The following is a 56758-nucleotide window of genomic DNA, read 5'->3' on the forward strand; positions in this document are numbered from 1 at the left end:
GGCGGCGGCACCGGCAACACCCAAGGCGGAACCCAGGGCGGCGGCACCGGCAACACCCAAGGCGGAACCCAGGGCGGCGGCACCGGCAACACCCAAGGCGGAACCCAGGGCGGCGGCACCGGCAACACCCAGGGCGGCACCCAGGGCAGCGGCACCGGCAACACCCAAGGCGGAACCCAGGGCGGCGGCACCGAGACCACCGGCACCACCCCGACCGGAACACCGACCAGCAACGCCACGTCGACAACACCTTGAGGTGCGCGGAGAACAACGAAATCCGCGGCTCATTCGCTGCGTCTCCCCAGGCGCCCGGCGGTCCGCGTCACACAGCACTGAACGCCAAGCAAGCATCGCTATCACGCAATAGGAAAAGGAGCACGTCGTGCGGCTCAGTCGGAAGCAGCAGACAGCCACAGCAATCGTGTCGGTGGTGATCGCGGGAGGACTCGCCACCGTCGGGTCCCCTGCCACAGCGGCGCCTGCGCCGAGCAGCGCTCAGACTCAGGTCGAGAAGACGGTCTGCAAGTGGAATCAGCAGCACACGAAGCGGGTCTGCAGGCTCGTTGTCGGCAACACCCAGGGCGGGACCCAGGGTGGCGGCACTGGCAACACCCAGGGCGGCACGCAAGGTGGCGGCCGGGGCAACACCCAGGGCGGCACCCAGGGTGGCGGCGGCGGCAACACCCAGGGCGGGACCCAGGGTGGCGGCACCGGGAACACCCAGGGCGGCACCCAGGGTGGCGGCACCGGGAACACCCAGGGCGGCACGCAAGGTGGCGGCGGCGGCAACACCCAGGGCGGCACCCAGGGTGGCGGCCGGGGCAACACCCAGGGCGGCACCCAGGGTGGCGGCGGCGGCAACACCCAGGGCGGCACCCAGGGTGGCGGCGGCGGCAACACCCAGGGCGGCACGCAAGGTGGCGGCACCGGCAACACCCAGGGCGGCACCCAGGGCGGCGGCACCGGCAACACCCAGGGCGGCACGCAAGGTGGCGGCACCGGCAACACCCAGGGCGGCACGCAAGGTGGCGGCCGGGGCAACACCCAGGGCGGCACCCAGGGTGGCGGCGGCGGCAACACCCAGGGCGGCACCCAGGGCGGCGGCACCGGCAACACCCAGGGCGGCACCCAGGGCGGCGGCACCGGCAACACCCAGGGCGGCACGCAAGGTGGCGGCGGCGGCAACACCCAGGGCGGCACCCAGGGTGGCGGCGGCGGCAACACCCAGGGCGGCACCCAGGGCGGCGGCACCGGCAACACCCAAGGCGGCACGCAAGGTGGCGGCCGGGGCAACACCCAGGGCGGCACCCAGGGTGGCGGCGGCGGCAACACCCAAGGCGGCACCCAGGGCGGCGGCACCGGCAACACCCAAGGCGGCACCCAGGGTGGCGGCACCGGCAACACCCAAGGCGGCACCCAGGGCGGCGGCACCGGCAACACCCAAGGCGGCACCCAGGGCGGCGGCGGCGGCAACACCCACGGCGGCACCCAGGGTTGACCGTTCAGATCAGTTCAGCGCCTCGCGGGGTTTCGCTCCGCGAGGCGCCTCTGTGCGCTCTCACCTGACGTCGACGAAGTCCCCTGCCGCCGTGGCCGGTCCGGTGGTGGTCGTACCGGCGAAGCGGAAGCGGAAGTAGCCGTCCGCTCCGGCCTTGACGGTGGTCCGCAGCGTCCCGCCGGTGCCGCTGGTGACGGTCTTGAGGGTGGTGTAGGTGGTGCTGCCCTTCTTGCGGAACTGCAACGCGACCGGCCGCCCCGCGTAGCCGGTGTAGGTGCCGCTCTCCCAGTTGGCGCGGGTCAGCCTGCCGATGACCGTGACGGTCCGGCCCTTCTTCACGGGTTCGGGCGAGGCGTTGACCGTCACCTTGGCGTACCGCTTGAGGGACGCCGTGCCGGCGACGTCGACGGCCGTCCAGTCGTCGCTGTTGTCCTGTGCTTCGGCGAGCACCTTCCAGGTGCCGGCGAGGGCGTTGCGGTGGAGGTCCCGGGCGTTCACGGCGAAGCTCACCTTGCAGGTGGAGACGGTGGGGTCGGCGGCCGAGACGGTGCAGGTGCCCGCCGGCGGGTAGAGCGGCAGGCGGCCGTCGGCGTCGTCGGTGTTCGGGCCGTGCCACAGGTACGCCCAGGACGCGGCGACACCGTCCGGGTCCCGCACGGTCCAGGTGAGGGTGACGGTCGTCCGGGTGGTCAGGCCGAGCACGATGTCCTTGCCGCCGTTGACGACGACGTTCGAGAACGTCGTGCCGCCGGACGTGTCCCGGCCCGCCGCCTGGGCGGCCGCCGGGATCACCGATACGCACAGGACGGTCGCCAGGGACGCGACGGTCATGGCCGGGCGGATGCGCATGGAATCCCCCTTCGGGAGCCTCGGCCCCACCGGCCTCTCACGGCGGGGCCTGCTGGAGTGTCACGCTGCCTAGACCCGCGAGGCCCGCCCGTGGTTGCCCGCTCCCGGTCACCGCTCCCCGACGGCCGCCAGGTCCACGTCCTTGGTCTCCCGGTACCGGAGGAACGACACCGTGCTGATCAGGCAGAGCGCCACCACGTACCAGGGGTACCAGCCGGCGTGCCCGTGCGCGGAGAGGTACTCGATCAGGTAGGGCGCCGTGCCGCCGAACACGGCCACCGTCAGCGCGTACGGCAGCCCGATGCCGCTCGACCGCAGCGCCGTCGGGAACATCTCCAGCGTCGCCGACGGCGGCCGTCAGCGCGGCGTTCGCCGGTACGCCGTACCGGAGCTGGGCGTAGAGCGGCAGGTACGAGGCGAAGGTGTAGTAGACGACGGTCGCTCCCAGCGTGAAGCCGACCACGCGGACGGCGGCACGCGGGTGGGTACGCAGCACCTGCCGCACGGGGTTGTCCGGCCGCTCCCGCACCGCCTCGAAGACGGGGGTCTCCCGCATCCGGCCGCGCAGGTACCAGCCGTACAGGGCGAGCAGCGCGCCGAGCGCGAAGGGAACACGCCGGCCTCAGCCTCCCAGTTGAGCCGGGGTGAGCGTGTCGTGCAGCAGCAGCGCGAACAGGGTGGCGGCGAGGGAGCCGAGGGTGGTGCTGATGTGGACGGCGCTGGAGTACAGTCCGCGGCGCCCGGCCGGCGCGATCTCGTTCACGTACGTGCTCATCGCCGCACCCTCACCGCCCGCGGACAGTCCCTGCAGCGCCCTGGCCACCACCAGCAGCGCCGGGGCCGGCGCGCCGGCCGTCCGGTAGGGCGGGGCGAGCGCGATCAGCAGGCTGCCGGCCGCCATCATCAGCAGGGACAGCCGCAGGGCGGTGCTGCGGCCGTGGCGGTCGCAGTACGCGCCGATCAGCAGGCCGCCGAGCGGCCGGAACAGGAAGCCGACGGCGAACACCGACAGGGGTAGAACTGCGGGCCGAGCAGCGCGGCGAACGTCACGAACGTGGCCCAGTCGAACCATTCCATGGCGTTGCCGACGGAGCCGGCCGGCAACGGGCGCAGCCGCTCCCGTCCGACGGAGACATGAGGCACATCGGCGGCGAGGGTGTCGGTGTTCACGAGGTCGCCCTCCCGAGCGGGGGTCGTGCGGCGGATGGGATGCCGAGCCGTGCGCGGACGTCGTCGGCCTCGGCGACGCCGATCTCGGTGAAGGCCTCGAGGGCCTCGGTCCAGTACGCGCGCGCCCGCGGGTGGTCGCCGTCGGCCGCGGCGACGGCACCCAGGACGTGCTTGGCCCTGGCGATGTTCAGGCGCTGCGCGATCGGCCGGGACAGGGCGATCGCTCCTCGCGCGCACTCCTCGGCCTGCCGTGGGTCGCCCAGACTCAGGTGGAGCGGGGCCAGTTCCAGGAGGATCTTGCTGCGGGCGATGTGGTTGGCGCTCCCCTCGGCGAGCAGCCGGGCCTCCTCGGCGTACCGGGCGGCGTTCCGGCCGCCCAGCAGGCCGTCGGTGACGGCCATGCGGGCCAGCGCGTACGCCTCGCCGTCGACGTAGCCGATCTGCCGGGCGCCGTCGAGCGCCGCGGCCGCGTGCCGGGCCGACTCGGCCGGTGAGCCGAGGCCCGCCCCGATGGCCGACAGCAGGCACAGCGTCTCCACCTCGTAGGTGCGGTCGCCGCCCTCCTGGAAGGAACTCAGGGCCCGCTGCGCCGAGTCGAGCGCGCTCTCGTACCGGCCGATGTCCAGGTCGACGAGGGCCAGGCCGTACAGCGAGATGCTTCTGTCGTACGAGGAGTCGATGGACTCGGACACCTTCAGCGCGCGGGTGAAGCAGGACCGTGCCTCGGCCGGTTCCCCGGTGGCCTGGCGCACCAGGCCCAGGTTGCGCAGGCTGTACGAGCTGATGTGGTGCAGGCCGAGGCCGCTCGCGGTGGCCAGTGACGCCGTGAGGCACTCGGTGGCGCGCGCCATGTCGCCGCGCGTCCAGTGGATGAACCCCAGCAGGCCCTGGGTGCTGGCCTCCAGGCGCGGGGACCGCAGGGTGTGCGCGGCGGCGAGGGCCCGCCGCGCCGCCCGGAGCGCCTGCTCGCCCCGGCCGAGGCTGAGGTGGGCGAGGCTCATGTTGTTGAGCGTGGCCGCGACCTCCTCGGCCATGCCGAGCCGGTCGTGCAGCGCGAGACTCTTCTCCTGGTGCGCGATGGCCCGCTCGTAGTCGCCCAGCGTGTTGTGGAGGTTGGCGAGGCTGCGGTGCATGGACGCGATGCCGCGCTCGTCGTGCAGGCTCTCGGCGGCGCTCAGGCCGACGCCGGTCGTCTCCCGCCACTCGGTGCGGTACTTGCCCGTCCAGAAGAAGCCGCGCAGCGCGTCGGCCAGATGCCAGGACAGGTGGTACGGGCCGTGCGTGCCGAAGTGGCGCACACAGGCCATCAGGTTGCGCCGCTCGGCCAGCAGCCAGGCCGTCGCGTGGCTCTCGTCCGGGAACTGCGGCACCTCGAAGGTCGCCTTGGGGCGTTCCGGCTGGGCGAGCCGCACGAACTCCGAGTACAGGACGTCCGCCGCGGCGCAGGCGCCCGCCAGGTACCACTGGCCGAGCCGCTCCAGCGCCTCGGCCCGCTCCCGGGCGCCGTGCTCGGCGAGCGCGCGGTCCTGGGCGTACTCCCGCAGCAGATCGTGGAACTGATAGCGGCCCGGGGCGGGTTGTTGCAGCAGGCTGGCCGTCTCCAGACGGCTCAGGCCGGTGCGCGCCTGCGCCTCGCTGATGTCGGCGAGCACCGAGACGGCGGCCGGTGTGAAGTCGGAGCCGGGGAAGAGCCCGGCCAGCCGGAAGACCGCGCGGTCGTCCGGGGTCAGCGCGTCGTACGACAGGGCGATGGCCGTGGAGACGGCGGACGTCGTGTCGCCGTCGACGGAGAGGGCGGCGAGGCGGTTGCCGCGCCGCAGACTCTCCAGGTAGTCCTCGGTCTGCCCGCCGGGCGCGCCGATGAGGTTGGCGGCGGCGATCCTGAGCGCGAGCGGCAGATACGAGCACAGGGCGGCCACCTCGCGCACGACGTCCGGCTCGATCGCCACCGCGGCCTGCCGCATCATGCCGGTGACCAGGTCGGCGGACTCCTGCTCGCTGAGCGTGCCGACCCGGACCACCTGGGCGCCGTGCGTGACCGCGAGGGAGCGCAACTGCCGCCTGCTGGTGATCAGTACGGAACACCCCGGGTCGCCGGGGATGAGCGGCAGCACCTGTTCGACGCCGGACGCGTTGTCCAGCACCACCAGCACGCTCTTCCCGGTCAGCTTCGACCGGAAGAGGTTGGCCTGTTCGACCGGGTCGACCGGGATCTGCTCCGCGGGCACGCCCAGGCTGCGCAGGAACTGCGAGAGCACCTGGTCCGGCGGGAGCGGGGTGTGTGCCCCGCCCTGTTCGTAGCCGCGCAGGTTCACGTACAGCTGCCCGTCGGGAAAGGCGCCCCGCACCCGGCTGCCGAGCCGCACCGCGAGCGCCGTCTTGCCCACCCCGGGCGGCCCGGACAGGACCACGACGGGGACCCCGGTGCGGTCCGAGACCGGCGGGAGCATCGCCTCGATCCGGCCGACGACATCGTCCCGGCCCACGAATCCCAGGGCCAGGGGCGGGAGTTGGGCGGGCACCGTGACGGCTCCGAGACGCGGTCCGTGCGGCGCCGCGAGGGCGGGGTCCGATTCGAGGATGCCCGCGTGCAGCGTGCGCAGCCCTTCACCGGGCTCGACGCCGAGCTGCTCGACGAGTTCACGGCGGGCCTGCTGGTAGACGTCCAGCGCCTCCGCCTGCCGACCGGAGCGGTACAGGGCCAGCATCAGCAGGCTCCAGAAGTTCTCCCGCAGGGGATTGTCCATCGCGGCGGTACGCAGCTCCTTCACGAGCTGCGCGTGCCGGCCGAGGTGGAGCTCGGTCTCGAAGTACGCCTCCAGGGCACCGAGCCGTTCGTCCTCCAGCGCCGGCGACTCGTCACGGCGTAACGCGTCCGACGGGATGTCCGCGAGCGGCGCGCCCCGCCAGGCGCTCAGCGCCTCGGCCAGCAGCCGTGTCCGTTCCTCCGGCGTCTCCGTCCGCTGCGCCAGCCGGACCAGCCGGCGGAACCGCGTCAGGTCGAGTTCCTCGTCGGCCACGTCGATCCGGTAGCCGCCGGCCGCCGTCCCCACCAGGTCGTCGCCGAGCAGCATCCGCAGCCGTCGTACGTAGGTGTGCAGCGCCCCGCGCGGGTTGGACGGCTTGCGCTCGTCCCACAGCCATTCGGCGAGACGGTCGTTGTCGACCACCGAGCCGGCCCGCAGCAGCAGCGCGGCCAGCAGTACCCGGAGTTTCCCGGAATCGACCACCACTTCTTTGCCCGCGACCCGGACGGCGAGCGTTCCCAGTATTCCGAAGCTGTTCCCGGCACCGGGCGCGCCGGAGCTCGGCAATGGAACGAGTTCTGTTCGCACCATGCGGTTCTTGTCATCCCCCGTAGACGTGTGCACGGCCTCCCGGTGCCGCGCAGCGCGCCATTGCCGGAGCGCGGACAAGGGGACCCTCGGCCATGCGATCGCCACCCTAGGGCCTGTCCGGCGGATCGTGCCGACGCGGGGACCGGCACGCCCGTCCGGGCCGATGAGACACCGCTGGTTTCCTGCGTCGCGATCCGCCTTTCCATCGGGCTCTGTTCTTCCCCTTGTCAGGGTGGCGGCGGACCGCCGATCATCCGTCCTGGGGGACCTGGGGGAACCGAATGACCCGCGCACGCAGGGCACTTGTCCTGATCGATCTGCAACGGTGGATCGTCGACATGCCGTGGCGGCCGATCGGCGGCGAGGCCGTTGCCGAGGCCTGCGCAAGGCTCCGCGAGCGGTTCGCGGACACCGGCTCCTCGACCGTCGTCCTCGTCCGTCACGTGCGGGCCGACGGCGCCGACGGCGGTGTCGGCGCCGCCGCCAACCGGTTGGTCCCCGGTCTCGAACCGCGCGACGGCGAGCAGTTGGTGACCAAGCACGGCCTCGACGCCTTCGAGGGCACCGATCTCCACGACCGCCTGCGCGGTGAGGGCGTCACCGACGTGGTGATCGCCGGACTGTCCACCGCGCACGGCGTCGCGGCCACCGCCGCGACGGCGGTGCGCCTGGGCTACGGGGTCGTCGTCTCCGACGCCACGGCGAGCGTGGACGAGGCGCAGCACCGCAAGGCGCTCGACCGGCTCACCGCGCTCGGCGCGCGCACCGGTCCGGTCTCGGACTTCGTGCCCGCGGGGGCCGACGCCGACTGACCTCGCGGTGCCGCCGGTTCACTGGTGGCTGACCGCCGTGGGCCTGACCACGTACACGATGCGGTGGGCGACGTCCGGCGGCGGGCCGTCCAGCTTCATGCCGTACCGCTGCGCGAGCTGCGCGAAGAACTCACCGGAGGAGTCGTCGTCGATGCGGACCACCTCGCCCCGGATCTCCAGGTAGCGGTACGGCTGGTCCGGGTCGTTGACCGAGACCGCGACATGCGGGTCGGCCGTGATGTTCCTGTACTTGTAGCGGACCGTGGTGTTGGTGAAGCGGACGTACTCGCCGTCCCAGGAGAACCACATCGGGTTCACCTGGGGGCCGTCGCCCGCCGCCCGGATCGTGGCCAGATGGCCGAAGAGCGGCCTCTCCAGCAGATCCCGGTGGCTGTCCGGAATGAGACTCATACCGTGTGTTCCCTCACTGTTCGTCGTTCGCCCCGCGGGGCGGTGAGCAGTCCGCACCGGCCGTCGGGACCCGCCGTCGTGCTCGCCGCCCCGGCCGCCCACGCGCCCGGTGCCGCCGGGTGCGACGCCGGCGGGGCGCGGTTCGTCGCCCATGGGGCTCAGTACCTGCTTCCGACGGCGGTGGGCAGGGCGGCCAGGTCGGCCAGGTCCTCCGCGGCGAGGTGGACCTCCGCCGCGGCCAGGTTCTCCCGCAGGTAGCGCGAGTTCTTGGTGCCGGGGATCGGCACCACCCGCTCGCCCTGCGCCAGCGTCCACGCGATCGCGATCTGGGCGGGCGTGACCGAACGGCGGTCGGCGACCTCCCTGATCCCGTCGACGATGCGCTGGTTCGCCTCCATCGCGGCACGGTGGAAACGCGGGTTGGCGGTGCGGAAGTCGTTGTCCTCGAACCGGCCGGCGTGCAGGGTGCCGGTGAGGAAGCCGCGGCCCAGCGGCGCGAACGGGACGAAGCTCGCCCCCACGCTCTCGCACCAGCCGACGATCCCGCCCGCCTCCCCCTCCAGCGCGTCGCGCGTCCACAGCGACAGTTCGGACTGGACGGCGGTCACCGGGTGGATCCCGTGCGCGACGCGGGCCTGCGCGACGGTGGCCTCGGACAGGCCGAGCCAGCGCACCTTGCCCTCCGCGACCAGTTCGGCCATCACGCCCCAGGTCTCCTCCAGCGGGACGGCGGGGTCGATGCGGTGGACGTAGTAGAGGTCGATGACGTCGACGTCCAGCCGGCGCAGGCTGGCCTCGACGGCCTTGCGTACATAGGCCGGCGAGTTGTCGCGGTGGGCCGTCCGCTGCTCGAGACCGTCCAGGACGATGCCGAACTTCGTCGCGATGACGACCTCGTCGCGGCGGCCCGCGACGGCCCTGCCCAGCAGCGTCTCGTTGTGGCCGGCCCCGTAGAGATCAGCGGTGTCCAGCAGGTTCCCGCCGAGGTCCAGCGCCTCGTTGATGACCCGCACGGAGCGTTCGTCGTCCCGGGCGGACTCCTGGTAGAGCCAGCTCATCCCCATGCACCCGAGACCGACGCTGCCGATCTTGACTCCCGTGTTGCCCAGACTTCTCAGGCGCACTTCCTGCTCTCCTTCCGCCGTCGGGCGGTCGCGAATACGTCGGAATCCCGTGGTCGTGCACCGCGGACCGACGCGGCCGCGGCTGACGGGAACGAAACTAGCCACGCGGTCTTTCGTCCCGCTGTCGGAGCGCGCAAGGGGGACGACAACCCGCCGAAAGAACCGCTGACCTGGGATTCACCGGCAGAGCGACGATGCCTCGCGACGGTGGGCGGAGCCGGAAGCGGGGCACCTCGTGCCGGAAGAGCCGACGGCGTTCCTCGCCGAGAAGCGGGCCGCGAACCCCTGACGGATTACGGACTCCCACCCGTCGCCCCTCCGGGCGTCCGAAGACCACGCGGGCGGGGGTTGTGCGGGCGGGGTTCGGAAAGGCGGGAGGCTCAGGAAGCCCGCCGATGGTGCCCGAGGGACGCGAGGACCCCCTTTTCCCGGCGAGGGCTGCGGACCGTCCTCGGTCACCCGGACCGTGCGGACGTGGTGTGTGGTGGGGCGGGTGGGACTCGAACCCACGGCCGACGCACCGCACCGTCCTACACATCCGACGCGAGCACCCTGCCCTCGGCGACAACACCATGACCTGGCTCGACACCCCGCCGGACATCCTCGCCTTCCACCGCGATCCCGGCCTCGTGTGCGTGCTCAATCTGTAGGACGAGGCGTACAGGCTGCCCGACCGCACCACGGTCCTTCTGGCCAGCGGTCCCGTCGAAGACGGATTGCCAGAACCCGACCACGCGGTCTGGCGCAAGAAATAACGGCCTCCATCTGGAGCATCCCCTCAATCCGCCAGGGCCTTTCCGGTGCCCACTCCCCGCCCATCGGCCAGTCCCTGGCCCACACGAACGGTTACGACCTCGCAGCGGGAATATATAAAAGATCTTGCATCTTGATACACTTCATCTGATGCACTCAGGTAAAGGAGGCCACCATGAGTCGGACGGTCATTGATCTCGACGACGAGGCACTGGAGGCAGCCGCCAGAGAGCTCGGCACCTCTACCAAACGCGACACCATCAACACCGCGCTGCGGGAAGTCACGGCCCGCTACCGGCGCTTGCGAGCACTCGACGAGGCCCGCGAACTGGTGGCCGAGGGCGCTCTGGACATCGACCTACTGCTGGACAAGAGCGCATACCGCCCCACGAGTGGGGGCGCGGTGGACGATGACCGCGGCACCGGAGCGCACGAGTGACAGTCGCCGACTACCTCATCGACACCTCCGCCCTTGCCCGCGTCCTGCTCCGCCAGAACACGGCCGAATGGGACGACAGGATCGCCGCCGGCCTCGTCGCGATCTGCGACCTCACCGAACTGGAAGTCCTCTACTCGGCCCGTTCGGCCACGGACCGCGCCCGCTTGAAGTCGGCACTCGACGCCCACTACGCCTGGTGCCCCATGCCCGACGGTGTCTACCGCCGCTCCCGCGTCATCCAGGAACAGTTGACCTCCAAGGGAGAACACCGCAGCGCGGGCCCCGTGGACCTCCTGGTGGCCGCAGCCGCGGAAGAAGCGGGACTCACTCTGCTCCACTACGACCGCGACTTCGAAACCATCGCCCGCGCGACAGGGCAGCCGGTCCGCACCATCGACCTCAGGCAGTAAAGCTCGCACGGTGCCGACGGGCACCGAGCTTCTGGCCGACCCAGGCGCCTGGCGGTCAGTCCGCTGTGGCCTGGGCCGTCTCCCGACACCCAGGGGTCACCGGACGACACGGCCCCCGACCGCCCCGCGCCGTGTCTCCCGGGTTCCCACCACGGTCTGGCCGACCTGCGCCAGCGCGCCGAACTCCTGGACGGCAGCGTCGCCGCCGGCCCCAAGGCCGACGGCGGCTACGAGCTGCGGCCGGGAACTCCCCGCTCAGGAAAAGAGGGAAGACCGAGGGCCGCAGGGGAGCCGCAGCCCCGGGCTGACCCGTGACCGCGCCGCTCGTCGGCTGCTCCGGTACTCAGCCCGTCCCGCCCGAGCGGCTGATACGGCCAAGGACGCACCATGTGCCCTTGACGCGCTGGTCCCCCTCACGTCCGGACGCTCCGTGGGCGTACTGGCGGGTGGCTCCCCCCGACCGCCGGACGACTTCCGGGAAGGCGTCCCGCACGAGGCCCCGCGTATACCGGCGCCGTGAGCGGCAGTTCCCGCGGCCCGGCCCTGCCGTCAGGAGTTGGGCAGGCGGCGGAAGCGGTCGTCGTCCTGGTAGCCGACCGCCGGGATGCCCAGCAGGTCGTCCACGCCGGGGAAGCCCTCGTCCGCCTGGAACTGCGCCCCGTGCACCGACGCGTTCTGCGGCGGCCCCGCGTAGAAGCCGGTGTGCGAGCTGCCCAGTTCCATGAGGTAGCCGCCCGCCGCCGACGGACGGCGCCGGTCGTCGGCGACGGCCTGGGAAGCGTAGGTGTTCATGGCGGCGACTCGCTCGTAGAGGGCGGTCGCCGACATCGTGGGACGGCGGGCCGGGCGACCGTCCAGGCCCTTGACCCGGATGCCGTGCGTCCGGGCGGCCTCCAGCGCCGCTCCCAGCCCGGTCGCGCCCAGGTTCATGCTGTTGTCGTAGCGGGTGAGGAACGCCCGCAACCTGGGGGCCATGGCTCCGCCGGCGAGGTACGCGTCGACGTGCTGCTGGTAACTGTCGTCCCGGATGCTCTCCAGGTAGAGGGTGCGCACACCGGCGGCCTGGATCTGCTCCATGTGCGTGCACAGGAACTGCCAGATCCGTGCCCCGGAATGGGCGCCGCCGATGGCCACGCCCTCGAACCGCTCCAGCAGCGCCCTCAGGTCGCCCATCGCGTCCTGGGAGTCGGCGTCGGCCAGGGTGTCCTCCACGGCCTGGTGGCGCTGCTGCCGGCCCTCGGAAGTCTCCGTGTACATGTCGCGTGCGTCCCGGGCGTCGTGGCCGAGCTGTGTGTCGCGTGCGTCCTGGCGGTTCCAGTGGCCGAGCGTCCGCGGGTCGGCACGGCCGATGCCCTCCAGCACCTCGTTGCGGCCGGCCGTCGGGGGAACGCCCGGAGCCAGCCTGCGGACGTTGCCCAGACTGTAGTGGAGCAGCGGATCGGTCTCCTGGAGCGTCTGCGGGTCCGTGCCGATGTTCACGCGCTGCTTGTGGCCGGCGTCCCGGGTGGCCGGCGGCAAACTCTGCCATTCGGCCGCTGTCAGCGCGTTCGGTGTGCGGTCGCTCGCGCGGGAGTTGCGGGGACCCCGTACCCGCAGCGCGGGGCCCGGCGGGTGCTGGTGCAGTTCGTCCTGCTCCATGCGCTGGACCACAGGAGCGGCCGTACGCCGGACGGGGTGTGTGTGCCCGCAGTCCGCGGTGTGCGCGTGCCGCCGTTCGTCGATGATGCGGGACACCGCCGCGTTCCCGGCGAGACGCTGGAGTCGCAGCGCCGACTCTGCGCTCGTTCCATCGCCGGACCGGGGCTGTCGCACGGCCTTCGCGGCTCCCGGGCGCCGCGGTCCTTCCCACTGCTCGTCACCGGCCTGCTGCGCCCGCATGCGTGCGTCCCCCCTGAGACACGGACTGGGAACATCCAGCGTCACCGCTCCGCCCTGCTCGGCGGTACGTCCGGGCGGGCAGGTACGGGTGCAGGCACACTGCCCTTTCACCCGGGTCCTGGCGGCCGACCGGCTCCCGATCGTCTTCGTGGACGAGTACCAGGACACCCCCGCCGGTCTCGCGGAGGCCGTGCCGGGTGTTCCGGGCGATGAGGCCACCGCGCGTCGCGGCCAGGTCCAGCGCCACTGGCGCCGCCGAGGCTGGGCCGTTGTCAGACCAGGCCGTTGCACGGCCTCGGCACGCCCGCTTCAGCCGTGATCCCAAGACAGGGGGACAGCACCGAGAACAGGCGAGCGACGGCCCCGCAGCGCCACTCACACCGTAAGTCCGGTTCGCCGGAGATCGGCGTCCCCAACTCTGTCCCCACACCCGCGAGAACGTGATCGATCAGGACGGCCAGGGCCGCTCCGAGGTCCGACCGACCAACGAGGTTGCCGGTCGGAACGCTTCTTCGGCCACATTGCGTGGTGGGGCGGGTGGGACTCGAACCCACGGCCGACGGATTATGAGTCCTTTGAAGATCTTGGCGGCCCTTGTCTTTCTGCGCTCATCCTTGACATTTTCCCAGCTCAAAGCGCGTGCTGCACGCTCATGCTCGGCAGTCTTTGCCCATCCGTTCCCGTCCTTGCGTCCCCAACGCGTCCCCAACGCGTTCTCGTGGGGACGAACTCCAGCATCTGGAGAAGGATCCCGGCAGCTCGGACCCAGCAGAGGAACCTGCCCGAAGCGGATTCTGCTTCCAACGCGGAGAGGCTCCGCCCCTGAACCGGGGCGGAGCCTCTGTGGCCTTTCCGCAGGCCGTGCGTCTACGCAGAGCTTAAAGCGACATACGCCATGGCGGGTGCACTAGGCCGTGTATCGAAAGTGGATCTTGGACTGTGAATGATCACGGTTCATGGGGCGGGGAGATCTCACGGACGAACAGTTGGCGGTGTTGGAACCGTTGTTGCCGAAGGGTGCCAGGGCGGGGCGGCCGCCTGTCTGGTCTCGGCGGCAGTTGATCGACGGCATACGGTTCCGGGTCCGGACCGGTGTCCCGTGGAGAGATGTGCCCGTCGAGTACGGGCCGTGGAGCCGGGTCTACGACCTGTTCCGCCGATGGCAGCGGAACGGCACCTGGCAGCGAATTCTCACTCGGCTCCAGTCCCTGGCCGACGCGAAGGGTGCGATCGTGTGGGACCTGAGCGTCGACTCCACGGTATGCCGTGCCCATCAGCATGCGGCCGGGGCCCGGAAGCGGGGTGACCTGCAGAAGGAGTCACCGGGTGGTGTCTTCACCGAGCCTGGTGATCACGGGCTGGGGCGGTCGCGTGGTGGGTTCACCACCAAGCTGCACCTGGCCGTCGAGCAGGGGCAGAAGCCCATGTCGATCGTGGTGACGGCAGGGCAGCGTGGAGACTCACCGCAGTTCGAACCGGTGCTGGAGAAAGTTCGCGTGCCCCGCATCGGGCGGGGCAGGCCACGTGTTCGTCCCGATCGGGTTCGGGCTGACAGGGCGTACGCCTCTCGCAGAAACCGCGCATATCTGCGCCGACGTGGGATCCGCTGCACCATCCCGGACAAGGCAGACCAGGCCCGCAACCGTCAGAAGCTGGGCTCTCGCGGCGGTCGGCCGCCGCGCTTTGACCCGGTTGACTACCGCGAGCGCCATGCGGTCGAGTGCGGGATCAACCGGCTCAAGAGAAACCGGGCTGTCGCCATGAGATACGAGAAACTCGCGGTCCGCTATGAGGCGACCGTCCTCGTCGCGGCCATCAATGAGTGGCTGTGACCACACATGCATACCGCCTCTTCGTTAATCCGTTGCCCAGGAGCCAATTGGCCAGCTAGGTTCACCCAGCCGCCCGCATCGGTGCAGGCCGGCGCTGTCGACCAGGAGGTGTAGAGCACATGCGCACGAGTGCCCAGGAGTTGAGCTCGCGTACTGACTCTTGCCACCTCCTCACGACGGAGACACCTTGTCCCTTCGCATCACCCCACTGACCGACCCCGCTCACGGGCCGCACGGCCGGCGTCTTGCCTGGCTGGCGTCGGACGCGGACTCCATCCCTGCCGGGACCGCCTTCCTGCGCCTGCTCGACGGCGGACAAGAGCATCTGGCCGAGCTCGACCTCCGCGTTCATCCTGCGGAGCGCCGCAAGGGCATCGGCTCCCGGCTCCTCGACACCGCCGTGGCCACCGCCCGGGACAACGCCCGACGCCGCGTCGTCGCGCAGGCAGAAGCCGGATCGCCCGGCGACCACTTCCTGGCAGCGCGCGGCTTCCGGAAGGTCCTCACCTTCAGGTACACCCGCCTGACAATGGCCGAGGTGGACACCACCGTCCTGGCTGGGATCGTCGAGCGTCCTCATCCCGGCTACCGGCTGACGTCATGGCAGGGAACCGTCCCCGACGGCCTCGCCCAGACATTCGCCGCCTCACGCCGCGCCATGGACGACATGCCCATGGACGACGCCGAGTACGGCACCGTGGCCTGGGACGTGGACCGCGTGCGGGCCGCGGCGAAGGCCGTCGAACAGCGAGGCGACCACCTGCACACCGTTGTCGCCATCGACGCCTCCAACGGCTCGATCGCCGCCTTCACCGAACTCGTCATCCCCGGCAATGGCGCAGGTGACGGCCAGCACTACGGCACGGGCGTGCTGCCCGAGCACCGTGGTCACGGCCTCGGCCGATGGATGAAAGCCGAGTCGATTCGACAAGCCCATAGGGACTATCCGGACCTCGGTGGCCTCCTGACCGACACCGCCGACAGCAACGCGCACATGCGACGGATCAACGACGGTCTCGGCTACACACCCACGCACACGACACATCAGCATCAGCTCGACCTCTAGCAGAGAGCGGACGGGCCGGGGCATCACCCCGCCTGGCCTGTCCGCGCTTTCGATACACGCCCTAGCACTCCAGCAATCCAGCGCCTTTTGCTTACCGCCCGTAGCGACGGGACACGTACCTTCCACGTAGGTCATGGCGCTACGGCCCCTCGAGTTCCCGTCTGCGTGTTTTGCTGACGGCGTCAACGTCAAGGGGGAATTGTGGTCGCAGATGATGAACGGCAAGCCTATGCTCGCGTCATGGGGCAGGTGGTTTCTCGTTCTGCCAGCGTGGGAGGACGTGCTGCCAGCGCCATCACAGGAGCCCCTGGTGGAGGCTTCGCCGGGAAACTCGCAGGCAGGATGTTCGAGAAGGTCAACCAAGCGTGGCCTCTGTGGGAAGACTCCTTGAGCCGTGACTTCGCATGCAGCGCCGATCGCGCATGGGAGATCATCATGGCCTACGCCCAACGGTCTCGCTATACCGAGCGCAACCTCGATTACGGTGGCCGCAGTGCTCGATTTGGGTGGACGAGGACGTTTCACGAGGATCCGCTGTTGGCGATTGTGAGCGTCACCGGCACTGCAACGTCCTCAACGGTGGTCGTGCGAGGTATCACAGGCAAGGCGTTGATCGACTACCGAACGTGGCTGAGTGACCGCCTCTGCGCCATTATGGACGAGCTGGAGACACACATCTGAACGGCCAATCTCCAGTTTGTCTGGCGAGTTGGCCAGTTGATCGTCGTCGGGAGTGACAGCGTCGGCGCCAGACATACCAAGACCGCCAACGCGGCCCGGTCGGGCGGGAGATCCATCCGGGAAGTCCCGCAAAGGCGCCTCGCACAACATGCGGGTTTCGAGAGGACTTTTGCGAACGACGACCTGCGGAAACGTGATCACTCCGGGGGCTCTCGCAGATAAACATCTATGAGAATGCCCCGCAGTCCGCGTTCAGGCGGCTGCTGCCTCGGAGCGGGCGGTGGCGGGGCGCCTGCCGCGCCGGTCGGTGACAAGGGCGAGGCCCACTCCGATGCCGGCCCAGACAATGAGGGTGAGGGCCGGGAGTCCGGCAGCTGAGCCGTCGAAGAAGGCGTTGGCGCGCAGCAGGCTGCCGGAGGCGCCCGGAGGGGGAGCTGGCCGAGGGTGGCCCAGCCGGTGGGGGGCCAGTGGGGTCCGGCGGCAAGTCCCGAGAGCGGGTTGCCCAGGAGCATCATCAGCGCGCCACCGAGGGCGAATCCCGGCATGCCGAGGAGGGCTTGGAGGCCCAGGGGAGGGTGGTGGACAGGGCGGCGGTGCCGAGGATGAGGCCGAGGGCGGTGAGCCAGTAGTTTCCGTCGACGGAGTGGGTGGCGAATACGCGACCCACAAGACGCCCGACATCAAACGGTGGCTGCTGGCCCGACCGCGGTTCCACCTGCACTTCACGCCGACCAGTGCGTCCTGGCTGAGCCTGGTCGAGCGGTGGTTCGCCGAACTGACCCAGAAGAAGCTCCAGCGCGGCGCCCACCGCTCCGTCCAGGCCCTCGAACGCGGCATCCGGGCCTGGCGTCGACTGGAAGGAGCACCCCGGACCGTTCGTCCGGACGAAGACAGCGGACGAGATCCTCGACGAAGTCGCCGCCTACTGCCACCGAATCTCTGGCTCAGGTCACCGGGGTCTGTCCGGCGGTTCTTGGCGGCTGCACGGTGTGGAACGACAACGTTCGAGAGGACCGCCGGCTGAGAAGGCCCCCGGTGCGGGGTGTGCACCGGGGACCTTCCGCGGCAGCGACGGGGTCGCTGCCGCGGCCGGGCGGCGTCTCGGCCGGACCCCCGCCACCGCCGGGGGTCCGGCCGGGGAGCGGTCACGCCGCCCGGCTTCGGGAGTCCGTCGCGAACCGGCCTGCCACCGGCCCGCGACGGAGGGGTCGGAGGTTCAGGCCAATTCTTCGCCCGTGGCGGCGGGCGAGGGCCAGTCGACCAGGGTGGAGGCGAACCAGGTCCAGCCGCGGCGGTGCCATGCGGTCGACTGGACGGCGAGGCGGCTGCGGTGTTCCTCCCACTTTCCGGCTCCGGCAGGTGACCAGGCCCGTTCGGCGATGCCGGCGAGGCGGGGCAGGAGCAGGAATTCCAGGTCCTCGCCCGAGGTGACCGTCTCGCACCAGACCGCGGCCTCGACACCCGCGGCGGTGGCCTCGGCCCCAGGAGCGGCCCCATTGGAGATGGCGGCGGCGAGCGCGTCGGCCGGATCCCAGCCGTAGCTCTGCTCGACGGTCTTGGGCGGGTAGACGGGCAGGCCTACCCGGGCGCGCCGGACCTCGCCGTCGGCGTCGGCGGCAGGTTCGGCGTAGGGGCGGTCGAGGTAGAGGTGGGACGTGGGTGAGAGCAGAACGTGGGCTCCCTTGGCCGCGGCGCGGTCGACGTCCTGGTCGGCCTTGGCCATCGTCTCGGCGACGATCGCCACCATCTCCGCGGGGATCATCTGAGCCATGGCGCCCGAGTCCAGGACCTCGCGCATCTCCGCCACGTCGATCCAGTACTGGACGACCTCCTCGGGGCCGACGGCCGAGCGTGCGGTCTCCTGCCAGGCCACGGTCTTCCGGCCCAGTTCGCGGGCGATCTCACGGACACGGTCGCAGAACGCGGCGTGCGCGTCGTCCGCCATGCCGAAGGCCTCGTCGCCGCCGAGGTGGAGGTAGACGGAATCGGGGAAGAGCCGGGAGACGTCGGTGAGGACGTCGCGGACGAAGCTCCAGGTGATCTCCCGTTCGGGATCGAGGGTCCCCATCGGGACGGGCCCCTGCACGATCTGCCCGGCAGTGGGTGCGAGTTGGGGGTAGGCGCCGAACACCGCCCGGCAGTGGCCGGGCATGTCGATCTCCGGCACCACCGTGATGTGCCGCTGCCGCGCGTGGGTGATGATGCGGCCGATGTCCTCGGCCGTGTACCAGCCGCCGGGCCGGTCGCCCAGCGCGTCGGCGCCGCCGGTCTCGGTGAGGGCGGGCCAGTTGGTGATCGGCACGCGCCAGCCCTGGTCGTCGGTCAGGTGCAGGTGCAGCACGTTGAGCTTGTGCAGGCTGAGGATGTCCAGGACGCGCAGCACCTGGTCCACGTCGTGGAAGGTGCGTGCGACGTCCAGGGACAGGCCGCGCCAGGCGTACCGGGGCGCGTCCAGGACCCGCAGGGGCGGTAGTTGGGTGGTGCCGTCCGGGCGGAGTCCGGCGGTCAGGAACTGGCGGAGGGTGGTCAGGCCGCGGTGGGCTCCCTCGGCCGTGATCGCCCACACTCGCGCACGGCCGTCGCGGATCTCCAGCCCGTACCTCTCGGCGGCCGCGTCGTCTCCGTCGGCCCGCAGACCGAGCGGCTGCGGCAGGGCGGCCAGTTCGTCGGTCTCGGGACCGGAGGTGACGAGTTCGACATGGATCAAGGGCTCGGTGCCGGCGGCCTCCCGAGCCAGTCGCAGACCGGTGTCGCGGGCCACGTCGTCGATGAACACGCGGATCACGTCGGCGAGTTCGGGGTTGCCTGCGAGAACCGTGCCCGGCGCGACGGCCAGGCCGACGCCGTCGTGCAGGTCGGTCCGCAGCGGCGCGGGGATGATGTCGTGAGTCATGGGGATGCCTACTTGACGGATCGGATCGGGATGATGGCCAGTGCGCCCGCGACCGCGAGGAGCAGGGCGACCGGGAACAGCGCGGGGTAGCCGGCCAGGGTGACGATGGCGCCGCCGAGGAAGGGGCCGAGGGTCTGCGGCAGGGTGGCCGCGATGTTCAGGACGCCGAGGTCCTTGGCGTAGGAGGACTCGCCGGGCAGCACCTCGGACATCAGGGCGGCGTCGACGGCCGAGTACATGCCGAACCCGAGTCCGGCGATCACCGTGTAGACGATCATGCCGGTCACCGTGGGCAGGGCGAAGGGCACGGCCATGCCGATGCCCATGACCACCGAGGAGGCGATCACGAATGGCTTGCGCCGCCCGATCCGGTCCGACAGCGGGCCGGAGAAGGAGGTGGTGGCGATCAGCGCGACGAGGTTGATCCCGCCCAGCAGCGGTACCAGGTCGACGGCGTCGTCCTTCAGTCCGACGTAGTCCTGCAGGATGAACAGTTGGTAGCCGGTGACGACGAAGTAGCCGGTGAACAGCGCGAGTCGGGCCAGGAAGCCCCAGAAGAAGTCGGGGTGGCGGCGCGGGCTGACCCAGAACGTCCGCAGGAAGACCTTCAGGTCGAAGGGCTCGTTGACCTGCTCGGTGCTCGGCGTGTCCGGGCACACCAGGACGAAGGCCACGACCGCGACGAGCAGGACGGCGGAGAGTCCGGCGTAGGCGAGCAGTCCCGTTCCGGACAGCGCCGCGCCTGCCGCCTGTCCGCTGACGATGCCGACCATCATGCTGACACCGGAGACGGTGGCGAAACTGCCACGGCGGGCGGCGGGAACCCGGTCGGGCAGCAGCGCGGTGACCGGGCTGATGACGAAGTTGAGGACGATCTGGACGACGACCCAGGCCACGATCAGCTGAGGCACGCTCTTGGCGAGGCCCATGACGGCCAGACTGACCGTCAGTACGACGCTGCCGCCCGCGATCCAGGGGGTACGCCGACCGAAGCGGCTGCGGGTGCGGTCGGAGAGCAGACCGGCCACCGGGCTCGCGATCATCGCCACCAGCGCCCCGATGCCGGTGATCAGAGCCAGGGCCGCGGCCTTCCCAGCCCGGTCGATCGACTGGACCTGCAACGGCAGCAGGATGCCGGGCACCGCTCCGATGATCAGATAGATGGCGGCGTTCAGCGGGACGATCATCCCGAACAGACGCCGCATGGGCGGCGACGACGGCGCGGGCGCGTCGACGACGGCCGCCGCGGGGGGATGAATGGTCATGGCCGCTCCCTTGCGGTGCCCATATCTAACACGTGTCAGATACGATGGCGGGAACTGTAGACCAGCCCGTCGAGGTGGGCAATGGAGTAGACCACTCGACCTGAACGACGGAACGGAGACAGCGTGGCCACCCGCATGACTCCCGAGCAGCGGCGGCTGTTCATCCTCGACACCGCCATGGACGTCATCTCCGAGGAGGGCTACAAGGGCCTGTCGCTGCGCGAGATCGCCCGCCACTGCGGCATGTCCGCACCCGGCGTCATGCACCACTTCCCCGACATGCCCACCCTGCTGCTCGCCCTGCTCCACCACCGCGACGAGATCGACGGCGAACGCCTCAAGGAGCGGCTGGGCGACCACCAGGACCTGCGCTCCACCCTCGACGCGGTCGTCGCCTACAACGCCCGCCATCCCCGCCGCGCCCAGCTGTACGCCATGGTCCAGGCCGAAGCCCTCGACCCCGCCCACCCCGCCCACGCCTACTTCGACGGCAGGAACTCCCTGTACGCGCTGTCCCTGCGCGAGTACACCGGCACCGACGCTCCCGCCGAACTCCTGCACATCCTGCCCGCGGTCCTCGACGGCCTGCAGATGCACTGGCTCATGGACCCCGAGAACTTCGACCTGTGCACCCAGTGGGCACTCGTCGCCGACGCCCTCTTCACCCGCTATCCGGCGACGGCGGGCGAGTGACGAACGCACCCCTGGGCCTGGAGTCCTCGTTCTGGCGCTGGAAGCCGGGGAAGGACGGAACTCCGAGCCAGCCGTGACTCATCCGGTCATTCCCCGACCGCGCCGACCAGGTCCGCACCTCTCTCGTACCCACTGGGCGACCTCGGCCGGACGACCGGCCGAGCCGGCCCGCCGGGCTTGGCAGGGGGAGGCCGTAGGGTGCTGCCTCGTGCACCAGCTTGAGATTTCCGACCTGATCACGGCGGTGGAACCACGCAGCGGCCGCCGGCTGCCGGTCCGGCGTGCCGAGGTGATCCAGCAACTCCTGGAGAGCGGAGACGGGCGCGCGGCCCGGATCGTCGCCGAGTTGCCCACGGACCAGGACGGCGTACTCGACCCTCGCGCCGTGGACTGCCTGCTCATTAGCGTGCACACGGAGCTCCAGCGCCTGAGCGAGGAACTGCGTGTCGGGGAACGGCTGGTCCACCTGCTCGGCCCGCTCTTCACCGCGATCCGGTCCACCGGCGCGCAGCCCGGGCCGTACCGCCTGGTCGACGTCGGTTGCGGCTTGGGTTACCTGGTCCGCTGGCTGGCGGCCACCAACGCCCTCGGCGCGGACATCGAGCTGGTCGGGGTCGACCTCGACGCCGCACTGGTCGGCGAAGCGGACCGGCTGGCCCGCGCGGAGGGGCTCGGCTGCCGCTTCGTCCACGGAAACGCCTTCGACCTGCCGGAGGCGGCGACCGTCTACGTCTCCACCGGTGTGCTGCACCACTTCCGCGGGCCGGCCCTGGCCGAGTTCTTCCAGGCCCAGGCCGCTACACCGGCACATGCCTTCTGCCACTTCGACATCGCCGCGACCCGCCTGGCCCCCATCGGCGCCTGGGTGTTCCACCACGCCCGGATGCGTCACCCCCTCGGTCGCCACGACGGTGTCGTCTCCGCGCGGCGCGCACACAGCGACGAGACACTGCTGCAAGCCGCCGCGGTACCTGGCATCCGATCACTGCTGTACGAACCGCGCGGCACGGTGAACCCGCTCTGCACCACGTTGCGGCCGGTCATCGGAGTGCGTCCGCACCTGGAAACGCCGCTCCGCCTGGCGCTGGGACGGGCCGCGCGCCGACTGGTCGGCCCGGAGCACCTGGCCGAGGCCACCGGATGACGCCCGCCATACTGCTCGCACTACTCGGCCTGATCGACGCGTCGTTCAGTGGATTCCGCGCCTACGCCGGCCGTGACGCCCGTATCCGCAAGCACCGGGCCACGGCACGAGCGGCCCTGCGTGGACTGGCCGTCGGGGCCGTTCTACTGATCGCCCCCGCGCTGACCGCCGTCATCCTGTTGTTGACCGGGTCCGACCGGGCCGAGACCTTCGACACGCTGGCCGCCGGAGGCCTCGGCTACCTGACCCCGCTCGCCCTCTACACCGCCGTCGTACTGGTCTCACTCGCGGCGTACTTCGCCCTGCCCTTCCGGGCCAGTACCCTCGCAGTGGTCATCGGCCTCGGCCCGCTGACCCTGCTGCGCCCGCTCGCCATTGCCGCAGCCTGCCTCGGCGCGCTCATCAACGGTGGCGGAGCCCCGGCCCTTCTGGTCGGCACGATCGCAGGCGCCGCCGTACTGTGCGTCGAACCCGCGGTGCACCGACGCTGGTACCACCACGTGCAGTAGAGAAATCGGGTCACGACGTGCGGTGGCCATCGAACGTCACGGTGGTGGCCGAGCCGGCGCTGCCCCTTCTCATGAAGATCGAACTCGGCACGGTTCGGGTGCCTCGCCTTGTGCAGACCGCATCACAGTGTGAGCGACGGCGGCCCGCCGTCGAGCGGCTCATCGGAACACCTGGGCCGTTTCAGTTCGGGCGGTTTCCGTCCGCGCGCACCAGCCCCTCACGGCCTGGTGCCGGCGCGATCGGGCTCCTCGAAGCTGTGGTCGAAGCCGACCGGCGGTCCCGGCCGGAGGCCTTCCGGACGCCGAACGAAGGTCCTGCGGACGGTGGCCGGCGGACCCTACCGAAACCCCGCGTCCCCAACGCGTCCCCACGATCATGAAAATGAGATCGCGGAGATGTTGCCAGCGCGTCGGCTCAAGCTCCGCTCGTCAGCATTCCCACAGGTCAGCGCGACGCCTGCTCCGCGAGAGGGTAAGAGCCTCACCGCGCTCCGAAGTCGTGAGCAGCGGATTCGATCCGTTGAGCCGAAGTTGACGATCCGACACCTAACGAGGGACGTTTTCGCAGGTCAAGGCACTTCTTTGGTGGGGCGGGTGGGACTCGAACCCACGGCCGACGGATTATGAGTCCGCTGCTCTAACCGGCTGAGCTACCGCCCCATACGGCGTGTCGCGTACACGTGTGCGCGCCGTCTGCCGCAGCATAGCCGCTCATACGATCTCCTGCCTCGTATGGTCGACTTCGCGCGGCCAGGGGGACCGTGCCGCCGCCTGCGCGGTTCCCCGGGACATGAAAAAGGACCCCTGAGGGGTCCTCGTTCACCATGCTCCCCCGACTGGACTCGAACCAGTAACCTGCCGGTTAACAGCCGGCTGCTCTGCCAATTGAGCTACGGAGGACCGAGCTCCCCCGACTGGACTCGAACCAGTAACCTGCCGGTTAACAGCCGGCTGCTCTGCCAATTGAGCTACGGAGGAATGCCTCGTTGCATCGAACGTCCCTCCCTGGGTATTCGCCAGGGGGCGGTTGCTCGCTGCGACACATACATTAGCGCAAGCAGGGGGGTGCTCCGCCAATCGGTACTGCTCGGCCCCGTTGCCGCGCCACAGACCTACACATGGGAAGGGCGGTCGCCATGCGCTACCGGCTCACGTTCGTCACCGGACTCGTCATGGGTTACGTGCTGGGCTCACGGGCCGGGCGCGGCCGTTACGAACAGCTGAAGAAGTCCGCGCTCCAGGTCGCCCACAACCCCGCCGTGCGCAACACCGCGGAGACGGCGGCCCAGCAGGGCCGCCAGTTCGCGGGCAAGGCGTACCACGCGGTGAGCGTGAAGGTGGGCGAGCGGATGCCCGACTCGGTCTCGGACCGGGTGCGCTCGCTGCGGACCCGCAACGCCGACGGCTCGCTGGACGACGACTGGGGCACCAGCAACACATGACGCACGTCACAGGGCGGCTGTCGTGCGGCGTGCCAAGCTGCAACCTCCCTGAGGCCTCACGGGGCACGGAGACCTCTCCCGGTGCGGCAGAATTTTGTGCATGGGGATAGTCGCCGGGTTGGACAGTGCGCCCGATTTCACTCGTATCGTCGTCTGCGACTCGGACACGGGAGCCGTGCTCAGGCAGGGCTACGCGCCGCATCCGCTGGAGGCCGGCGAGAGCGGGCGCCCGGCCGACGTCGATCCGCAGGCCTGGCTGCTGTCCCTGGGCGAGGCCGCGGGCGGCGGACTGCTGGAGGGCGTACAGGCCATCGGCGTGTCCGCGCAGCAGAACGCGATCGTGCCGCTGGACGCGCAGGGCAACACCGTGCGGCCCGCGCTGGTGGGCGGCGACAAGCGCACGCAGGTCTCCGCGGCCGACCTGGTGGACGGGCTCGGCGGGCGCGAGGCGTGGGCGCAGGCGGTGGGCTGTGTCCCGCAGGCCGCGCAGCCGGTGACCAAGCTGCGCTGGCTGGCCCGTAACGAACCCGACAACGCCCGGCGCACCGCCGTGCTGCTCCAGGCCCACGACTGGCTGGTGTGGCAGCTCCTGGGGCGCCCGGCACGCCGTACGACCGACCGGGGCGGCGCCTCGGGCACCGGGTACTGGTCGGCCGCCACCGGCGCCTACCGGCCCGACCTGGTCGAACTGGCACTCGGCCACCAGGCGATGCTGCCGGACGTGATCGGGCCGTCCGAGGCGGCCGGTACGACCCCGGAGGGGCTGCTGATCTCCGCCGGCACCGGCGAGACCATGGCCGCCGCCTTCGGGCTCGGCCTCGGCTTCGGCGACGCGGTCGTGTCGCTGGGGGCCTCGGGTTCCGTGATGGCGGTCCATCCCGAGGCGCTGGTCGACCAGAGCGGGATGATCACCTCCCTGGCCGACGCCACCGGCATGCACCTGCCGGTCGTCACCACGCTGAACGCCGTACGCACCCTGCGCGGCACCGCCGAGCTGCTGGGTCTGGCCGACCTGGAGGCCCTGTCGGAGCTGGCGATGAAGTCGACTCCCGGGTCGCACGGCCTGGTGCTGCTGCCCTACCTGGAGGGCGAGCGGACGCCGAACCTGCCGCACACCGCCGGGACCCTGGCGGGCCTCAGACGGGAGTCGATGCGGCCCGAACACCTGGCCAGGGCCTCGTTCGAGGGGATGCTGTGCGGGCTCGCCGACGCGCTGGACGTGCTGCGCGGCCGGGGTGTGGAGGTGCGGCGGGTGTTCCTGCTGGGGGCGGCCGCGGAGCTGCCTGCCGTGCAGGCGGCGGCGCCCGCGCTGTTCGGCGCGCAGGTCGTGGTGCCGCAGCCCGCCGACTACGCGGCGATCGGGGCCGCCCGGCAGGCCGCCTGGGCGCTCGGCGCCTCCCAGGGCACCCTCGACCCGCGCACCCCGCCCGCCTGGCAGGGCGCGGCCGCACAGGTCCTGGAGCCGGGCGACCAGCTGGCGGTGGGGCAGGCGGTGCGTCAGCAGTACATATCGGTACGGGAGCAGACGCATCCGACGGCGTTCCGCGGGTGAGCACTCCGCTGTCGGGTTAATCGCTTGAGGTAACACCGGTGGAGTGTTCGACGATAGGGGCCAGGGGCAACCGTTTCGCCCCTGTCGCCGACTCCGAGAGACGTAGCGTGCTCATACGACTTCTGCGGACCTATCTCAGGCCCTACAGGAAACCCATCACCGTGCTGGTGCTGCTGCAGCTGTTGCAGACCTGCGCCACCCTCTACCTGCCCACCCTCAACGCGGACATCATCGACCACGGTGTCGTCGCCGGCGACACGGGCTACATCCTCAGCCGCGGCGGTCTGATGGTCGGCATCTCGCTGGCCCAGGTCGTCTGCAACATCGGCGCCGTGTACTACGGCGCGCGCACCGCCTCCGCGCTCGGCCGGGACGTGCGCGGTGCCGTCTTCGACCGGGTGCAGTCGTTCTCCGCCCGCGAGGTGGGCCGCTTCGGGGCGCCTTCGCTGATCACCCGGACGACCAACGACGTGCAGCAGGTCCAGATGCTGGCCCTGATGACGTTCACCCTGATGGTGTCGGCGCCGATCATGTGTGTGGGCGGCATCGTCCTGGCCCTGGGTCTGGACGTGCCGCTGTCCGCGGTGCTGGTCGCGGTCGTACCGGTGCTGGGCATCTGTGTGACGCTGATCGTGCGCCGGCTGCGTCCGCTGTTCCGGGCCATGCAGGAGCGCCTGGACACGGTGAACCGGGTGCTGCGCGAGCAGATCACCGGCAACCGGGTCATCCGCGCGTTCGTGCGCGACGAGTACGAGCAGCAGCGCTTCCGCAAGGCCAACACCGACCTCACCGAGATGGCCCTGGGCACCGGCAATCTGCTGGCACTGATGTTCCCGGTGGTCATGACGACGGTGAACGTGTCGTCGATCGCGGTGGTGTGGTTCGGGGCGCACCGCATCGACAGCGGCGGGATGGAGATCGGTGACCTGACCGCGTTCCTCGCCTATCTGATGCAGATCGTCATGTCCGTGATGATGGCGACGTTCATGTTCATGATGGTGCCGCGCGCGGAGGTGTGCGCGGAGCGGATCCAGGATGTCCTGGACACCTCCTCCAGCGTGGTGCCGCCTCTCGCGCCGGTGCGTGAGCTGAGCCGGCACGGCCATCTGGAGATCCGCGGGGCGGGCTTCCGCTACCCGGGTGCCGAGGAGCCGGTGCTGAAGGGGATCGACCTGGTGGCCCGCCCCGGTGAGACGACGGCCGTGATCGGCTCGACCGGCAGCGGCAAGTCGACCCTGCTGGGGCTGGTGCCCAGGCTGTTCGACGTCACCGACGGCGAGGTGCTCGTCGACGGGACCGAGGTCCGCGACCTCGATCCGCAGCTGCTGGCGCGGACGGTCGGGCTGGTCCCGCAGAAGCCGTACCTGTTCGCGGGCACGGTGGCGACCAACCTGCGCTACGGCAATCCGGACGCCACGGACGAGGAACTGTGGCACGCGCTGGAGGTCGCGCAGGCCCGGGAGTTCGTCGAGCGGCTGGAGAACGGCCTGGACTCGCCGATCGCCCAGGGCGGCACGAACGTGTCGGGCGGGCAGCGCCAGCGGCTCGCCATCGCGCGCACGCTGGTGCAGCGTCCGGAGATCTACCTGTTCGACGACTCCTTCTCGGCCCTGGACTACGCCACCGACGCGGCCCTGCGCGCGGCGCTGGCCGCCGAGACCTCCGAGGCGACCGTCGTGATCGTCGCCCAGCGGGTGTCGACCATCCGCGACGCCGACCGGATCGTCGTGCTCGACGAGGGCCGGGTCGTGGGATCCGGCCGCCATCACGAGCTGATGGCGGACAACGAGACCTACCGGGAGATCGTGCTCTCCCAGCTGACGGAAGCGGAGGCCGCCTGATGGCCGGGCCCATGGGGCGGATGATGGCCGGGTCCGGCCCGGAGAACCGTTCGCTGGACTTCAAGGTGTCGGGGCGTCGGCTCGTCGCCCGGTTCAAGCCCGAACGGCTCACCATCTACGCGCTGCTGACGTGCGTGGTGGTGAGCGTGGGCCTCAGCGTGGTCGGGCCGAAGATCCTCGGCCGGGCCACCGACCTGGTCTTCGCGGGGATCGTCGGACGGCAGATGCCGGCCGGGGCCACCAAGGAGCAGGTGCTCGACTCCATGCGGGCGCGGGGCGACGGCGCCGTCGCCGACATGCTGCGCGGCACCGACTTCACCCCCGGCCAGGGCATCGACTTCGACGCGGTCGGCCAGGTGCTGCTGCTCGCGCTGGGCACGTTCCTCTTCGCGGGCCTGCTGATGGCGTTCGCGACGCGGCTGGTGAACCGGGCGGTCAACCGGACCATGTTCCGGATGCGTGAGGACGTGCAGACGAAGCTGTCGCGGCTGCCGTTGTCGTACTTCGACAAGCGGCAGCGCGGCGAGGTGCTCAGCCGGGCCACCAACGACATCGACAACATGGGGCAGACGCTCCAGCAGTCGATGGGCCAGCTCATCAACTCGCTGCTGACGATCATCGGTGTGCTGGTGATGATGTTCTGGGTGTCGTGGCTGCTGGCGCTGGTCGCGCTGGTGACCGTGCCGCTGTCGTTCGTCGTGGCCACCCGGGTGGGCAAGCGGTCGCAGCCGCACTTCGTGCAGCAGTGGCGCACGACCGGCAAGCTGAACGCGCACATCGAGGAGATGTACACCGGGCACACCCTGGTGAAGGTGTTCGGCCGTCAGGAGGAGTCGGCGAAGCTGTTCGCCGAGCAGAACGACGCGTTGTACGAGGCCGGTTTCAAGGCCCAGTTCAACAGCGGGATCATGCAGCCGCTGATGATGTTCGTGTCGAACATCAACTACGTGCTGGTGGCCGTCGTCGGCGGTCTGCGGGTCGCCTCCGGCTCGCTGTCGATCGGTGACGTGCAGGCGTTCATCCAGTACTCGCGCCAGTTCTCGATGCCGCTGACGCAGGTCGCGTCGATGGCGAACCTGGTGCAGTCGGGTGTCGCGTCCGCCGAGCGGATCTTCGAACTCCTCGACGCCGAGGAGCAGCAGGCCGATCCGGTGCCGGGCGAGAAGCCCGAGGAACTGCGCGGGCGGGTCGCGCTGGAGCACGTCTCGTTCCGCTACGACCCCGACAAGCCGCTCATCGAGGACCTGTCGCTGAAGGTGGAACCCGGGCACACGGTCGCCATCGTGGGCCCGACCGGCGCGGGCAAGACCACGCTGGTCAACCTGCTCATGCGGTTCTACGACGTCACCGGCGGCCGGATCACCCTGGACGGCGTCGACGTCGCGCGGATGTCCCGGGACGAACTGCGCGCCGGGATCGGCATGGTGCTCCAGGACACCTGGCTGTTCGGCGGCACGATCGCCGAGAACATCGCGTACGGCGCCTCGCGGGAGGTCACCCGCGGGGAGATCGAGGAGGCGGCGCGCGCCGCGCACGCCGACCGGTTCGTCCGCACGCTGCCCGAGGGCTACGACACCGTGATCGACGACGAGGGCAGCGGGGTCAGCGCCGGTGAGAAGCAGCTCATCACCATCGCGCGGGCGTTCCTGTCCGACCCGGTGATCCTGGTGCTGGACGAGGCGACGAGCTCCGTCGACACCCGCACGGAGGTGCTGATCCAGAAGGCGATGGCGAAGCTGGCGCACGGGCGCACGTCGTTCGTCATCGCGCACCGGCTGTCGACGATCCGGGACGCCGACACGATCCTGGTGATGGAGGACGGCTCGATCGTGGAGCAGGGCGCGCACGCCGAACTGCTCGCGGCGGGCGGGGCCTACGCGCGGCTGTACCAGGCGCAGTTCGCGCAGGCCGTGGCCGAGGTCGACTGACGGTCACCGACAGCCCGGGGGGCCGCTCGCACTCGTACGAGGTGAGCGGCCCTCCTCAGTCCAGGTAGCCCCTGAGCTGGTCGGCGAAGGTGTGGTCGCGCAGCTTGTTCAGGGTCTTGGACTCGATCTGGCGGATGCGTTCGCGGGTCACCCCGAAGATGCGGCCGATCTCCTCCAGGGTGCGCGGGCGGCCGTCGGCCAGTCCGTAGCGCAGCTGGACGACCTTCCGCTCGCGTTCGCCGAGGGTCGACAGGACCGCTTCCAGGTGCTGCCTGAGCAGCAGGAACGCCGCCGACTCCACCGGTGAGGCGGCGTCGCCGTCCTCGATGAGATCGCCGAGGGCGACATCGTCCTCCTCGCCGACGGGCGCGTGCAGCGAGACCGGTTCCTGGGCCAGGCGCAGCACCTCGCTGACCCGCTCGGGCGCCAGGTCGAGCTGGCCGGCGACCTCTTCCGGGGTGGGTTCGTAGCCGCGTTCCTGGAGCATGCGGCGCTGGACGCGGACGACCCGGTTGATCAGTTCGACGACGTGCACCGGCACGCGGATGGTGCGGGCCTGGTCGGCGAGGGCGCGGGACATGGCCTGGCGGATCCACCAGGTGGCGTAGGTGGAGAACTTGTAGCCGCGGGCGTAGTCGAACTTCTCCACCGCCCTGATCAGGCCCAGGTTTCCCTCCTGGACCAGGTCGAGCATGGTCAGGCCGCGGCCGACGTACCGTTTGGCGACGGAGACGACGAGCCGCAGGTTGGCCTCGATCAGACGGCGCTTGGCCATCCGGCCGAGGACCACCAGGCGGTCCAGGTCCAGGGCCAACTGGCTGTCCAGGTCGGGGGTGTTGAGCAGCCGTTCCTCGGCGAACAGCCCGGCCTCGACCCGGCGGGCGAGCTCGACCTCCTCGGCCGCGGTGAGCAGCGGGATGCGGCCGATCTCGCGCAGGTACTGGCGGAACAGGTCCGAGGACGGGACGGCGCTCTCGGTGCGGGCGGGCGGCGGTTCGACGGGCTCGGGGGCGTCGTCGCGCTCGACCTCCTCGGCGGAGGGTTCCGCCGCTTCGGGCGGGCCCTCCGGGTCCGTTCCGGGTTCCGCCCCGGCGTCCGTGTCGGGGTGGTGCGCGGCACGGTCCTGCGGTGGCACGGCGACCAGCACGTCGGCCGGTGCGTCCGGCTCGTCGCCGTCCGCGGCGAGCCCGCCGCCGTTCGGGCCGTTCTTCGCGGGGCCGGCCGCGGTGCCGCTCTCGCGGCCCTTCTCACGGCCGTTCGCGCTGCCGTTCCTGCTGCGGTGCGTGCTTGCGTCGGTCTGGGTGAGGGTCTGGGTCTGCACGGGGGCGACCTCCAGGATGATCGCTGCTGAGGTGTGCGCAGCGGTACTTCGACAACGGGGCAGGCGGCCTTGCCGCCGTCCGTCCCGTACGCGATGAGCGGAACCGCGGGGGGTGTGGACCCGTGAGTGACGGGCCGGCCGCGCTCCGAGGACTCAGGCACCGGAACCCAGTGTGGAGTACGACACATCGCCGCCACGAGGGGCGTGCGGTGACTTTTTGCGTCCGGTCCGTGACCGCACGCAGATCCCACCGGTACGGGTACGCAGTACCGGGGAACTCAAACCGCCGCGGACCGCCGGGCCTCAGAGGGCGGCCGCGCCCTGCTCGCGGAGGGTCTGGTCGTACTGCTGGAGGATCCACAGCTCGTTCTGCACGGCGGCCAGCCGGGCCGGGTCGCCCTGGGAGCCCAGGCGGGCGAGGGTGGACTGGATGTCCCGGACACGGCGCTCGACGGCCCGCCTGCGCACGGTCACCAGCTGCTCGCCCGCGTAGTTCTCGTCCACCGTGCGGCGCATGATCGCCTCGACCGCGAGTTCCGTCACCATCGCGCGGACGCTGTCGTCGGGGGCGGCCTCGCGGACCCGGACCAGGTACTCCTGGCCGTCCTGGATCCCGTACTCGGCGCCGCCCGCCTCCATGACGGCCAGCCGCACGGCGGCGTAGGGCGCGGCGGTGAACTCGTCGACGCCGTACGCGTCGAAGGCCGGGGAGACCAGTTCCGGGCGCTGGAGGGCGAGTTTGAGGAGCTCGCGCTCGGTGGCGTAGACGGGGTTGCGCAGGTTGAGGGCCGGGCCGCCCGCGGCGGGGCGCGGGGCGGCCTCGTAGGGATGGGCGCCGCCGCGGGCCGGGGCCGGGGCGCCCTTGCCGCCGCGGTCGCGGGCCCAACGGGCCAGCTGCGCCACCCGCTTGACCACGAACTGGGTGTCCAGGATGCCGAGCATGCCCGCGAGCTGCACGGCGACCTCGTGCTGGGCACCGCTGTTCTTGATGCGGGCGACGATCGGCGCCGCCTCGTCGAGGGCGGCGGCGCGGCCCGCGGGGGTGTCCAGGTCGTAGCGCACGACGATCTGGCGCAGCGCGAACTCGAAGAGCGGGGTGCGTGGTTCGACCAGGTCGGCGACCGCCTCGTCGCCCTTGGCGAGCCGCAGGTCGCAGGGGTCCATGCCGTCCGGCGCGATCGCGATGTACGTCTCGGCGGCGAACTTCTGGTCGTCCTCGAAGGCGCGCAGGGCGGCCTTCTGGCCGGCCGCGTCACCGTCGAAGGTGAAGATCACCCGGGCGCTGCCGTTGTCCATCAGCAGCCGTCTGAGGATCTTGATGTGGTCGCCGCCGAAGGCGGTGCCGCAGGTGGCGATCGCGGTGGTCACGCCGGCGAGGTGGCAGGCCATGACGTCGGTGTAGCCCTCGACGACGACGGCGCGGCTGGACTTGGCGATGTCCTTCTTCGCCAGGTCGATGCCGTAGAGGACCTGGGACTTGCGGTAGATGGGGGTGTCGGGGGTGTTGAGGTACTTGGGGCCGTTGTCCGCCTCGTACAGCTTGCGGGCGCCGAAGCCGACGACCTCGCCGCCGATGTCGCGGATCGGCCACATCAGCCGGCCGCGGAAGCGGTCGATGGGGCCGCGGCGGCCTTCCTGGGAGAGGCCGGAGAGGGTCAGTTCCTTGTCGGTGAAGCCCTTGCCGCGCAGGTAGCGGGTGAGGTGGTCCCAGCCCTGGGGGCTGTAGCCGACGCCGAAATGAACGGCGGCGGCCTGGTCGAAGCCGCGCTCGGCGAGGAAGATCCGGCCGGTGTCGGCCTCGGGGCTGGTGGCGAGCTGTTCGGCGTACCACTGGGCGGCGACCTTGTGGGCCTCGACCAGGCGGATGCGTTCGCCGCGCTGGTGGGCGGGGTTGTAGCCGCCCTCCTCGTAGCGCAGGGTGATGCCGGCCTGGGCGGCCAGGCGCTCGACCGACTCGGAGAAGGTGAGGTGGTCGACCTTCATCACGAACGTGATGGTGTCGCCGCCCTCCTGGCAGCCGAAGCAGTGGAAGAGTCCCTTGCTCGGGCTGACCTGGAAGGACGGCGACTTCTCGTCGTGGAAGGGGCACAGGCCCTTGAGGTTGCCGCCGCCCGCGTTGCGCAGTTGCAGGTACTCGGACACCACGGCGTCGATCGGGACCGCGTCCCGTACCGCCTTCACGTCCTCGTCGTTGATCCGTCCTGCCACGAAGCGATTCTACGGGGCCGGACCGACACTCCCGGGGCGAGCCGGGTCCCCGGTCAGGGGACGAGGCTGCTCAGCGGCGTGTGCGGGTCCGCCAGCGCCTCGCCGTCCACCGTGGCGCCGGACCGGATGAGCTGCTGGATCGGCTCTGTGACGTCCCACACGTTCACGTTCATGCCGGCCAGCACCCTGCCCTCCTTGACCCAGAAGGCGATGAACTCGCGCTTGCCGGCGTCGCCGCGGATCACGATCTGGTCGTACGAGCCCGGGGGCGCCCACCCGCTGTACTCCATCCCCAGGTCGTACTGGTCGGAGAAGAAGTAGGGCACGCGGTCGTAGGCGACGTCCTTGCCGAGCATCGCGCGGGCGGCGGCCGGTCCGCCGTTGAGCGCGTTGGCCCAGTGCTCGACGCGCAGCCGGGTGCCGAACAGGGGGTGCGGGAAGGAGGCGACGTCACCGGCGGCGAAGATGTCGGGGTCGGAGGTGCGCAGCCGGGCGTCGACCGCGATGCCGCCGCCGTGCGCGCGGTCGGCGAGCTCGAGGCCCGCCGCCTCCGCCAGGGCGACCCGGGGGGCCGCGCCGATGGCCGCGAGGACGACGTGCGCGGGGTGTTCCTCACCGTCGTCGGTGCGGGCGGCCAGCACCATGCCGTCCTGGCCGACGATCTCGGTGAGGCGGACCCCGAAGCGGAAGCGGACGCCGTGCTCCTGGTGCAGCTCGGCGAAGACGCCGCCCAGCTCGGGGCCCAGGACGCCGTGCAGCGGGGTCGGCTCGGGCTCGACGACGGTGACCTCGGCACCGTACTCGCGGGCCGCGGCCGCGACCTCCAGGCCGATCCACCCGGCGCCCGCGATCACCAGGTGGCCGTTGTCGCGGCCGAGGGAGGCGAGGACGCCCTTGAGGCGTTCGGCGTGGGAGAGGCGGCGCAGATGGTGGACGCCGGCCAGGTCGGTGCCGGGGACGTCCAGGCGGCGGGGTTCGGCGCCGGTGGCGATCAGCAGCTTGTCGTAGTGGGCGAGGGTGCCGTCCTCGCCGGAGCGGACCGTCTTCGCGGCCCGGTCCAGGGCGGTGACGGTGTGCCCCAGGTGCAGCTCGATGTCGTTGCGCGCGTACCAGGCGGGCTCGTGCACGAAGACGCTGTCGCGTTCCTCCTTGCCCAGCAGATAGCCCTTGGAGAGGGGCGGCCGCTCGTAGGGGTGGTCGCGTTCGTCGCAGATCAGTATCACGCGGCCGGTGAAACCCTCCGTCCGGAGCGTCTCGGCCGCCTTGGCCCCGGCCAGGCCGCCTCCGACGATGACGAATGTCTGATCCGCGTCGACCACTTGTTGCCTCCTACAGGGGGTCTGGGGGGTGTCTCCCCGGAAAACACTGCGGGTGCCGCCACAGGCGAGCCTCCCGCACGCGGCGTGGGGCGGGAAGAGGGGGTGACCCGATCAGGCCACGCAGGATCACCTTCGGGTGTTCCTCCGCCTCAGGAGTGAACTGCGCTCACACGCCGGGCCGGGCCGTCAGCCAGGCGTGCAGCGAGCGCGCCGAGGCGTCCGTCAGGGACGCGATCTGGTCGACGATCACCCGTTTGCGCGCGCGGTCGTCGCCCGCCTGGTCGAACAGCGCCCGGAACTGGGGGTCCAGCCCCTCCGGGGCGCGGGCGGTGAGCGCCTCGGCCAGTTCGGCGACCACGACCCGCTGGTCGGCTCTGAGCAGTTCCTGCTCGGCGCGCTGCATCACATAGCGGTCGGCGACCGCCTTGAGGACGGCGCACTCCATCCGCACCTCGCGGGGGACGACGAGCTCGGCGCCGTAACGGGTGAGGCGTCCGCTGCCGTACGCGCCGCGGGTGGCGCCCTCGGCGGCCAGGCAGAAGCGGCCGATGAGCTGACTGGTGGCGTCCTTCAGACGGGCCTGGGCGAACGCCGAGCCGTCGTAGCCGTGCGGCCACCACTCCTGGTCCTGGAGCCGGTCCAGGGCCTCGGCGAGCTCGGCGGGGTCGGTGTCCGCGGGCACGTACCGCCCGACGGCGACCGCGAAGACGTCCCGGCGCTCGGGCCCGGACCGCAGGCGGCCGGGGTCGATGTGGCCGGCGTGCAGACCGTCCTCCACGTCGTGCACCGAGTACGCCACGTCGTCCGCCCAGTCCATGACCTGGGCCTCGAAGCAGGTACGGCCGACGGGGGCGTCCTTGCGGACCCAGTCGAAGACCGGCCGGTCGTCCTCGTAGACGCCGAACTTCGGGGAGGCGGGGGCGGTCGGATGGGCGCCGCGCGGCCAGGGGTACTTGGTGGCCGCGTCGAGCACGGCGCGGGTGAGGTTGAGGCCGACGCTGACGAGGTCGCCGCCCGCCGCGGCGGCGGCGCCCGGTGCCGCCGCCGGGTCCCGGACGAAGCGCTTGGGCTCGATACGGGTGAGCAGCCGCAGCGACTGGGCGTTGCCCTCGAAACCGCCGCAGTCGGCCGCGAACTCGTTCAGCGCCTGTTCGCCGTTGTGCCCGAAGGGCGGGTGGCCGAGGTCGTGGGAGAGACAGGCCGCCTCGACGAGGTCGGGGTCGCAGCCGAGGGCGGCACCGAGCTCCCGGCCGACCTGGGCGCACTCCAGGGAGTGGGTGAGCCGGGTGCGGGGGCTGGCGTCCCACACCCGGCCGCGGGTGCCCGGGGTGACGACCTGGGTCTTGCCGGCCAGACGGCGCAGCGCCGCGGAGTGCAGCACGCGCGCGCGGTCGCGCTGGAAGGCGGTGCGGCCCGCGCGTTTGTCGGGCTCGGCGGACCAGCGCTCGACGGCCTGCCCGTCGTATCCGGCGGGCAGTGCGCGGTCCTCGTACGCCTGGGGCGGTGCGGTGCCTTCCATGCCACGACAGTAAGCGCAGCCAGTGACAATCGGGACGTCCGAGCCGGTCCGCCGGGCGGCGCCCGCCATCGGGCCGCGCCTGCCGTCGGGCGCCGTCCCGCCCCAGGTCCGCGCGTCGCCATCGGGCCGCGCTGCTTCTTCGGCCGGGCTCCGGCCTCGAGCCGGGATCCGGCTTCGGGCCGCGCACCGCCGTCGCGCCGGGCTCCGGCTTCAGATCGCGCTGCTTCTTCGGTCGGGCTCCGGATTCAGGCCGGGATCCGTGCCTGGGGCGCGGTCGCCGACGCGGCGGGGGGCGTGCCCTCGGTCGTGGGTGCGGGCGTGTCGGTCGCGCCCGGCTCGTCGGCCGTCCGTGCCTGGTCGTAGCGGTGCAGGACCAGGCGGGCCATCGCCGGGTGGGCGCCGAGCGGGGCGGAGGCGAGCCAGGGGGCGGCCTCGGCGCTCTGGGCGGCGAACCGGCCGGGTGCGGTGAAGTAACCGGCCACCGCGACCCGGTGACGACCGCCCCCGGCCATCGCGCGCACGGCCGCGCGGACGTCGGGCGCGGCGGCGGAGGCGTACGCGGGGAGCACCGGGACGCCGAGCCGTTCGGCGAGCTGCCGGGCCGTGGCGCGGGTGTCGAGCGCCGACTGCGGGTCGCGGGAGCCGGCCGCGGCCAGCACCACACCGCTCGCCCGGCGTTGCGCGTCGCTCATCCGGGTCCGCCAGCCGGCCTCGATCAGACGTTCGTACAGGGTCTCGACGAGCAGCGGGTGCGGGCCGAGCGGGGCCGCCACGCGCGTGCGCACCCGGGCGGCCGCCGCCGTCCGCGGGATGTCGTGCTTGACGTGGTGGCCGCGGCCGAGGAGCAGCGGCACGAGCACGGCCTCGGGCACGTCGCGCGCGTCGAGGGCGGCGAGCGTGTCGGCCAGCAGGGGCTCGTTCAGCTCGATGTGGCCGAGGTGCACGGCCAGTCCGGGCCGCAGTTCGCGGACCCGGTCGAGGAGCGTGCGGACCGTGGCCAGGGCGCGCGGGTCGCGGCTGCCGTGGGCCACCAGGACGAGCGGGGGCGGGGTGGGGCGCGGCCTGCCGTCCAGCGCGACGAGCCTGAGCCGGCCGGCGAGCTGGGTGCCGATCCGGTTCATCAGGTGCGCCGTGCTGTCCAGTGTCGCGACAGGCGACGGGGCGGACGTTGCCTGGTGCGACACCGGGTGGGCGCCGCCCGGCAGCGGGCTGCCGGGGCGGTGGTGGCCGGACCCGTCGGAGAGGGGGATCGACGCCGTCATGGACCGATCGTGACGGCCGGACGTTGCCTTCCCGTTGCATGGGGGTGACGGGTTTTTTCCATGGGTTCACGGCGGGACGTCCGGGGTGTGTGAGGTACCGTGACCTGCGGTGACGGCACCGAACGTGAGTCCGGTCACATCGCAGGCGGCGAACCCGGACCCCGCGGTCCGCGTCCTCCATGGTCGAGACCGGCCACGGCGCCCGCCGCGGCCACCTGGGGAGGGACCGTCCGATGCGCCGACCGAGACTGGGCAGACCGCGTCTGCCGCGCACCCGCGCGGGCCGGCGGCGCGCGGTGCAGGCCGTGATGGCCGGGTGCGTCCTCGCGCTGACCCCGATGACCTGGCTGTACGTCTCGACCGGCGACCGGCTGCGCACCACGGCCGACGCGCCCCGCACGGAGGTCGCGGTCGTCTTCGGCGCGGGTCTGTGGGACGGCGAGCCGTCGCCGTACCTCGCGCACCGCCTCGACGCGGCGGCCACCCTCTACCGCGCCGGCCGGATCGAGGTCGTCCTCGTCACCGGCGACAACAGCCGCAAGGACTACGACGAGCCGGACGCGATGCGCGCCTACCTGACGAAGCACGGCGTGCCCGACGCGCGGATCGTCAGCGACTACGCGGGCTTCGACACCTGGGACTCCTGCGTCCGCGCCAAGAAGATCTTCGGCGTGGACCGGGCGGTGCTGATCAGCCAGGGCTTCCACATCCGGCGGGCGGTCGCGCTGTGCGAGGCGGCGGGGGTGCGGTCGTACGGCATCGGTGTCGACGCCAAGCACGACGTGACCTGGTACTACGGCGGCACCCGGGAGGTCTTCGCGGCGGGCAAGGCCGCGCTGGACGTGCTGTTCGAGCCGGATCCGCGCTTCCTCGGCCCCAAGGAGTCGGGAGTGGAACGGGCCCTGACCACCGCCCGGTGACCGGGTTCCGGCCCTGACCGCCGCCCGCCGCCCCGGGCCCGGGCCCTGACCTCCGCCCCGTGACCGGGCGACCCTGGTGGACCCGGGCCACCGGGTGGACCCGGGGCCCGGACCGGATCAGCCGTACGCCCGCCAGTCGCCGCCCTCGACGATCCTGCCGCCCGCCCGCAGCCGCTCGGCGACCGCCGGCCCTGCGACGTACACCCAGGCGCGCACGGCCGCGCCGTCGGCGTCCCGGCCGACCTCGCGCTCGACGCGCAGATAGAGGCTGCGCGGATCACCGGGCACGTACTCCTCCAACCGGTCCAGCTCGGCCAGCAGTTCGTCGTACGCGTCCGCCGGCACGGTGACCAGTTCCCCGCGCACCCCGCCGCCCCCGGGCTCCTCCACGGCGTACGGGTATCCGGGTCCGTCGTACAGCACCGCGCCCGCGAGCCGGGCCGGGTGCGCCGAGCGGGTCCGGCCGCGCAGGTAGACGTCGTGGTAGCGCCCACCGGGCCGGAGCGTCCCGTAGACGAAGAAGGGAAGTCGCTCCCGCACGCTCACTCGTTCTCCCGCCGGTACAGCCACGCCGCCACGGCGTTGCAGAAACGATTCTCAGCCCTCACGTCTCCTCCCGATAGGGCTATGGACATGACATGTCATGCCCTTTTAAATCTTGCCCAGCACATCCAGCGCCCCCCACGCGCCCGATGGCGCCTTTCCGAGGAGACCGATGAGTCGGATACGGCAGTACGTCAGCTCGGTTCGCAGGTCCCGCCGCCTCGCCGCCGCCGGCGTGGTCGCCACCACCGCCACCCTGCTGGCCGCCGCGCTCTCCCCCGCCGCCGACGCGGCCGACAGACCGACCAGGGCCACCGCGGTCCGCGACGGCGCGGCGGCCGTCGCGGACCGGGCGGACGCCCTGGGCCTGACCTCCGTCCAGCACACCCGGGTCCGCGACGTGATCATCGACAAGGACGGTGCGCAGCACATCCGCTACGACCGCACCTACCGCGAACTCCCCGTCCTGGGCGGCGACTTCGTCGTCCATCTGGCCCCGGACGGGTCGTACCGCAGCACTGACCGGGCGACCGGCGGCACCCTCGCCCTGCCCTCGATCACCCCCGCCCTCTCCGCCCCGCGGGCCGCCGACGCCGCGGCGAGCGCGCTGCGCGCCGCCCATCTCGGCCAGACCCTGCGCAAGCTCACGGCCAAGCCGCAACTGGTCGTCGACGCGCTGCACGGCAGCCCGCGGCTCGCCTGGCGCACCGACGCGGCCGCCCTCGACGCGCTCGGCAACCCGGTGGCCCGCACGGTGCTGACCGACGCCCGCACCGGCGCCCGGATCGACGCCTGGGACAGCATCGAGACGGCGACGGGCGACGGGCGGTCGCTGTACGGCGGCACGGTGCCGCTGGAGACCACGCCGTCGGGATCGGCGTACCAGCTCAAGGACGCGACCCGCGGCAACACGTACACGGGCGACGCCGCCAACAAGACCGACCTGTGCATCTTCGGCATCTGCATCAGCCGCGCCCCGTCGACGGTCTTCACGGACACCGACAACCACTGGGGCACGGGGGCGACTTCGGACCGCGCCTCGGCCGCGGTGGACGCCCAGTACGGCACGAACACGACCTGGGACTACTACAGGAACGTCCACGGCCGTAACGGCATCGCCGGCGACGGCAAGGGCTCGTACAACCGCGTCCACTACGGCAACAACTACAACAACGCCTTCTGGGACGACAGTTGCTTCTGCATGACGTACGGCGACGGTGACGGGACGACGTTCGGCCCACTGGTCGCGCTGGACGTGGCGGGCCACGAGATGTCGCACGGCGTCACGTCCAAGACGGCCGCGCTGACCTACTCCGGCGAGCCGGGCGGCCTGAACGAGGCGACCTCCGACATCCTCGGCACCCTGGTGGAGTGGTACGCGAACAACGCCTCGGACCCGGGCGACTACCTGATCGGCGAGGAGATCGTCCGGTCCGGCTTCGGCAAGGCCGCCCTGCGCTTCATGGACCAGCCCTCGAAGGACGGCAGCTCCGCGGACTGCTGGAGCTCCTCGGTCGGCAACCTCGACGTGCACTACTCCTCGGGCGTCGCCAACCACTTCGCGTACCTCCTCGCGGAGGGCAGCGGCGCGCGGACCGTCAACGGCGTGAGCTACAACTCGACCACCTGCAACGGCTCGACGGTCACCGGCATCGGCCGCGACAAGCTGGGCGCGATCTGGTACCGGGCGCTGACGGTCTACATGACCTCGTCGACGAAGTACGCGGGCGCCCGCACGGCGACCCTGAACGCGGCGAAGGACCTGTACGGCGCGAGCAGCCCGGAGTACGCGGCGGTGGCCGCGGCCTGGAGCGCGGTGAGCGTGGGCTGACCACGCGGTGAACGCGGCGAAGGCCGGTCCCCTCGGGGAGCCGGCCTTCGCCCCGTCCCACCCGTTCATCCCTCCGCCGTACACCCTCCGCGATTCTTCCTCGGCGCACCTCCGAACGTCCGTGACCTGCTGAAACAGCAACCGTCGGCGCTCCGCGCCGGGCTCCGCGACACCCGTTCACCGCAATTCTGACGCTCCATCAGGAAGCGGTCGGAGGCCGCTGCCACTTACCTCGGAGGAGCGGGGCACGACCGACGCAGCGGCACCGGAGGGTGTCGCGGGCCGTCGCCCCTCCACGAGCCGAGGGAGCACCGATGCGACGTACCGCCCGTCTGCTGGCCGGCACCGCGCTCGCCGTCGTCGCCGCCGGCGGGGTCGCCGCGCCCGCCTACGGCGGTGCCACCGGCAGCCTGGAGGTGTATCCGTCCACCACGGTGCCGGGCGGGCAGGTCACGGTGAACACCGCGGCGTGCGGGAAGGGCGGTTCGGCCGCGGGGGACGCCAGCGCGGTGGGCGCCGGGCGGTTCACGCTGGCGCCCAGCACCCACGAGAACGACGCGATCGGACAGTTCCGGGTGCCGCCGAGCGCGCAGCCGGGGACGTACGAGATCGTCGCGGCGTGCGCCGAGGGCGGCCGGCAGGTCACGGGCGACCTGCAGGTCACCCTGACCGCCCTGTCCGGGCAGGTGCAACCGAGAGGAAGCGTGAAGACGGGGGTCGGCGGCGTGTTCGGCCCCGACCCCGTGCAGACCGCGGCAGGCGTGACGGCTCTCGCCGTGGCCGCCGCGGGCGGTACCTGGCTCCTGCATCGCCGGGCGAGAGGCGACAGGATCTGACGGACACCCTCCGCTGTCCGTCCGCCGGTACCGCATGTCCCCTCCTCCTCCGGGCCCGACGCCCCTCGCGGCCCGGAGGGGGCACGGGGGCCGACTTCCCAGGGAGGCCGAGAAGAGGAGGCAGGCATGCCCAGGGTCGGGAACACCGCCATAGCCGCCGTCAGTGTCGTCGCGCTCTGCTCGGGCGTGCTGCTGCTGCGCGATCCGATCGGCATCCATGCCCCGCCGCAGCCCTCCGCCGCGCAGGCGCACGCCGACCCGGGCGGCGAACGCGCCGCCGCCCCCGCGCTGCCGCCGTCCCCGCCCGACCGCATCCGCATACCGTCGATACGCGTGAACGCCCCGCTGACGGGACTCCGCCTGACGAGCACCGGCAGCCTCGACGTCCCGCCCGCCGGGAACAAGAACCTCGCCGGCTGGTACGAGGCGGGCACCACCCCGGGCGAGACCGGCACCGCGATCGTGGCGGGCCACGTCGACAACACCGAAGGACCCGCCGTCTTCTACGACCTCGGCGCCCTGCGCAAGGGCAGCACCGTCGAGGTGGACCGGCGCGACGGCAGTGTCGCGCTCTTCACGGTCGACGCGGTCGAGGTCTACGAGGCGAAGGACTTCCCCGACCAGAAGGTCTACGGGGCCTCGAAGCGCCCCGAGCTACGGGTGATCACCTGCGGCGGCGGCTACTCGCGCAGCACCGGGTACCAGGGGAACGTGGTCGTCTTCGCCCATCTCACCGACAGCCGCTGAGCCCCGACGCTCCCGTGCCCGGCCGGCGCCCGGCTCCACGGGTCGCGCCGCGCGGCCACCGCCGGGCGTCCCCCGTACGCCTCGCCCGGCGCGCTCAGCGCACCCGTGCGGCGATGGTCCGCGCGCACGCCAGGGACTCGGCGCGGGTGGTGTCCACCTCCAGGTCGTAGACCACGCCCCGGTGCACGGGTTCCGCCTGGGCCGCGGCCATCCCCGCGACCCGGTCCCCCCGGGCCGTCTCGCGGCCCGCGGCGACCTCGGCGGCGCAGCGGACGCCGACCCACAGCACGTCCAGCCCGTCGAGGGCCTCGCGCCACCGGTCCTGGGACGCGGCCGCGCCGAGGAAGACGTCGTCGACGACGACCCGGGCGCCCGCCCGTGCCGTCGCGGCGATCCCCGCCATCCAGGCCGCCTCCAGCTCCCGGAAGCCCGGCCCGATGTCCACCCCGCCGTCCGGGGCGAAGCCGATCCCGGCGTCCGACGCCTTCAGGGACGCGGGCAGCGCGTCGACCAGCACGTCGATCCCGAAGGCCAGCCACGGCTGCGGCAGGACGGCCTGGAGGCACCGGGCGATCCCGGTCTTGCCCGAGCTGGAACCGCCGTTCAGCACGATCACTTGGGTGGTCATCGGCTCACCGTAGGGGAAACCCCGACCGGACCGGCAAGGGATTTCGGCGTGGGACACCGGCGGCGGCCGCCCCGTCCGCCAGGCCGGGACGGCGATCTCCGTCCGTCAGGCCACCCACTGCGCGTACGCCAGATTCGCCACCAGCGCCAGCACGACCGTCAGCAGCACGACCCGGACGAAGCCGCTGCCCTTCTTCAGGGCCGTGCGGGCGCCGAGGGTGCCGCCGGCCAGGTTGAAGACGGCCATGAGCGCGGCCAGCTGCCACAGCACCGTGCCCTGCCAGGCGAACATCGCGAGGGCGCCCGCGTTGGTGCAGCAGTTGACGATCTTCGCGGTGGCGGAGGCCGTCACCAGGTCGAGGTGCAGGACGGCGGTGAGGGCGAGCACCAGGAACGTACCGGTGCCGGGGCCGATGAACCCGTCGTAGAAGCCGATGCCCAGGCCCGCCAGGCCGATCGCGGCGAGGACGCGGCGGCGGCCGACCGGGCCGGGCGCCGGGGCGGTGCCGAAGGCGGGGCGCAGGATCACGAAGGCCGCGACACCGAGCAGCACCACCATGATCACCGGCTTGAGCACCTCGGTGCTCATCCCGGCCGCGAAGAACGCCCCGGCCGACGACCCGGCGAGCGCGGCCAGACCGATGCGTACGGCCAGGCGTACGTCCAACGGGGTCCGGCGGGCGTACGTCACCGCCGCCGCGGACGTGCCGACGATCGCGACCGCCTTGTTGGTGCCGAGCGCGTACGCCGCCGGGGTGCTCCCCGGCAGTCCGAGCAGCAGCGTCGGCAGCAGCAGGAGTCCGCCCCCGCCCACCACCGCGTCGATCCAGCCGGCCGCGAGGGCGGCGAGGCACAGGAGGGCGAGCGTGATCAGCGGTATGTCGGGCATGACCGCGACCTTAAGGCACGGGACCGGTGTACCCCCCACGGACCTCGGCGTCCGCGGCACCGCCCGCCTCTCACCGCGCCGCCCGGCCGCCTCTCACCGCGCCGCCCGGCCGCTGCCGGCCGCGCCGCCGACCCGCCTCTCGCCGGGCCGCCGACCCGCCCGCGCACCCTCACACCCCGGGCCCTCCCCCGCTGAGGGCAGCGTTCCTCTCGGGAAACAGAGGTGATGCGGCAGGGAAACACCGGCCCCGCACGCTGCTGGACACGGCCCCGGATCCGTCGGGCGGTGGCCGACGGACCACACAGGTCCGGCCCCACCATCCACTCCACCTGCTCCCCAACGATGGAGGCTCCTGATGTCCACGACCGCAAGTGTCGGGGGCCGGTCCCGCCCCACGATCGTGCTCGTCGGCCACGGCATGGTCGGCCAGCGCTTCCTCGAAGCGCTCGCCGAACGCGGCCTGACCGCCACGCACCGGGTGGTCGTGCTGTGCGAGGAGCCGCGCCCGGCGTACGACCGGGTCGCCCTCACCTCGTACTTCTCGGGGCGCACCGCCGAGGACCTCTCCCTGACCGACATGGAATTCATCCGCGAGCACGGGATCGAGCTGTACGTCGGCGACCCGGCGGAGACGGTCGACCGCGCGGCCCGCACGGTGACCGCCCGCTCCGGTCTCGTGGTCGGCTACGACGTCCTGGTGCTGGCCACCGGCTCGTACCCGTTCGTGCCGCCGGTCCCCCACAAGGACGCCGAGGGCTGCTTCGTCTACCGCACGATCGAGGACCTGCTCGCCATCGAGGAGTACGCGCGGACGAGGGCGACGACGGGTGCCGTGGTCGGCGGCGGGCTGCTGGGCCTGGAGGCGGCGGGCGCGCTGAAGGGCCTCGGACTCACCAGCCACATCGTGGAGTTCGCGCCGCGTCTGATGCCCGTGCAGGTCGACGAGGGCGGCGGCGCCGCGCTGCTGCGCACCATCGAGGAGATGGGCCTGTCGGTCCACACCGGGGTGGGCACGCAGGAGATCGTGGTCGGCGAGGACGGCGCGGTCACCGGCATGAAGCTGTCCGACGGCTCCGAACTCGCCACCGACCTGGTGGTGTTCTCCGCCGGTGTCCGCCCCCGCGACCAGCTGGCCCGCGACTGCGGTCTGACGGTCGGCGAGCGCGGCGGCGTCGCGGTCGACGAGCGGTGCCGCACGGTCGGCGACCCGCGGGTGTTCGCGATCGGCGAGTGCGCGCTGGCGGCGGACGGCCGGGTGTACGGCCTGGTCGCCCCCGGCTACGAACAGGCCGAGACGGCGGCCGCCGCGATCGCCGCCGACGCCGCCGACGCCGCCGAGACGGCCGACGGCGCGGAGGCCGGGCAGCCGTCGTTCACCGGTGCCGACCTGTCCACCAAGCTGAAGCTGCTCGGCGTGGACGTGGCCTCCTTCGGCGACGCGCACGGCACCGCCGCCGACTGCCTGGACGTCGTCTACTCGGACGCCCGGGCGGGCCTGTACAAGAAGCTGGTCATCGGCCGGGACGGCACGCTGCTGGGCGGCATCCTGGTCGGCGACGCGGAGGCGTACGGCACCCTGCGCGCGTTCACCGGTTCCGTCCCGCCCGTCGCCCCCGAGCAGCTCGTGCTGCCGGCCGGCGCCGGGGGCCCCGTCCAGCTCGGCCCGTCCGCGCTGCCGGACGAGGCGGTCGTCTGCTCCTGCCACAACGTCACCAAGGGCACGATCCGCGGCGCGGTCACCGAACACTCCTGCACGACCGTGCCCGAGGTGAAGAAGTGCACCAAGGCCGGTACCGGCTGCGGCAGTTGCGTGAAGGTGCTGAGCCAGCTCGTCACCGCCGAGCTGGAGGCGAACGGCGTCGAGGTCGACAAGGGCCTGTGCGGCTGCTTCGCCCAGTCCCGCGAGGAGCTCTACGAGATCGTCCTCGCCCTGCGCGTCACCTCCTACCGGGACCTGCTGGACCGCCACGGCCGCGCGGACGCCCGGGGCGGCGACGGCTGCGAGATCTGCAAGCCCACGGTCGGCTCGATCATCGCCTCCCTCGCCCCGGCGATCGGCGCGCACGGCTACGTCCTGGACGGCGAGCAGGCGGCCCTCCAGGACACCAACGACCACTTCCTCGCCAACCTCCAGAAGAACGGCTCGTACTCGGTCGTGCCGCGCATCCCGGGCGGCGAGATCACCCCCGAGAAGCTCATCGTGATCGGCGAGGTGGCCCGTGACTTCGGGCTCTACACGAAGATCACCGGCGGGCAGCGCATCGACATGTTCGGCGCCCGCGTGGAACAGCTCCCGCTGATCTGGGCGCGGCTGGTGGACGCCGGCTTCGAGTCGGGTCACGCGTACGGGAAGTCGCTGCGCACGGTCAAGTCCTGCGTGGGGCAGACCTGGTGCCGTTACGGGGTCCAGGACTCGGTCCGGATGGCGATCGACCTGGAGCTGCGCTACCGGGGTCTGAGGTCGCCGCACAAGCTCAAGTCGGCGGTGTCGGGCTGCGCCCGCGAGTGCGCCGAGGCCCAGTCGAAGGACTTCGGCATCATCGCCACCTCCAACGGCTGGAACCTGTACGTCGGCGGCAACGGCGGCGCCACCCCGCGCCACGCGGACCTGCTCGCCCAGGACCTGTCCGATGCCGAACTGGTACGGCTGATCGACCGGTTCCTGATGTTCTACATCCGCACCGCGGACCGGCTGGAGCGCACCTCCACCTGGCTGGAGCGGATCCCGGGCGGCCTGGACCACGTCCGGGACGTGGTGGTGGAGGACTCCCTCGGCATCTGCGAGGAACTGGAGTCGCTGATGGCCGCGCACGTCTCCGCCTACCGCGACGAGTGGGCCGAGACCATCGACGACCCCGAGAAGCTCTCCCGGTTCGTGTCGTTCGTCAACGCGCCCGACACCCCCGACCCGGTCGTCGGCTTCGTCCCCGAGCGCGACCAGATCAAGCCCGACCTGCCGCTGCTGACCATCGGCACGCGCCCCCTGGAAGGAAGTGTCCCGCGATGACCCTGGCACCCGAGACGACCGCCCTGAAGGTCCGGCTGCGCCTTGCGGACTCCTGGTTCGCGGTCTGCGACCTGACCGCGCTGACCCCCGGCCGCGGCCTGGCCGCGCTGCTGCCCGACGGCCGCCAGGTCGCCCTGTTCCGCGACCGGTCCGGAGCGCTGTACGGCATCGACAACCGCGACCCGTTCAGCGGCGCGGCCGTCCTGTCCCGCGGGCTGACCGGCACCCATCGGGGCCGCCCGTTCGTCGCCTCCCCCCTGCTCAAGCAGCGCTTCGACCTGCTGACCGGGCAGTGCCTGGACGACGAGACGGTACGGGTGGCGACGTACGAGGTACAGGCCGCCTGAGGCACCGGCCCGGTTCGTCCGTCAGGGCTTGAGCTCCTCGGCCGTCAGGACTCGAGCCCCTCGTACGTCACCCCCGTGAGCGCCTCGGACGCGCTCCACAGGCGCTCGCTCACCCGGTCGTCGCGGGTCCAGGAGGCCCGTCGCGACGGCGCGGGCGCCCCGCGCCACATCGCGAAGGACGGGCCGGTGAAGGAGTCGGGACGTACCCCGGGGGCGGTGGCGGCGTACAGGCTGGGCAGCGCGCCCGCCCCGGCCGGCTGGGCGACGATCCGGTTGCCGATCTCCATCAGCCGTTCGGCGCCCCGGCGGCCCTCGGCACGCGGACCGGCGGTCTGGAGGTTGGTGGCCGCGTACCCGGGGTGGGCCGCCGCGGCGACCGTCTCCGAGCCGGCCGCCGCCAGTCTGCGCGCCAGTTCGTGGGTGAACAGCAGGTTGGCGGTCTTGGACCGGGCGTAGGCGATCCAACGCCGGTACGTGCGCTCGCCGTTGAGGTCGTCGATGTCGATGTTCGCGAGCGCGTGCATCATGCTGGAGACGGTCACGACCCGGGCGCCGGGAGTGGCGAGCAGCGCGGGCAGCAGCAGGCCCGTGAGGGCGAAGTGCCCGAGGTGGTTGACCCCGAACTGGGTCTCGAACCCGTCGGCCGTCGTCCCGTATGGCAGCGCCATCACCCCGGCGTTGTTCACGAGCAGATCGAGCCGGTCGTACGGGAAGCGGGCCGCGAACTCCCGTACGGAAGCCAGGTCGCCGAGGTCCAGCCGGGCGAACTCCACCTCTGCGCCCGGCACTTCGGCGCCGATCCGGTCCACCGCCGCACGCCCCCGCGGCTCGCTCCGGCAGGCCACGACCACCCGCGAGCCGTGGCGCGCCAGTTCGCGCGCGGTGACGTACCCGAGCCCGCTGTTGGCTCCCGTGACGACGGCGCTGCGGCCGCTCAGGTCGGGGATGTCGTGCGCGCTCCAGCCGGACATGACGTCTTTCCCTCCGCAGGTGGACCTGGGACTCCACCCTAGGTCGGCCCGCGGAGGGCGGCTCGGCGGGGTGGGCCGGGTCAGGCGGCCGCAGCCGCGTTCAGGTCGCGGTTGACGACCCGGGCGGCGGCTTCGAGGGTGGCGACGCCGTCGGCCATCGTCCGGCTGCCGTCCGAGAGCACGGCCATCGCGTAGTCGTGGCCGGCGCCGGTGAAGGCGCCGACGCTGTTCACCCGCCAGCCGTCGGTGGCGTCCGGCAGCCAGCCGTTCTTGACGTGCACCGTCGCCGTCGCGGGCGCCCCGGCCGGGGCGCCCCAGCGCTGGTCGGACACGACCTGGTTCATCAGGCGCAGCGCGTAGGTGCGGGCGCCGCGGTCGAGGACCGCGTTGTCCGAGGTGAGCAGCCGGAGCAGGGTCAACTGGTCGGCGGCCGTGATCTGCGTACGCCCCCAGTGGCCGTTCGGCGCGGGCACGGTGTCCCGCATGCCGGCCAGGGTCAGGAAGCGCTGGACGCCGGCCGTCCCGATCTGGTGCCACAGGGCGTTGGTCGCGTCGTTGTCCGACCTGGTGATCATCGCGGTGGTCAGCTCCACCTCGCGAGCCGTCAGAGCGCGGTGCTCCTCGGCCGTCTGCCGCAGCAGCGCCCCGAGCACGGTGACCTTGACCACGCTCGCCGAGTCGAAGGCGGCGTCGGCCCGGTAGGTGCACGAGGTCCCGGTGGTGCGGTCGTACAGGGCGAGCGCGGCGGACCCCTGGCGCCCGCGGAGCGCGGCGGCGAGGTCCCGCGAGAGCCGGTCCGCCAGCCCCGGCCGCTGCGAGGTGCAGGTCACGGGCGAGCCGCCGACGGACGCGCCGCCCGTGCTCGCCTGCGCCGGGGCGGCGGTGGCGAGTGCGGCGAGGGCCGTCCCGGCGGTCATGGCCGCGGCCAGTCCCCGCCGGGCAAGAAGGCGGGGTATGCGCGATGCGGGCATGGAGGTTCCGTCCTGCTCGGTGTCTGCGGTCGCGGCGGCAGCGCGCGCGGAGTCGGCGAGGGCTGCACGGAACGCGGGGAACGACGGCGACGCTACAGGGACGAAGAGGGCCACATCGACCAACAGATGGCACTATGTCCGCTTTGTGCGCATTTCCTGATCTGTGACATTTATCAATGAATCGACCCTTGCCCTGTCCCGCGGGTCGAGCGGGGGCTGACACCGCCGCAGAAAACCGGGCGCCCGGCCGGCCCGGCCCGGCCCCTGCCAGGATGCGGTTCCCTCGAGATCGGACGAACGGGATCCCATGGCGTACGAGATGGCCACGGTCTGCCTGCCGCCGGAGGCCCACCGGCAGTTGCGGCCCGCGATCGAGGAGGCCGTGGCCCCCTTCGACATGAACGGCGACCACGAGCCGTACCAGGGCGAGTGGGACCAGTGGTGGCTGGGCAGGGACGGCGACGAGTTCGACGTGCTCCCCGGCCACGAGGACGACCCCCGCCTCGTCCGGGCACCACTGGACGCCGGTGACGTGTCACGTCCGGAGACGCACGGCCGGTGTTACGGGGGCCCGCGCGGCCTGCCCGACTTCGACGGCATGCGCGCCCGCGCCGCACACCTGGCCGCGACGCTCGACCCGGACGAGGTCCACACGGCCCCGTTCAGGCAGTGGCAGCCCGAGCAGGTGATCCCCAGGGAGTGGCCGCTCACGCCGGACGGAGCGTGGTTCAGCACCTGGAGGGACGAGGACCTCGACCTCGCCAATGCCTGCCTGGACGGCCTGGCCCCGGACGTCGTCGTCCGCCTGCGCATCCACTGCTGACGGGCCGTCCGCCGAGTCGGCGGGCCGGGTTCACAGGCGCACGATGACCAGGGCGGTGTCGTCGGTGGCGTCGCCGGGCGGGAGCAGGTCGGCGAGCACCGCGTCGGCGAGGCTCTCGCAGTCGTCCCCGTGGTGACGGGCCAGGGAATCGGCGAGCCGGGCGAGGCCGACGTCGATGTCCTCGCGGCGCCGCTCGATCAGACCGTCGGTGTAGAGGACGAGGACGTCGCCCTCGCGGAAGGCCGCGACAGCCTGGGTCCGGGGGGCGTGTCGAGGGCGGGCGGCCAGCGGCGGGTCGGTGGCCCGGTCCAGGAACTCGACGGTCCCGTCCGCCCGGGCGAGGGCCGGCGGGAGGTGACCGGCGCTGCTGTAGGCGATGGTGTGGGTGTCCCAGTCGACGAACACCGTGGCCACGGTGGTGTTCTCGGCGCCGTCGACGGTCCGGGCGTACAGCCCCAGGACTTCCAGGGCCCGGGCGGGGCCCTGGAGGACGAGGCAGGCGGCGCTGAGGGCACTGCGCAGTTGCCCCATGACGCCGGCCGCGGCCAGGCCGTGGCCGACGACGTCGCCGACGACGACGGCCATGCGGTCGCCCGGCCGGTCGATGAGGTCGTACCAGTCGCCGGCCACGTTCAGCGCCGCGGCGGCGGGCCGGTAGCGCACGGCCGCACGGTGGCGGCCGACCGGGCGGTGAGCGGGCAGCATGGCCTTCTGCAGGGACAGCGCGACCTCACGGGCGCGGATGTACTCGGTGACCTCCTCCACCCGGTGCAGCAGCAGGGCGACCCGCCCGTCCGGACCGAGGACGGGAATGTTGGTCTGGGTCCAGTACCGGTCGTTCAGCGCCCCGGGCCGTCCGGAGGTCTCCTCGGTGTGCCGCAGCGCCATGGTGTCGCGCTCGCCGGTCGCCGCCGCCCGGACCAGTGACGCCTGGACCTTGGACGTGAGGGCCGCGACAGGGGCGTCCGGATCGTCGTGGAAGTCGTTGGGGAGGTAGTTGCCGATGACCTGCTCGCGGGTGCGGCCCACCGTGCGCAGGAACGCGTCGTTGACGTCCACGTAGATCAGCTGCGGGGTCAGCAGTGCCACCGCTCCGGGAAGCGCCTGGAACACCGCCGCGTAGTCGATCTCTGGTTCCGCCACGTCTTTCCCGCCTCGACGTCGCCACTGGGCACAGACAGCACCCCAGACCAGGATGTGTCCGCCCGGCGGCCCCCGCATCCGGGACCGGGGCACTCGGGAGCGGGAGGCGCGCACCTCACGGCCGCGGTCCCACCGCGGAGGGCCGGAGGACCGCAGGACCGGAATGCCCGAAGGGGCGGCATCCCCGCACAAGGATGCCGCCCCTTCCTTTTCGAGCACCGGGACCGCCGCTCATCGGTGAGGGTCGGGGACGAGCGGCGGGCCCGGATCCCGGGGTGGGATCAGCGGTGGTCGCTGCCCGCCGACTGGGTGGCCGCGCGGCCCGCCTCCAGGCGGGCCACCGGGATGCGGAACGGGGAGCAGGAGACGTAGTCGAGCCCCACCTCGTGGAAGAAGTGGACCGACTCCGGGTCGCCGCCGTGCTCGCCGCAGACGCCGAGCTTGAGGTCGGGACGCGTCGCGCGGCCGGCCTTCGCGGCGGACTTCACCAGGGAGCCGACGCCGTCCTTGTCGATCGTCTCGAAGGGGCTGACGCCGAAGATGCCCTTCTCCAGGTAGGCCGTGAAGAACGAGGCCTCCACGTCGTCCCGGCTGAAGCCCCACACCGTCTGGGTGAGGTCGTTCGTGCCGAAGGAGAAGAACTCCGCCGCCTCGGCGATCTGACCGGCGGTCAGCGCGGCGCGCGGCAGCTCGATCATGGTGCCGATGGCCAGCTTCAGCTCGACGCCGGTGGCGGCCTGCACCTCGGCGATGACCTGGTCGGCCTCCTCGCGGACGATCTCCAGCTCCTGGACCGTGCCGACCAGCGGGATCATGATCTCGGCACGCGGGTCGCCCTTGGCGTTCCTGCGCTCGGCGGCCGCCTCGGCGATGGCCCGTACCTGCATGGTGAACAGGCCGGGGATGACGAGGCCGAGACGCACCCCGCGCAGGCCCAGCATCGGGTTCTGCTCGTGCAGCCGGTGGACGGCCTGGAGCAGGCGCAGCTCGTTCTCGTGCGGGTCCTTGCGGGCCTCGGCGAGCGCCACGCGCACCGACAGCTCGGTGATGTCGGGCAGGAACTCGTGCAGCGGCGGGTCCAGGAGACGGACCGTCACCGGCAGGCCGTCCATCGCCTCGAACAGCTCGACGAAGTCCTGCTTCTGGAGCGGGAGCAGCTCCTTCAGGGACTCCTCGCGCTCGGCGTCCGTGTCGGCCAGGATCAGCCGCTCCACCAGCTCGCGCCGGTCGCCGAGGAACATGTGCTCGGTGCGGCACAGGCCGATGCCCTGGGCGCCGAAGCGGCGGGCGCGCAGCGCGTCCTCGGCGTTGTCGGCGTTGGCGCGCACCCGCAGCCGGCGCTTGCGGTCGGCGAACGCCATGATCCGGTGCACGGCCTCGACCAGCTCGTCGGCGTCGTCGGCGCCCGCGTGCATCCGGCCCTCGAAGTACTCCACGACCGGGGAGGGGACGACGGGCACCTCGCCGAGGTACACCTTGCCGCTGGAGCCGTCGATGGAGATGACGTCGCCCTCCTCGACGACGTGCCCGCCGGGGACCGTCATCCGGCGGCGCTTGGTGTCGACCTCCAGCTCCTCGGCGCCGCACACACAGGTCTTGCCCATGCCGCGGGCGACCACGGCCGCGTGGGAGGTCTTGCCGCCGCGCGAGGTGAGGATGCCCTCGGCCGCGATCATGCCGTCGAGGTCGTCGGGGTTGGTCTCGCGGCGGACCAGGATGACCTTCTCGCCGGAGCGGGACCACTTGACGGCCGTGTACGAGTCGAAGACCGCCTTGCCGACCGCCGCGCCCGGCGAGGCGGCGATGCCCCGGCCGACCTGCGCGGCCTTCGCGTTCTCGTCGAAGCGCGGGAACATCAGCTGGGCGAGCTGGGCGCCGGTGACCCGCTGGAGCGCCTCGGTCTCGTCGATGAGGCCCTGGTCCACGAGCTGGGTGGCGATCCGGAAGGCCGCGCCCGCGGTGCGCTTGCCGACGCGGGTCTGGAGCATCCACAGCTGGCCGCGCTCGATGGTGAACTCGATGTCGCAGAGATCCTTGTAGTGGTTCTCCAGGGTCTCCATGATCTGCATGAGCTGGTCGTACGACTTCTTGTCGATCGACTCCAGCTCGGCGAGCGGGACCGTGTTGCGGATACCCGCGACGACGTCCTCGCCCTGGGCGTTCTGGAGGTAGTCGCCGTAGACGCCCTGGTGGCCGGAGGCGGGGTCGCGGGTGAAGGCGACACCGGTGCCGGAGTCGGGGCCCAGGTTGCCGAAGACCATCGAGCAGACGTTGACGGCCGTGCCCAGGTCGTGCGGGATGCGCTCCTGGCGGCGGTAGAGCTTGGCGCGGTCGCCGTTCCAGGAGTCGAAGACCGCCTTGATGGCGAGGTCCATCTGCTCGCGCGGGTCCTGCGGGAAGTCCCGGCCGGCCTCGGTCCTGACGATCCGCTTGAACCGGGTGACCAGCTTCTTCAGGTCCGCGGCCTCCAGCTCGGTGTCGACCGTGACCTTCTTGGCCTCCTTGGCCTTGTCCAGCGCGTCCTCGAAGAGCTCCCCGTCGACGCCGAGGACCGTCTTGCCGAACATCTGGATGAGGCGGCGGTAGGAGTCCCAGGCGAACCGCTCGTCGCCGGCCTGCCGGGCGAGGCCCTGCACCGACTTGTCGGAGAGGCCGATGTTCAGGACGGTGTCCATCATGCCGGGCATGGAGAACTTCGCCCCGGAGCGGACCGACACCAGGAGCGGGTCGTCGGCCTGGCCGAGCTTCTTGCCCATGGCCGTCTCGAGCGCTTCGAGGTGTGCACTCACCTCGTCACGCAGTGCCGCCGGCTCCTCGCCGCTGTCGAGGTAGGTCTTGCAGGCCTCGGTGGTGATCGTGAAGCCCGGGGGGACCGGAAGGCCCAGGTTGGTCATCTCGGCGAGGTTGGCACCCTTGCCGCCGAGGAGGTCTTTGAGGTCCTTGTTGCCCTCGGTGAAGTCGTAGACGAACTTCACGGCCTCAACGCTGGTGGCGTCCTCGGCTACCTGGGGTTCTTTGTTTTCCGACACGGGTCTCGACTCCTCGAGGACGCGGTGGCTGCCCTGACGGGCAGGAACATACCCAGATCGAAGGCGTCTGGGTACGTCCACTTGTGCGTCATGCGCCTGTAACTCGACGTCCGCCAGCGGATCGAAAGTCAAAGCTTGGCAAGCGTCAAGCAGCTGATGTTTTCATTTCTTGAACACAACATGGGCCATAGGCAGACCATATCGCTCATGTGAGCATCTCTCGTCACGTCTGATTTCGATCGATGAACGATCAAGGGGTGGCACTGAGTGCCACCCCTTGGAGAAGTGCAGTCGCCCAAGATTCGCTCATGTGAGCGCAACCCTTATCAAGGGTGGCGAGAATCACGCTTTCACAGACGACCGGTTTTCACCATGCGGACGGGCGTCCGGGCACGAAACACCCTCGTCATCCGCCTCACACACGATCCGCCCCGCACGATCCCGCCTCACACGCCGAGCGCCAGCAGCCGTTCCTCCACCCGCTCCGGCGCGTACAGGTGCTCCACCACCATCGCGGCGGCGCCCACCAGCCCGGCCCGCTCGCCGAGCGCCGAGGTCACCACGTCCAGCCGGGCCGTGGAGCGCGGCAGCGCCCGCTGGTACAGCAGTTCCCGCACCCCGGTGAGGAAGGGGGTTCCGGCCAGATCCCCGGCGATCATCAGCACGCCGGGATTGAACAGCGTCACGACGGTCGCCAGCACGTCCCCGACGCTGCGCCCGGCCTCGCGGGCCAGCGCCGCGGCCTCGGGGTGCCCGGCCGCGAGCAGGTCGCGCACGTCCGAGCCCGACGCGGCCGGCACTCCGGCCTCGGCGAGCCTGCGGGCCACCGCGCCACCGCTGGCGACCGCGGCCAGACACCCGCGGGACCCGCACCGGCACAGCGCGTCCGCGCCCACCCGGATGTGCCCGATGTCGCCGGCGCCCCCGTCGGTCCCGCGGTAGACGGAGCCGCCCACCACCATCCCCGCGCCGATACCGGTGGACACCTTGACCAGCATGAACGCGGAGCAGTCCGGGTGTCCGGTGCGCTGTTCGCCGTACGCCATGAGGTTGGCGTCGTTGTCGACGAGGACCGGCACGCGCGGGGCGCCGGTGTGCTCGGTCAGGGCGCGGGAGAGCCGGCCGCGTATGTCGTACCCGTCCCAGCCGGGCATGATCGGCGGCTGGACCACCCGGCCGGTCCCGGTGTCGACCGGCCCCGGCACCGCGAGCCCGATGCCGCAGACCTCGCCGGGCGCGTGCCCCGCCTTCTCCAGCAGCCCGGCGAACCACCCGCCCAGTTCGCCCAGGACGGCGTCCGGGCCGTCCTCGACGACCAGCGTGCCCGAGTGCTCGGCGAGTATCTCGCCGGTGAGGGTGAGGACGGCGGCGCGCGCGTGCCGGGTGTCGAGGTCCCCGGCGAGGACGACCGCGTGCGCGTCGTCGAACTCCAGGGTGATGGAGGGGCGGCCGCCCAGCGGCGAGTCCACGGGACCGCCCGCGCCCTCGCGCAGCCAGCCCGCGCGGAAGAGCCGGTCGAGGCGCTGGCCGACGGTGGCCCGGGAGAGTCCGGTCACCTGTTGGAGGGCTCCGCGCGTGGTGGCCCGGCCCGTGCGCACCAGTTCGAGCAGGTCGCCGGCGCTCGCCTGGCTCCCCGCCCTGGTGGCCCTTCCCGCTCTGCCCGGACGTCCGGTCATGCCCACCCCCTTGTGTTTCTCAAGCCTGCATTACATATTGAGTTTTGCGTGTTAAATAGACGTAACTCTACGGTAGCCACTGCCGAACCGGTCCGCCCAACGTCTTCGGGGAGCCCCGAGTGGATCGCACCGCCCAGCTGAGCGCCCGCCCCCGTCCGACGGGGCGGGCCGTTGCATACGATCCGCCGGCCGCGGCGGGTCCGCTGCACCTCAGAGCCGCGCACGTGCTGGAGGGCAACTGGACGGGAACATCCACGGTGCCCTCGCACAGCCTGTACCCGCACCAGTGGTCCTGGGACTCGGCGTTCATCGCGATCGGCCTGCGGCACGTCTCGCCGCTGCGGGCCCAGCGGGAGCTGGAGACGCTGCTGGCCGCCCAGTGGGACGACGGCCGGGTCCCGCACATCGTCTTCAACCCCTCCGTACCGCTCGACGCGTACTTCCCGAGCCCCGACTTCTGGCGCTCCTCGACCGCGGGGCGCACCGCGGGCGCCCCGCGCACCGTACAGACCTCGGGCATCGTGCAGCCACCGGTGCACGCGCTGGCCGCGTGGCTGGTGCACTGCGCCGACCCGGTGCTGTCCCGGGCACGCGGCTTCCTGACCCGCCTCCACCCGAGGCTGGCGGCCTGGCACCGCTATCTCCTGCACCGCCGGGACCTGGGCGGGGGCGGGCTCGCGTCCGTCGTCCACCCCTGGGAGCAGGGCATGGACAACAGCCCCTGCTGGGACGACCCGCTCGCCCGGATCACCCCGGCCCCGGCCCGCTCCTTCCGCCGCGCCGACCTCGACCACGGCGCCGCCGAGGACCGGCCCACGGACCTGGACTACGGGCGGTACGTGCGGCTGGCGACCGACTACCGGGACCGCAGCTACGACGACGCCCCGGACGCGCCGGCCGACTCCGGGGGAGGCCGGGGCTCCGGCGCCTTCGCCGTGGAGGACCCGGCCTTCAACGCCCTGCTGATCGCCTCCGAGTTCGCGCTGGCGCGCATCGCGCACGAGCTGGGCGCGACCGGCACCGCCCGCCGCGCCCGCGCGCAGCGGCTGACGGCTGCGCTGGTGGAGCGGCTGTGGGACCCGGCCCGGGGCATGTTCCTCTGCCGGGACGTCCGCGCGGGCCGCCCGGTCCCCGAACGCAGCGTCTCCGGCCTGGTCCCGCTGCTGCTGCCCGGCCTCCCGCGCGACATCGTCACCGCGCTCGTGCGCACCCTCGGCGGTCCCCATTTCGGACTGGGCGAC

Annotated in this window: 47 protein-coding genes, 3 tRNA genes and 1 pseudogene (1 of these 51 cut by a window edge); 24 read left to right on the plus strand and 27 right to left on the minus strand. The window is 71.9% G+C overall.

Annotated elements, in window-relative coordinates:
- Together ACZ60B_RS10210 and ACZ60B_RS10215 are read left to right on the plus strand one after the other, a co-directional pair.
- Window positions 1-255 (plus strand): hypothetical protein (locus ACZ60B_RS10210; protein WP_469385564.1); only part of this gene is annotated, 255 nt, incomplete at its 5' end.
- A gap of 127 nt (window positions 256-382) precedes the next feature.
- On the plus strand, window positions 383-1498 hold the full coding sequence (locus ACZ60B_RS10215) for a hypothetical protein (RefSeq protein ID WP_469385565.1): 1116 nt from the start codon (window positions 383-385) through the stop codon (window positions 1496-1498).
- Window positions 1499-1558: 60 nt separating this feature from the next.
- On the opposite strand, the gene ACZ60B_RS10220 is transcribed toward ACZ60B_RS10215, so the two are convergent.
- From ACZ60B_RS10220 to ACZ60B_RS10240, 5 genes are all read right to left on the minus strand, one after another.
- Window positions 1559-2347 (minus strand): hypothetical protein, encoded by a 789-nt coding sequence (locus ACZ60B_RS10220; protein WP_469385566.1) that lies wholly within the window; start codon window positions 2345-2347, stop codon window positions 1559-1561.
- 108 nt (window positions 2348-2455) lie between these two features.
- Window positions 2456-2680 carry a hypothetical protein gene (locus tag ACZ60B_RS10225; RefSeq protein WP_469385567.1) on the minus strand — a complete coding sequence of 75 codons (225 nt, stop codon included), beginning with the start codon at window positions 2678-2680 and terminating at the stop codon, window positions 2456-2458.
- Window positions 2681-2969: 289 nt separating this feature from the next.
- The gene (locus tag ACZ60B_RS10230) at window positions 2970-3353 is read right to left on the minus strand and encodes an MFS transporter (RefSeq protein WP_469385568.1); all 384 of its coding nucleotides are present in this window, start codon (window positions 3351-3353) and stop codon (window positions 2970-2972) included.
- Window positions 3308-3517 carry a hypothetical protein gene (locus ACZ60B_RS10235; protein ID WP_469385569.1) on the minus strand — a complete coding sequence of 70 codons (210 nt, stop codon included), beginning with the start codon at window positions 3515-3517 and terminating at the stop codon, window positions 3308-3310. The genes ACZ60B_RS10230 and ACZ60B_RS10235 overlap by 46 nt, the downstream gene beginning before the upstream one ends.
- A complete protein-coding gene (locus ACZ60B_RS10240; RefSeq protein ID WP_469385570.1) occupies window positions 3514-6855 on the minus strand; it encodes an AfsR/SARP family transcriptional regulator in 3342 nt (1113 codons plus the stop codon). Before ACZ60B_RS10240 ends, ACZ60B_RS10235 begins: the two co-directional genes overlap by 4 nt.
- Before the next feature lie 281 nt (window positions 6856-7136).
- Between ACZ60B_RS10240 and ACZ60B_RS10245 the strand changes: the two genes are divergently transcribed.
- Entirely contained in the window at window positions 7137-7667 is a 531-nt protein-coding gene (locus tag ACZ60B_RS10245; protein WP_469385571.1) for a cysteine hydrolase family protein, read from the plus strand.
- A gap of 18 nt (window positions 7668-7685) precedes the next feature.
- Here ACZ60B_RS10245 and ACZ60B_RS10250 read toward each other — a convergent pair whose 3' ends face one another.
- Window positions 7686-8078, minus strand: coding sequence for a PPOX class F420-dependent oxidoreductase (locus ACZ60B_RS10250; RefSeq protein WP_450660919.1), 393 nt, complete (start codon window positions 8076-8078; stop codon window positions 7686-7688).
- Between the two features lie 158 nt (window positions 8079-8236).
- Window positions 8237-9202, minus strand: coding sequence for an aldo/keto reductase (locus ACZ60B_RS10255; protein ID WP_469385572.1), 966 nt, complete (start codon window positions 9200-9202; stop codon window positions 8237-8239).
- 928 nt (window positions 9203-10130) lie between these two features.
- On the opposite strand from ACZ60B_RS10255, the gene ACZ60B_RS10260 reads away from it, so the two are divergent.
- Both ACZ60B_RS10260 and ACZ60B_RS10265 read left to right on the plus strand, forming a co-directional pair.
- Window positions 10131-10394, plus strand: coding sequence for a type II toxin-antitoxin system VapB family antitoxin (locus ACZ60B_RS10260; RefSeq protein WP_469385573.1), 264 nt, complete (start codon window positions 10131-10133; stop codon window positions 10392-10394).
- Window positions 10391-10804, plus strand: a complete 414-nt coding sequence (locus tag ACZ60B_RS10265) for a PIN domain-containing protein (protein ID WP_469385574.1) — start codon at window positions 10391-10393, stop codon at window positions 10802-10804. The genes ACZ60B_RS10260 and ACZ60B_RS10265 overlap by 4 nt, the downstream gene beginning before the upstream one ends.
- 549 nt (window positions 10805-11353) lie before the next feature.
- Here ACZ60B_RS10265 and ACZ60B_RS10270 read toward each other — a convergent pair.
- On the minus strand, window positions 11354-12682 hold the full coding sequence (locus ACZ60B_RS10270) for a TraB/GumN family protein (protein WP_469385575.1): 1329 nt from the start codon (window positions 12680-12682) through the stop codon (window positions 11354-11356).
- Window positions 12683-13638: 956 nt separating this feature from the next.
- Between ACZ60B_RS10270 and ACZ60B_RS10275 the strand changes: the two genes are divergently transcribed.
- From ACZ60B_RS10275 to ACZ60B_RS10285, 3 genes are all read left to right on the plus strand, one after another.
- Window positions 13639-14514: an IS5 family transposase gene (locus ACZ60B_RS10275; RefSeq protein WP_469385576.1), complete on the plus strand. Its 876-nt coding sequence runs from the start codon at window positions 13639-13641 to the stop codon at window positions 14512-14514.
- A 187-nt stretch (window positions 14515-14701) separates the two neighbouring features.
- The gene (locus ACZ60B_RS10280; RefSeq protein ID WP_469385577.1) at window positions 14702-15580 is read left to right on the plus strand and encodes a GNAT family N-acetyltransferase; all 879 of its coding nucleotides are present in this window, start codon (window positions 14702-14704) and stop codon (window positions 15578-15580) included.
- A gap of 240 nt (window positions 15581-15820) precedes the next feature.
- Window positions 15821-16261: a hypothetical protein gene (locus ACZ60B_RS10285; protein ID WP_469385578.1), complete on the plus strand. Its 441-nt coding sequence runs from the start codon at window positions 15821-15823 to the stop codon at window positions 16259-16261.
- Between the two features lie 514 nt (window positions 16262-16775).
- Here the strand turns inward: ACZ60B_RS10285 and ACZ60B_RS10290 are convergent.
- Window positions 16776-16928 carry a hypothetical protein gene (locus ACZ60B_RS10290; protein WP_469385766.1) on the minus strand — a complete coding sequence of 51 codons (153 nt, stop codon included), beginning with the start codon at window positions 16926-16928 and terminating at the stop codon, window positions 16776-16778.
- Between ACZ60B_RS10290 and ACZ60B_RS10295 the strand changes: the two are divergent.
- Window positions 16920-17214 (plus strand): annotated as a pseudogene (locus ACZ60B_RS10295) (IS630 family transposase); the annotation flags it as partial. The gene ACZ60B_RS10290 and the pseudogene ACZ60B_RS10295 sit on opposite strands and share 9 nt — an antisense overlap.
- Window positions 17215-17477: 263 nt before the next feature.
- Here the strand turns inward: ACZ60B_RS10295 and ACZ60B_RS10300 are convergent.
- A complete protein-coding gene (locus ACZ60B_RS10300) occupies window positions 17478-19154 on the minus strand; it encodes a family 20 glycosylhydrolase (RefSeq protein WP_469385579.1) in 1677 nt (558 codons plus the stop codon).
- An 8-nt stretch (window positions 19155-19162) separates the two neighbouring features.
- Entirely contained in the window at window positions 19163-20419 is a 1257-nt protein-coding gene (locus ACZ60B_RS10305) for an MFS transporter (protein ID WP_469385580.1), read from the minus strand.
- Window positions 20420-20542: 123 nt separating this feature from the next.
- On the opposite strand from ACZ60B_RS10305, the gene ACZ60B_RS10310 reads away from it, so the two are divergent.
- The 3 genes from ACZ60B_RS10310 to ACZ60B_RS10320 all read left to right on the plus strand — a co-directional run bounded on the left by ACZ60B_RS10310 (window position 20543) and on the right by ACZ60B_RS10320 (window position 22765).
- Window positions 20543-21112 (plus strand): TetR/AcrR family transcriptional regulator, encoded by a 570-nt coding sequence (locus ACZ60B_RS10310; RefSeq protein ID WP_469385581.1) that lies wholly within the window; start codon window positions 20543-20545, stop codon window positions 21110-21112.
- Between the two features lie 208 nt (window positions 21113-21320).
- A complete protein-coding gene (locus ACZ60B_RS10315; RefSeq protein ID WP_469385582.1) occupies window positions 21321-22256 on the plus strand; it encodes a class I SAM-dependent methyltransferase in 936 nt (311 codons plus the stop codon).
- Window positions 22253-22765, plus strand: a complete 513-nt coding sequence (locus ACZ60B_RS10320; protein ID WP_469385583.1) for a hypothetical protein — start codon at window positions 22253-22255, stop codon at window positions 22763-22765. The genes ACZ60B_RS10315 and ACZ60B_RS10320 overlap by 4 nt, the downstream gene beginning before the upstream one ends.
- A gap of 583 nt (window positions 22766-23348) precedes the next feature.
- Here the strand turns inward: ACZ60B_RS10320 and ACZ60B_RS10325 are convergent.
- From ACZ60B_RS10325 to ACZ60B_RS10335, 3 genes are all read right to left on the minus strand, one after another.
- Window positions 23349-23425, minus strand: a tRNA-Ile gene (locus tag ACZ60B_RS10325).
- A 167-nt stretch (window positions 23426-23592) separates the two neighbouring features.
- Window positions 23593-23665, minus strand: a tRNA-Asn gene (locus ACZ60B_RS10330).
- Window positions 23666-23670: 5 nt separating this feature from the next.
- Window positions 23671-23743 (minus strand) — tRNA-Asn (locus ACZ60B_RS10335).
- 158 nt (window positions 23744-23901) lie between these two features.
- On the opposite strand from ACZ60B_RS10335, the gene ACZ60B_RS10340 reads away from it, so the two are divergent.
- The 4 genes from ACZ60B_RS10340 to ACZ60B_RS10355 all read left to right on the plus strand — a co-directional run bounded on the left by ACZ60B_RS10340 (window position 23902) and on the right by ACZ60B_RS10355 (window position 29528).
- Window positions 23902-24207, plus strand: a complete 306-nt coding sequence (locus tag ACZ60B_RS10340) for a YtxH domain-containing protein (protein ID WP_469385751.1) — start codon at window positions 23902-23904, stop codon at window positions 24205-24207.
- 100 nt (window positions 24208-24307) lie between these two features.
- Window positions 24308-25759 (plus strand): FGGY family carbohydrate kinase, encoded by a 1452-nt coding sequence (locus ACZ60B_RS10345; RefSeq protein ID WP_469385584.1) that lies wholly within the window; start codon window positions 24308-24310, stop codon window positions 25757-25759.
- 107 nt (window positions 25760-25866) lie between these two features.
- Window positions 25867-27600, plus strand: coding sequence for an ABC transporter ATP-binding protein (locus ACZ60B_RS10350; protein ID WP_469385585.1), 1734 nt, complete (start codon window positions 25867-25869; stop codon window positions 27598-27600).
- Window positions 27600-29528 carry an ABC transporter ATP-binding protein gene (locus ACZ60B_RS10355; protein WP_469385586.1) on the plus strand — a complete coding sequence of 643 codons (1929 nt, stop codon included), beginning with the start codon at window positions 27600-27602 and terminating at the stop codon, window positions 29526-29528. The genes ACZ60B_RS10350 and ACZ60B_RS10355 overlap by 1 nt, the downstream gene beginning before the upstream one ends.
- Before the next feature lie 55 nt (window positions 29529-29583).
- Here the strand turns inward: ACZ60B_RS10355 and ACZ60B_RS10360 are convergent, their stop codons facing one another.
- From ACZ60B_RS10360 to ACZ60B_RS10380, 5 genes are all read right to left on the minus strand, one after another.
- Complete coding sequence (locus ACZ60B_RS10360; RefSeq protein WP_469385587.1) at window positions 29584-30849, minus strand: RNA polymerase sigma factor; 1266 nt, start codon at window positions 30847-30849, stop codon at window positions 29584-29586.
- Between the two features lie 303 nt (window positions 30850-31152).
- Entirely contained in the window at window positions 31153-33057 is a 1905-nt protein-coding gene (dnaG, locus tag ACZ60B_RS10365) for a DNA primase (RefSeq protein WP_469385588.1), read from the minus strand.
- A gap of 53 nt (window positions 33058-33110) precedes the next feature.
- Complete coding sequence (locus ACZ60B_RS10370) at window positions 33111-34376, minus strand: NAD(P)/FAD-dependent oxidoreductase (protein ID WP_469385589.1); 1266 nt, start codon at window positions 34374-34376, stop codon at window positions 33111-33113.
- 166 nt (window positions 34377-34542) lie between these two features.
- Window positions 34543-35895, minus strand: coding sequence for a deoxyguanosinetriphosphate triphosphohydrolase (locus tag ACZ60B_RS10375; protein WP_469385590.1), 1353 nt, complete (start codon window positions 35893-35895; stop codon window positions 34543-34545).
- Between the two features lie 245 nt (window positions 35896-36140).
- Window positions 36141-37016, minus strand: coding sequence for a sirohydrochlorin chelatase (locus ACZ60B_RS10380; protein WP_469385752.1), 876 nt, complete (start codon window positions 37014-37016; stop codon window positions 36141-36143).
- A 374-nt stretch (window positions 37017-37390) separates the two neighbouring features.
- Here ACZ60B_RS10380 and ACZ60B_RS10385 point away from each other — a divergent pair, with 374 nt between their 5' ends.
- Window positions 37391-38077 (plus strand): SanA/YdcF family protein, encoded by a 687-nt coding sequence (locus tag ACZ60B_RS10385; protein WP_469385591.1) that lies wholly within the window; start codon window positions 37391-37393, stop codon window positions 38075-38077.
- A gap of 117 nt (window positions 38078-38194) precedes the next feature.
- Here ACZ60B_RS10385 and ACZ60B_RS10390 read toward each other — a convergent pair whose 3' ends face one another.
- Window positions 38195-38617, minus strand: a complete 423-nt coding sequence (locus tag ACZ60B_RS10390; RefSeq protein ID WP_469385592.1) for a gamma-glutamylcyclotransferase family protein — start codon at window positions 38615-38617, stop codon at window positions 38195-38197.
- Between the two features lie 175 nt (window positions 38618-38792).
- On the opposite strand from ACZ60B_RS10390, the gene ACZ60B_RS10395 reads away from it, so the two are divergent.
- The 3 genes from ACZ60B_RS10395 to ACZ60B_RS10405 all read left to right on the plus strand — a co-directional run bounded on the left by ACZ60B_RS10395 (window position 38793) and on the right by ACZ60B_RS10405 (window position 42034).
- A complete protein-coding gene (locus ACZ60B_RS10395; RefSeq protein ID WP_469385593.1) occupies window positions 38793-40451 on the plus strand; it encodes a M4 family metallopeptidase in 1659 nt (552 codons plus the stop codon).
- 314 nt (window positions 40452-40765) lie between these two features.
- Window positions 40766-41287 (plus strand): hypothetical protein, encoded by a 522-nt coding sequence (locus ACZ60B_RS10400; protein ID WP_469385594.1) that lies wholly within the window; start codon window positions 40766-40768, stop codon window positions 41285-41287.
- 126 nt (window positions 41288-41413) lie between these two features.
- Entirely contained in the window at window positions 41414-42034 is a 621-nt protein-coding gene (locus ACZ60B_RS10405) for a class F sortase (RefSeq protein ID WP_469385595.1), read from the plus strand.
- Between the two features lie 94 nt (window positions 42035-42128).
- Here the strand turns inward: ACZ60B_RS10405 and cpt are convergent, their stop codons facing one another.
- Together cpt and ACZ60B_RS10415 are read right to left on the minus strand one after the other, a co-directional pair.
- Window positions 42129-42662, minus strand: coding sequence for a chloramphenicol phosphotransferase CPT (gene cpt, locus ACZ60B_RS10410; RefSeq protein WP_469385596.1), 534 nt, complete (start codon window positions 42660-42662; stop codon window positions 42129-42131).
- A 105-nt stretch (window positions 42663-42767) separates the two neighbouring features.
- Entirely contained in the window at window positions 42768-43550 is a 783-nt protein-coding gene (locus ACZ60B_RS10415) for a sulfite exporter TauE/SafE family protein (RefSeq protein ID WP_469385597.1), read from the minus strand.
- A gap of 355 nt (window positions 43551-43905) precedes the next feature.
- On the opposite strand from ACZ60B_RS10415, the gene nirB reads away from it, so the two are divergent.
- Entirely contained in the window at window positions 43906-46557 is a 2652-nt protein-coding gene (nirB, locus tag ACZ60B_RS10420) for a nitrite reductase large subunit NirB (RefSeq protein ID WP_469385598.1), read from the plus strand.
- Complete coding sequence (nirD, locus tag ACZ60B_RS10425) at window positions 46554-46904, plus strand: nitrite reductase small subunit NirD (RefSeq protein WP_469385599.1); 351 nt, start codon at window positions 46554-46556, stop codon at window positions 46902-46904. Before nirB ends, nirD begins: the two co-directional genes overlap by 4 nt.
- A gap of 44 nt (window positions 46905-46948) precedes the next feature.
- On the opposite strand, the gene ACZ60B_RS10430 is transcribed toward nirD, so the two are convergent.
- Both ACZ60B_RS10430 and ACZ60B_RS10435 read right to left on the minus strand, forming a co-directional pair.
- Window positions 46949-47875 carry an oxidoreductase gene (locus ACZ60B_RS10430; RefSeq protein ID WP_469385600.1) on the minus strand — a complete coding sequence of 309 codons (927 nt, stop codon included), beginning with the start codon at window positions 47873-47875 and terminating at the stop codon, window positions 46949-46951.
- A gap of 80 nt (window positions 47876-47955) precedes the next feature.
- Entirely contained in the window at window positions 47956-48846 is an 891-nt protein-coding gene (locus tag ACZ60B_RS10435) for a serine hydrolase (protein ID WP_469385601.1), read from the minus strand.
- Window positions 48847-49153: 307 nt separating this feature from the next.
- On the opposite strand from ACZ60B_RS10435, the gene ACZ60B_RS10440 reads away from it, so the two are divergent.
- Window positions 49154-49669, plus strand: a complete 516-nt coding sequence (locus ACZ60B_RS10440) for a hypothetical protein (protein WP_469385602.1) — start codon at window positions 49154-49156, stop codon at window positions 49667-49669.
- Window positions 49670-49699: 30 nt separating this feature from the next.
- Here ACZ60B_RS10440 and ACZ60B_RS10445 read toward each other — a convergent pair whose 3' ends face one another.
- From ACZ60B_RS10445 to ACZ60B_RS10455, 3 genes are all read right to left on the minus strand, one after another.
- A complete protein-coding gene (locus ACZ60B_RS10445) occupies window positions 49700-50812 on the minus strand; it encodes a PP2C family protein-serine/threonine phosphatase (RefSeq protein ID WP_469385603.1) in 1113 nt (370 codons plus the stop codon).
- Window positions 50813-51093: 281 nt separating this feature from the next.
- A complete protein-coding gene (gene ppdK / locus ACZ60B_RS10450) occupies window positions 51094-53841 on the minus strand; it encodes a pyruvate, phosphate dikinase (RefSeq protein WP_469385604.1) in 2748 nt (915 codons plus the stop codon).
- A 446-nt stretch (window positions 53842-54287) separates the two neighbouring features.
- Window positions 54288-55517 carry an ROK family protein gene (locus ACZ60B_RS10455; protein WP_469385605.1) on the minus strand — a complete coding sequence of 410 codons (1230 nt, stop codon included), beginning with the start codon at window positions 55515-55517 and terminating at the stop codon, window positions 54288-54290.
- 119 nt (window positions 55518-55636) lie between these two features.
- Between ACZ60B_RS10455 and ACZ60B_RS10460 the strand changes: the two genes are divergently transcribed.
- Window positions 55637-56758: the 5' portion of an MGH1-like glycoside hydrolase domain-containing protein gene (locus ACZ60B_RS10460; protein ID WP_469385606.1), read on the plus strand. The gene runs 351 nt beyond the window's last position; the window shows 1122 of its 1473 coding nt (coding positions 1-1122); the start codon lies at window positions 55637-55639; its stop codon lies beyond the right edge, outside the window.

The organism is Streptomyces sp. NPDC104096 (assembly GCF_055584385.1).

What these genes read in the sequence shown, in the direction of transcription:
- ACZ60B_RS10220 (WP_469385566.1), bottom strand. Translation starts at nt 2,347, where the DNA reads ATGCGCATCCGCCCGGCCATGACCGTCGCGTCCCTGGCGACCGTCCTG.
- ACZ60B_RS10225 (WP_469385567.1), bottom strand. Translation starts at nt 2,680, where the DNA reads ATGTTCCCGACGGCGCTGCGGTCGAGCGGCATCGGGCTGCCGTACGCG.
- ACZ60B_RS10240 (WP_469385570.1), bottom strand. Translation starts at nt 6,855, where the DNA reads ATGGTGCGAACAGAACTCGTTCCATTGCCGAGCTCCGGCGCGCCCGGT.
- ACZ60B_RS10245 (WP_469385571.1), top strand. Translation starts at nt 7,137, where the DNA reads ATGACCCGCGCACGCAGGGCACTTGTCCTGATCGATCTGCAACGGTGG.
- ACZ60B_RS10250 (WP_450660919.1), bottom strand. Translation starts at nt 8,078, where the DNA reads ATGAGTCTCATTCCGGACAGCCACCGGGATCTGCTGGAGAGGCCGCTC.
- ACZ60B_RS10260 (WP_469385573.1), top strand. Translation starts at nt 10,131, where the DNA reads ATGAGTCGGACGGTCATTGATCTCGACGACGAGGCACTGGAGGCAGCC.
- ACZ60B_RS10270 (WP_469385575.1), bottom strand. Translation starts at nt 12,682, where the DNA reads ATGCGGGCGCAGCAGGCCGGTGACGAGCAGTGGGAAGGACCGCGGCGC.
- ACZ60B_RS10275 (WP_469385576.1), top strand. Translation starts at nt 13,639, where the DNA reads ATGGGGCGGGGAGATCTCACGGACGAACAGTTGGCGGTGTTGGAACCG.
- ACZ60B_RS10285 (WP_469385578.1), top strand. Translation starts at nt 15,821, where the DNA reads ATGGGGCAGGTGGTTTCTCGTTCTGCCAGCGTGGGAGGACGTGCTGCC.
- ACZ60B_RS10300 (WP_469385579.1), bottom strand. Translation starts at nt 19,154, where the DNA reads ATGACTCACGACATCATCCCCGCGCCGCTGCGGACCGACCTGCACGAC.
- ACZ60B_RS10305 (WP_469385580.1), bottom strand. Translation starts at nt 20,419, where the DNA reads ATGACCATTCATCCCCCCGCGGCGGCCGTCGTCGACGCGCCCGCGCCG.
- ACZ60B_RS10320 (WP_469385583.1), top strand. Translation starts at nt 22,253, where the DNA reads ATGACGCCCGCCATACTGCTCGCACTACTCGGCCTGATCGACGCGTCG.
- ACZ60B_RS10340 (WP_469385751.1), top strand. Translation starts at nt 23,902, where the DNA reads ATGCGCTACCGGCTCACGTTCGTCACCGGACTCGTCATGGGTTACGTG.
- ACZ60B_RS10345 (WP_469385584.1), top strand. Translation starts at nt 24,308, where the DNA reads ATGGGGATAGTCGCCGGGTTGGACAGTGCGCCCGATTTCACTCGTATC.
- ACZ60B_RS10355 (WP_469385586.1), top strand. Translation starts at nt 27,600, where the DNA reads ATGGCCGGGCCCATGGGGCGGATGATGGCCGGGTCCGGCCCGGAGAAC.
- ACZ60B_RS10375 (WP_469385590.1), bottom strand. Translation starts at nt 35,895, where the DNA reads ATGGAAGGCACCGCACCGCCCCAGGCGTACGAGGACCGCGCACTGCCC.
- ACZ60B_RS10380 (WP_469385752.1), bottom strand. Translation starts at nt 37,016, where the DNA reads ATGAACCGGATCGGCACCCAGCTCGCCGGCCGGCTCAGGCTCGTCGCG.
- ACZ60B_RS10385 (WP_469385591.1), top strand. Translation starts at nt 37,391, where the DNA reads ATGCGCCGACCGAGACTGGGCAGACCGCGTCTGCCGCGCACCCGCGCG.
- ACZ60B_RS10395 (WP_469385593.1), top strand. Translation starts at nt 38,793, where the DNA reads ATGAGTCGGATACGGCAGTACGTCAGCTCGGTTCGCAGGTCCCGCCGC.
- ACZ60B_RS10400 (WP_469385594.1), top strand. Translation starts at nt 40,766, where the DNA reads ATGCGACGTACCGCCCGTCTGCTGGCCGGCACCGCGCTCGCCGTCGTC.
- ACZ60B_RS10405 (WP_469385595.1), top strand. Translation starts at nt 41,414, where the DNA reads ATGCCCAGGGTCGGGAACACCGCCATAGCCGCCGTCAGTGTCGTCGCG.
- cpt (WP_469385596.1), bottom strand. Translation starts at nt 42,662, where the DNA reads ATGACCACCCAAGTGATCGTGCTGAACGGCGGTTCCAGCTCGGGCAAG.
- ACZ60B_RS10415 (WP_469385597.1), bottom strand. Translation starts at nt 43,550, where the DNA reads ATGCCCGACATACCGCTGATCACGCTCGCCCTCCTGTGCCTCGCCGCC.
- nirB (WP_469385598.1), top strand. Translation starts at nt 43,906, where the DNA reads ATGTCCACGACCGCAAGTGTCGGGGGCCGGTCCCGCCCCACGATCGTG.
- nirD (WP_469385599.1), top strand. Translation starts at nt 46,554, where the DNA reads ATGACCCTGGCACCCGAGACGACCGCCCTGAAGGTCCGGCTGCGCCTT.
- ACZ60B_RS10430 (WP_469385600.1), bottom strand. Translation starts at nt 47,875, where the DNA reads ATGTCCGGCTGGAGCGCGCACGACATCCCCGACCTGAGCGGCCGCAGC.
- ACZ60B_RS10435 (WP_469385601.1), bottom strand. Translation starts at nt 48,846, where the DNA reads ATGCCCGCATCGCGCATACCCCGCCTTCTTGCCCGGCGGGGACTGGCC.
- ACZ60B_RS10440 (WP_469385602.1), top strand. Translation starts at nt 49,154, where the DNA reads ATGGCGTACGAGATGGCCACGGTCTGCCTGCCGCCGGAGGCCCACCGG.
- ACZ60B_RS10455 (WP_469385605.1), bottom strand. Translation starts at nt 55,517, where the DNA reads ATGACCGGACGTCCGGGCAGAGCGGGAAGGGCCACCAGGGCGGGGAGC.